The 57,671-nt window shown below is 40.0% G+C and carries 61 protein-coding genes (1 of these 61 running past the window's edge); 39 read left to right on the forward strand and 22 right to left on the reverse strand.

The genetic code is table 11. The features are described from left to right. From SYN7509_RS0209695 to SYN7509_RS28365, 5 genes are all read left to right on the forward strand, one after another. Positions 1-524, forward strand: partial view of a photosynthesis system II assembly factor Ycf48 gene (locus tag SYN7509_RS0209695; RefSeq protein WP_009634023.1) — the 3' portion only. It extends 484 nt beyond the left edge of the window; only the last 524 of its 1,008 coding nucleotides appear in the window; its start codon lies off the left edge, out of view; its stop codon occupies positions 522-524. A 197-nt stretch (positions 525-721) separates the two neighbouring features. Beyond that, positions 722-970, forward strand: a complete 249-nt coding sequence (psbE, locus tag SYN7509_RS0209700; RefSeq protein WP_009634024.1) for a cytochrome b559 subunit alpha — start codon at positions 722-724, stop codon at positions 968-970. A gap of 6 nt (positions 971-976) precedes the next feature. Beyond that, positions 977-1,105, forward strand: a complete 129-nt coding sequence (psbF, locus tag SYN7509_RS28355; RefSeq protein ID WP_009634025.1) for a cytochrome b559 subunit beta — start codon at positions 977-979, stop codon at positions 1,103-1,105. 9 nt (positions 1,106-1,114) lie between these two features. Further along, the gene (locus SYN7509_RS28360) at positions 1,115-1,237 is read left to right on the forward strand and encodes a photosystem II reaction center protein L (protein ID WP_009634026.1); all 123 of its coding nucleotides are present in this window, start codon (positions 1,115-1,117) and stop codon (positions 1,235-1,237) included. A 41-nt stretch (positions 1,238-1,278) separates the two neighbouring features. After that, the gene (locus SYN7509_RS28365; RefSeq protein ID WP_009634027.1) at positions 1,279-1,398 is read left to right on the forward strand and encodes a photosystem II reaction center protein J; all 120 of its coding nucleotides are present in this window, start codon (positions 1,279-1,281) and stop codon (positions 1,396-1,398) included. Between the two features lie 115 nt (positions 1,399-1,513). Here SYN7509_RS28365 and psaI read toward each other — a convergent pair whose 3' ends face one another. Next, positions 1,514-1,636, reverse strand: a complete 123-nt coding sequence (psaI, locus tag SYN7509_RS28370) for a photosystem I reaction center subunit VIII (protein ID WP_009634028.1) — start codon at positions 1,634-1,636, stop codon at positions 1,514-1,516. A 164-nt stretch (positions 1,637-1,800) separates the two neighbouring features. Further along, positions 1,801-3,126 carry a hypothetical protein gene (locus tag SYN7509_RS0209705; RefSeq protein WP_009634029.1) on the reverse strand — a complete coding sequence of 442 codons (1,326 nt, stop codon included), beginning with the start codon at positions 3,124-3,126 and terminating at the stop codon, positions 1,801-1,803. A gap of 138 nt (positions 3,127-3,264) precedes the next feature. Between SYN7509_RS0209705 and SYN7509_RS0209710 the strand changes: the two genes are divergently transcribed. The 6 genes from SYN7509_RS0209710 to SYN7509_RS0209735 are packed head-to-tail and all read left to right on the forward strand — an operon-like array spanning position 3,265 to position 11,514. Continuing rightward, positions 3,265-3,744 (forward strand): hypothetical protein, encoded by a 480-nt coding sequence (locus SYN7509_RS0209710; RefSeq protein WP_009634030.1) that lies wholly within the window; start codon positions 3,265-3,267, stop codon positions 3,742-3,744. Then, a complete protein-coding gene (locus SYN7509_RS0209715; protein ID WP_009634031.1) occupies positions 3,744-5,249 on the forward strand; it encodes a tubulin-like doman-containing protein in 1,506 nt (501 codons plus the stop codon). The genes SYN7509_RS0209710 and SYN7509_RS0209715 overlap by 1 nt, the downstream gene beginning before the upstream one ends. 12 nt (positions 5,250-5,261) lie before the next feature. Next, positions 5,262-8,585 carry a hypothetical protein gene (locus SYN7509_RS0209720; protein WP_009634032.1) on the forward strand — a complete coding sequence of 1,108 codons (3,324 nt, stop codon included), beginning with the start codon at positions 5,262-5,264 and terminating at the stop codon, positions 8,583-8,585. After that, a complete protein-coding gene (locus tag SYN7509_RS0209725) occupies positions 8,567-9,580 on the forward strand; it encodes a hypothetical protein (RefSeq protein WP_009634033.1) in 1,014 nt (337 codons plus the stop codon). The genes SYN7509_RS0209720 and SYN7509_RS0209725 overlap by 19 nt, the downstream gene beginning before the upstream one ends. Before the next feature lie 51 nt (positions 9,581-9,631). Continuing rightward, entirely contained in the window at positions 9,632-10,477 is an 846-nt protein-coding gene (locus SYN7509_RS0209730; RefSeq protein ID WP_009634034.1) for a hypothetical protein, read from the forward strand. A 23-nt stretch (positions 10,478-10,500) separates the two neighbouring features. Beyond that, on the forward strand, positions 10,501-11,514 hold the full coding sequence (locus SYN7509_RS0209735; protein ID WP_009634035.1) for a hypothetical protein: 1,014 nt from the start codon (positions 10,501-10,503) through the stop codon (positions 11,512-11,514). 78 nt (positions 11,515-11,592) lie between these two features. Here the strand turns inward: SYN7509_RS0209735 and hisS are convergent, their stop codons facing one another. The 4 genes from hisS to SYN7509_RS0209755 are packed head-to-tail and all read right to left on the reverse strand — an operon-like array spanning position 11,593 to position 15,742. After that, on the reverse strand, positions 11,593-12,876 hold the full coding sequence (gene hisS / locus SYN7509_RS0209740) for a histidine--tRNA ligase (protein ID WP_009634036.1): 1,284 nt from the start codon (positions 12,874-12,876) through the stop codon (positions 11,593-11,595). Positions 12,877-12,882: 6 nt separating this feature from the next. After that, positions 12,883-13,848 carry a putative 2-dehydropantoate 2-reductase gene (locus SYN7509_RS0209745; protein WP_028954224.1) on the reverse strand — a complete coding sequence of 322 codons (966 nt, stop codon included), beginning with the start codon at positions 13,846-13,848 and terminating at the stop codon, positions 12,883-12,885. Beyond that, complete coding sequence (locus SYN7509_RS0209750; protein ID WP_009634038.1) at positions 13,829-14,719, reverse strand: ion channel; 891 nt, start codon at positions 14,717-14,719, stop codon at positions 13,829-13,831. Before SYN7509_RS0209750 ends, SYN7509_RS0209745 begins: the two co-directional genes overlap by 20 nt. A 12-nt stretch (positions 14,720-14,731) precedes the next feature. Further along, the gene (locus tag SYN7509_RS0209755) at positions 14,732-15,742 is read right to left on the reverse strand and encodes a YihY/virulence factor BrkB family protein (protein ID WP_009634039.1); all 1,011 of its coding nucleotides are present in this window, start codon (positions 15,740-15,742) and stop codon (positions 14,732-14,734) included. Between the two features lie 191 nt (positions 15,743-15,933). Between SYN7509_RS0209755 and SYN7509_RS0209760 the strand changes: the two genes are divergently transcribed. From SYN7509_RS0209760 to SYN7509_RS0209800, 9 genes are all read left to right on the forward strand, one after another. Next, a complete protein-coding gene (locus SYN7509_RS0209760) occupies positions 15,934-17,382 on the forward strand; it encodes an NCS2 family permease (RefSeq protein WP_009634040.1) in 1,449 nt (482 codons plus the stop codon). Between the two features lie 173 nt (positions 17,383-17,555). Continuing rightward, positions 17,556-18,107: a hypothetical protein gene (locus SYN7509_RS0209765; RefSeq protein ID WP_009634041.1), complete on the forward strand. Its 552-nt coding sequence runs from the start codon at positions 17,556-17,558 to the stop codon at positions 18,105-18,107. A 100-nt stretch (positions 18,108-18,207) separates the two neighbouring features. Beyond that, positions 18,208-18,426, forward strand: a complete 219-nt coding sequence (locus SYN7509_RS0209770) for a hypothetical protein (protein ID WP_009634042.1) — start codon at positions 18,208-18,210, stop codon at positions 18,424-18,426. Then, entirely contained in the window at positions 18,423-18,692 is a 270-nt protein-coding gene (locus SYN7509_RS0209775) for a type II toxin-antitoxin system RelE family toxin (RefSeq protein ID WP_009634043.1), read from the forward strand. The genes SYN7509_RS0209770 and SYN7509_RS0209775 overlap by 4 nt, the downstream gene beginning before the upstream one ends. A gap of 20 nt (positions 18,693-18,712) precedes the next feature. Then, the gene (locus tag SYN7509_RS0209780) at positions 18,713-19,096 is read left to right on the forward strand and encodes a sunset domain-containing protein (protein WP_051482566.1); all 384 of its coding nucleotides are present in this window, start codon (positions 18,713-18,715) and stop codon (positions 19,094-19,096) included. 2 nt (positions 19,097-19,098) lie between these two features. Further along, the gene (locus tag SYN7509_RS0209785; RefSeq protein ID WP_009634045.1) at positions 19,099-19,338 is read left to right on the forward strand and encodes a type II toxin-antitoxin system RelN family antitoxin; all 240 of its coding nucleotides are present in this window, start codon (positions 19,099-19,101) and stop codon (positions 19,336-19,338) included. A gap of 105 nt (positions 19,339-19,443) precedes the next feature. Continuing rightward, complete coding sequence (locus SYN7509_RS0209790) at positions 19,444-19,731, forward strand: BrnT family toxin (protein WP_009634046.1); 288 nt, start codon at positions 19,444-19,446, stop codon at positions 19,729-19,731. Positions 19,732-19,741: 10 nt separating this feature from the next. Further along, positions 19,742-19,984: a BrnA antitoxin family protein gene (locus tag SYN7509_RS0209795; protein WP_227501487.1), complete on the forward strand. Its 243-nt coding sequence runs from the start codon at positions 19,742-19,744 to the stop codon at positions 19,982-19,984. Further along, positions 19,953-20,222, forward strand: coding sequence for a DUF2281 domain-containing protein (locus SYN7509_RS0209800; protein ID WP_227501488.1), 270 nt, complete (start codon positions 19,953-19,955; stop codon positions 20,220-20,222). Before SYN7509_RS0209795 ends, SYN7509_RS0209800 begins: the two co-directional genes overlap by 32 nt. On the opposite strand, the gene guaD is transcribed toward SYN7509_RS0209800, so the two are convergent. Continuing rightward, complete coding sequence (guaD, locus tag SYN7509_RS0209805; protein WP_009634049.1) at positions 20,219-21,544, reverse strand: guanine deaminase; 1,326 nt, start codon at positions 21,542-21,544, stop codon at positions 20,219-20,221. The genes SYN7509_RS0209800 and guaD overlap by 4 nt on opposite strands. Positions 21,545-21,624: 80 nt before the next feature. Next, positions 21,625-21,723, reverse strand: a complete 99-nt coding sequence (gene psaM, locus SYN7509_RS28375; RefSeq protein WP_071994151.1) for a photosystem I reaction center subunit XII — start codon at positions 21,721-21,723, stop codon at positions 21,625-21,627. A gap of 106 nt (positions 21,724-21,829) precedes the next feature. On the opposite strand from psaM, the gene SYN7509_RS0209810 reads away from it, so the two are divergent. Further along, positions 21,830-23,077: an FGGY-family carbohydrate kinase gene (locus SYN7509_RS0209810; RefSeq protein WP_009634050.1), complete on the forward strand. Its 1,248-nt coding sequence runs from the start codon at positions 21,830-21,832 to the stop codon at positions 23,075-23,077. Positions 23,078-23,222: 145 nt separating this feature from the next. Here SYN7509_RS0209810 and SYN7509_RS25555 read toward each other — a convergent pair whose 3' ends face one another. The 3 genes from SYN7509_RS25555 to SYN7509_RS0209825 all read right to left on the reverse strand — a co-directional run bounded on the left by SYN7509_RS25555 (position 23,223) and on the right by SYN7509_RS0209825 (position 31,338). Then, a complete protein-coding gene (locus tag SYN7509_RS25555) occupies positions 23,223-25,883 on the reverse strand; it encodes an ATP-binding protein (RefSeq protein ID WP_009634051.1) in 2,661 nt (886 codons plus the stop codon). A 9-nt stretch (positions 25,884-25,892) separates the two neighbouring features. After that, the gene (locus tag SYN7509_RS0209820) at positions 25,893-30,350 is read right to left on the reverse strand and encodes an amino acid adenylation domain-containing protein (RefSeq protein ID WP_148297966.1); all 4,458 of its coding nucleotides are present in this window, start codon (positions 30,348-30,350) and stop codon (positions 25,893-25,895) included. A 379-nt stretch (positions 30,351-30,729) separates the two neighbouring features. Further along, positions 30,730-31,338 carry a MiaE family protein gene (locus tag SYN7509_RS0209825; RefSeq protein WP_009634053.1) on the reverse strand — a complete coding sequence of 203 codons (609 nt, stop codon included), beginning with the start codon at positions 31,336-31,338 and terminating at the stop codon, positions 30,730-30,732. 147 nt (positions 31,339-31,485) lie between these two features. Here SYN7509_RS0209825 and SYN7509_RS0209830 point away from each other — a divergent pair, with 147 nt between their 5' ends. The 5 genes from SYN7509_RS0209830 (at position 31,486) to SYN7509_RS0209845 (ending at position 36,326) form a co-directional block, all read left to right on the forward strand. Continuing rightward, a complete protein-coding gene (locus SYN7509_RS0209830; RefSeq protein WP_009634054.1) occupies positions 31,486-32,226 on the forward strand; it encodes a metallophosphoesterase family protein in 741 nt (246 codons plus the stop codon). A gap of 387 nt (positions 32,227-32,613) precedes the next feature. After that, on the forward strand, positions 32,614-33,657 hold the full coding sequence (locus SYN7509_RS25560; RefSeq protein WP_009634056.1) for an RNA-guided endonuclease InsQ/TnpB family protein: 1,044 nt from the start codon (positions 32,614-32,616) through the stop codon (positions 33,655-33,657). Continuing rightward, entirely contained in the window at positions 33,638-33,880 is a 243-nt protein-coding gene (locus SYN7509_RS30970; protein ID WP_227501548.1) for a transposase, read from the forward strand. The genes SYN7509_RS25560 and SYN7509_RS30970 overlap by 20 nt, the downstream gene beginning before the upstream one ends. A gap of 106 nt (positions 33,881-33,986) precedes the next feature. Continuing rightward, positions 33,987-35,450, forward strand: a complete 1,464-nt coding sequence (locus SYN7509_RS0209840) for a dihydrolipoyl dehydrogenase family protein (protein WP_009634057.1) — start codon at positions 33,987-33,989, stop codon at positions 35,448-35,450. 48 nt (positions 35,451-35,498) lie between these two features. Beyond that, a complete protein-coding gene (locus SYN7509_RS0209845) occupies positions 35,499-36,326 on the forward strand; it encodes a metallophosphoesterase (RefSeq protein WP_009634058.1) in 828 nt (275 codons plus the stop codon). 478 nt (positions 36,327-36,804) lie between these two features. Here the strand turns inward: SYN7509_RS0209845 and SYN7509_RS0209855 are convergent, their stop codons facing one another. Then, positions 36,805-37,497: a hypothetical protein gene (locus SYN7509_RS0209855; protein WP_009634059.1), complete on the reverse strand. Its 693-nt coding sequence runs from the start codon at positions 37,495-37,497 to the stop codon at positions 36,805-36,807. A 281-nt stretch (positions 37,498-37,778) separates the two neighbouring features. On the opposite strand from SYN7509_RS0209855, the gene dpdE reads away from it, so the two are divergent. The 7 genes from dpdE (at position 37,779) to SYN7509_RS0209890 (ending at position 45,120) form a co-directional block, all read left to right on the forward strand. Then, on the forward strand, positions 37,779-41,078 hold the full coding sequence (dpdE, locus tag SYN7509_RS0209860) for a protein DpdE (RefSeq protein WP_009634060.1): 3,300 nt from the start codon (positions 37,779-37,781) through the stop codon (positions 41,076-41,078). Positions 41,079-41,175: 97 nt separating this feature from the next. Continuing rightward, complete coding sequence (locus SYN7509_RS0209865; RefSeq protein WP_009634061.1) at positions 41,176-43,131, forward strand: AbiA family abortive infection protein; 1,956 nt, start codon at positions 41,176-41,178, stop codon at positions 43,129-43,131. 155 nt (positions 43,132-43,286) lie between these two features. Further along, positions 43,287-43,529, forward strand: a complete 243-nt coding sequence (locus tag SYN7509_RS0209870; protein WP_028954226.1) for a hypothetical protein — start codon at positions 43,287-43,289, stop codon at positions 43,527-43,529. 17 nt (positions 43,530-43,546) lie between these two features. Continuing rightward, entirely contained in the window at positions 43,547-43,771 is a 225-nt protein-coding gene (locus SYN7509_RS0209875) for a type II toxin-antitoxin system HicB family antitoxin (RefSeq protein WP_009634062.1), read from the forward strand. A gap of 81 nt (positions 43,772-43,852) precedes the next feature. Next, positions 43,853-44,026: a hypothetical protein gene (locus SYN7509_RS0209880; protein WP_202807222.1), complete on the forward strand. Its 174-nt coding sequence runs from the start codon at positions 43,853-43,855 to the stop codon at positions 44,024-44,026. 408 nt (positions 44,027-44,434) lie between these two features. Continuing rightward, the gene (locus SYN7509_RS0209885) at positions 44,435-44,908 is read left to right on the forward strand and encodes a type II toxin-antitoxin system VapC family toxin (RefSeq protein ID WP_009634063.1); all 474 of its coding nucleotides are present in this window, start codon (positions 44,435-44,437) and stop codon (positions 44,906-44,908) included. Positions 44,909-44,910: 2 nt separating this feature from the next. After that, complete coding sequence (locus SYN7509_RS0209890) at positions 44,911-45,120, forward strand: hypothetical protein (protein WP_009634064.1); 210 nt, start codon at positions 44,911-44,913, stop codon at positions 45,118-45,120. 80 nt (positions 45,121-45,200) lie between these two features. On the opposite strand, the gene SYN7509_RS0209895 is transcribed toward SYN7509_RS0209890, so the two are convergent. The 4 genes from SYN7509_RS0209895 to SYN7509_RS0209910 all read right to left on the reverse strand — a co-directional run bounded on the left by SYN7509_RS0209895 (position 45,201) and on the right by SYN7509_RS0209910 (position 49,586). Further along, complete coding sequence (locus SYN7509_RS0209895) at positions 45,201-46,472, reverse strand: M16 family metallopeptidase (RefSeq protein ID WP_009634065.1); 1,272 nt, start codon at positions 46,470-46,472, stop codon at positions 45,201-45,203. Between the two features lie 33 nt (positions 46,473-46,505). Next, positions 46,506-47,777, reverse strand: coding sequence for a M16 family metallopeptidase (locus SYN7509_RS0209900; RefSeq protein WP_009634066.1), 1,272 nt, complete (start codon positions 47,775-47,777; stop codon positions 46,506-46,508). Between the two features lie 139 nt (positions 47,778-47,916). Then, entirely contained in the window at positions 47,917-48,987 is a 1,071-nt protein-coding gene (locus SYN7509_RS0209905) for an Mrp/NBP35 family ATP-binding protein (RefSeq protein ID WP_009634067.1), read from the reverse strand. A gap of 80 nt (positions 48,988-49,067) precedes the next feature. Further along, positions 49,068-49,586, reverse strand: coding sequence for a polyketide cyclase / dehydrase and lipid transport (locus tag SYN7509_RS0209910; RefSeq protein WP_009634068.1), 519 nt, complete (start codon positions 49,584-49,586; stop codon positions 49,068-49,070). A gap of 291 nt (positions 49,587-49,877) precedes the next feature. Here SYN7509_RS0209910 and hemF point away from each other — a divergent pair, with 291 nt between their 5' ends. From hemF to SYN7509_RS0209925, 3 genes are all read left to right on the forward strand, one after another. After that, a complete protein-coding gene (gene hemF / locus SYN7509_RS0209915) occupies positions 49,878-50,903 on the forward strand; it encodes an oxygen-dependent coproporphyrinogen oxidase (protein ID WP_009634069.1) in 1,026 nt (341 codons plus the stop codon). Between the two features lie 92 nt (positions 50,904-50,995). Next, on the forward strand, positions 50,996-51,343 hold the full coding sequence (locus SYN7509_RS0209920; protein ID WP_009634070.1) for a DUF2499 domain-containing protein: 348 nt from the start codon (positions 50,996-50,998) through the stop codon (positions 51,341-51,343). After that, on the forward strand, positions 51,340-51,633 hold the full coding sequence (locus tag SYN7509_RS0209925) for a DUF3593 domain-containing protein (protein WP_009634071.1): 294 nt from the start codon (positions 51,340-51,342) through the stop codon (positions 51,631-51,633). Before SYN7509_RS0209920 ends, SYN7509_RS0209925 begins: the two co-directional genes overlap by 4 nt. A gap of 50 nt (positions 51,634-51,683) precedes the next feature. On the opposite strand, the gene SYN7509_RS0209930 is transcribed toward SYN7509_RS0209925, so the two are convergent. The 3 genes from SYN7509_RS0209930 to SYN7509_RS0209940 form a co-directional block, all read right to left on the reverse strand. Continuing rightward, positions 51,684-52,661 carry a glutathione S-transferase family protein gene (locus tag SYN7509_RS0209930; RefSeq protein WP_009634072.1) on the reverse strand — a complete coding sequence of 326 codons (978 nt, stop codon included), beginning with the start codon at positions 52,659-52,661 and terminating at the stop codon, positions 51,684-51,686. An 83-nt stretch (positions 52,662-52,744) separates the two neighbouring features. Then, entirely contained in the window at positions 52,745-53,035 is a 291-nt protein-coding gene (gene gatC / locus SYN7509_RS0209935) for an Asp-tRNA(Asn)/Glu-tRNA(Gln) amidotransferase subunit GatC (RefSeq protein WP_009634073.1), read from the reverse strand. A gap of 43 nt (positions 53,036-53,078) precedes the next feature. Next, positions 53,079-53,600, reverse strand: coding sequence for a photosystem I assembly protein Ycf3 (locus SYN7509_RS0209940; protein WP_009634074.1), 522 nt, complete (start codon positions 53,598-53,600; stop codon positions 53,079-53,081). 179 nt (positions 53,601-53,779) lie between these two features. On the opposite strand from SYN7509_RS0209940, the gene SYN7509_RS29145 reads away from it, so the two are divergent. Further along, positions 53,780-53,947 (forward strand): hypothetical protein, encoded by a 168-nt coding sequence (locus SYN7509_RS29145; RefSeq protein ID WP_009634075.1) that lies wholly within the window; start codon positions 53,780-53,782, stop codon positions 53,945-53,947. A gap of 79 nt (positions 53,948-54,026) precedes the next feature. Beyond that, positions 54,027-54,865 (forward strand): IS5 family transposase gene (locus tag SYN7509_RS28380; protein WP_202807208.1). Its coding sequence is split into 2 segments (ribosomal slippage): positions 54,027-54,417 and positions 54,417-54,865, totalling 840 coding nucleotides; the frame shifts between segments, so codons are not numbered across the junction. A 270-nt stretch (positions 54,866-55,135) separates the two neighbouring features. On the opposite strand, the gene SYN7509_RS31285 is transcribed toward SYN7509_RS28380, so the two are convergent. Both SYN7509_RS31285 and SYN7509_RS30655 read right to left on the reverse strand, forming a co-directional pair. Continuing rightward, positions 55,136-55,264: a hypothetical protein gene (locus tag SYN7509_RS31285; RefSeq protein WP_255327297.1), complete on the reverse strand. Its 129-nt coding sequence runs from the start codon at positions 55,262-55,264 to the stop codon at positions 55,136-55,138. A gap of 219 nt (positions 55,265-55,483) precedes the next feature. Continuing rightward, on the reverse strand, positions 55,484-55,687 hold the full coding sequence (locus SYN7509_RS30655; RefSeq protein WP_009630123.1) for a hypothetical protein: 204 nt from the start codon (positions 55,685-55,687) through the stop codon (positions 55,484-55,486). 227 nt (positions 55,688-55,914) lie between these two features. Between SYN7509_RS30655 and SYN7509_RS0209970 the strand changes: the two genes are divergently transcribed. Then, the gene (locus tag SYN7509_RS0209970) at positions 55,915-56,097 is read left to right on the forward strand and encodes a chlorophyll a/b-binding protein (protein ID WP_009630124.1); all 183 of its coding nucleotides are present in this window, start codon (positions 55,915-55,917) and stop codon (positions 56,095-56,097) included. Between the two features lie 170 nt (positions 56,098-56,267). Here the strand turns inward: SYN7509_RS0209970 and rpoD are convergent, their stop codons facing one another. Beyond that, the gene (rpoD, locus tag SYN7509_RS0209975) at positions 56,268-57,428 is read right to left on the reverse strand and encodes an RNA polymerase sigma factor RpoD (RefSeq protein ID WP_009630125.1); all 1,161 of its coding nucleotides are present in this window, start codon (positions 57,426-57,428) and stop codon (positions 56,268-56,270) included. Positions 57,429-57,671 lie beyond the last annotated feature (243 nt).

A 57,671-nucleotide genomic window follows, 5' to 3' on the forward strand; every position in this document is an offset into this window, starting at 1 on the left:
ACTGGAAAGCAATGGTACAAGAAGCTGTGGGCGTAGTGCGAAATATTGAGCGCTCCGACGACGGCAAATATTTAGCAGTTTCCGCTAAAGGTAACTTTTATTCCACTTGGGAGCCTGGTCAAGAGGCTTGGCAAGGTCACAACCGCAATAGTTCTAGGCGCGTTCAAAACATGGGTTTTGGCAAAGATGGGCGTTTGTGGATGTTAGCACGGGGCGGTCAAATCCAATTTAGTCAGCCAAATACTCTAGATGAGTGGGACGAAGCCCAATATCCAGAACTTTCTACTAGCTGGGGATTAATTGACTTAGCTTATCGGACACCGGAAGAAATCTGGTTAGCTGGTGGTAGCGGTAATTTGCTTTGTAGTTTCGATGGTGGTAAAACTTGGCTTAAAGACCGCGAAATTGAAAATGTACCATCTAATTTATACAAAATAGTTTTTGTTAAACCCGACCAAGGATTTATTATTGGTCAGCGTGGTGTTTTGCTGAAGTATCAACCCGCCGTTGAAGCCGCAGCTTAAAAATAGATTATTTAGGTATATATTCCTAGAAAAAAAGATGCAGAACTCATAAGTTTTGATGCAAGTTTCATAGGATAATAGTTGTATCAGGTTAGAAAGAATTAGCTTTTAATGTCGAAGTATTACTTTATGATTTAGGGAAGTAATACTCAACGATTAATCGCGTCATCGATATTTGTTGAAAAGGAGAAAATTAAATGTCTGGAGTTACTGGAGAGCGTCCATTTGGGGACATTATTACTAGCGTTCGTTACTGGGTGATTCACAGTATCACTATTCCAGCATTGTTTATTGCTGGTTGGCTATTTATCCAAACAGGTTTAGCTTACGATGCTTTTGGTACGCCAAGACCAAATGAATACTACACGCAAGGACGGCAAGAATTGCCTATAGTGCGCGATCGCTACCAAGCTAAACAACAAATTGACAAATTTATCGGTAAATAATTTGACATGACAAACACTAATCAACCCATTCAATACCCAATTTTTACAGTTCGCTGGATAGCCGTTCACACTCTTGCTGTACCATCAGTGTTTTTCTTGGGTGCGATCGCTGCTATGCAATTTATTCAACGATAGGAGAGACTAATGCCAGAAAGATTACCTAATCCTAACAGGCAGCCTGTTGAACTCAACCGCACTTCGCTGTTTTTAGGCTTATTACTTGTTTTCGTGCTTGGTATCTTGTTTTCTAGTTATTTCTTTAACTAAAAAAATAGGCTACGGTTTAGTTATTAAGAGAGGACAAAATTGTGAATGCAAGCGGTAGAATTCCTTTGTGGGTTGTAGCCACTGTTGCGGGACTAGGTGTAATTGTAGTTGTGGGAACTTTCTTTTATGGTTCTTACACTCATATGGGTTCATCTTTGTAATAGATGAGTTGGAAGTTAACTAACTAACAATAAAAAACAAAAAATTGCTTACGGCAATTTATATTAAAAAACCGCCTTTTTAAACATTGGCGGTTTTTTAATATTTCTAAGCTACTTAGTTATTTACAGTATCTTCCCGTTCAACGTACAAGAACATAAATATTAGACCTATAGCCGGAAAAACTAAGCAAGTTAAGGGAACTAAAAGCGATGGTAAGTAAGAAGCTGTGAATAACATCAGTTAAATCTCCAAGAGCGATAGAATAATTATTGCCTTTGACTTTACTGCAAATTATCATCAATTGAGCAATTTATCAAGATTTTTAACAAAGGCGCTAATTATCTTCCCCTACTTGCTGCATTTCTCTATCTATAAGTAGAAGTCATTTTAAGATAATGCGCTCAATTTTTCTTAATCGCATAGCAAAATCGACCAATACTAGCTTTATTTACGGTAATCAATTCTGTGGTGATGGACTTTAGTCCTTGGAAAAATGGTAGTAAGTTATTAGTTTTCGCTCCATCAAAACTTGATTCGTTAGAGTTCCATTTGTTCCACCATCCCCAGGTTTTTAAGTCTTGAGGGAGAGCATCTATTGTAAATAAGTAAACTCCTGGATCTAGATTATCAGGATTAATTTTAGTTGCAAAACTGATACTATTTTTATCGGTTTTCCACTGGTTTAGTTCTAAGGCTTTTGAGTTATTTAATGGTTGAAAATCTTTGGTTTTGGTGTCGAAAACTTGAGCAACGGAACTAATAGCGATCGCACCTGGTTCAATCGGTAGAGTATAAGGCAAGGGATTATAGGGCGCTTGATAATTTATACTATAATTCTCATCAGTATTTTTATTGATATTAATAATTTCAATGGGTTGCTCGTTTACTTTTACCAATACTTTACCGTCATTAATAGTTTTTAACCGCCGGATTCCTTTCGGTAAGTCGGGTAAGTTTTCCGATTGAAAAGTAGATGCTTGACGGACAATTTGCGGATAAAAGATTGTAAATTGCTCGTATTTAATTAAATTAGCGCTAGTTTTTTTAATTTCGTCAAAATAGTTAGAAATATTACCATAGCTACCTAGTACAAGCACGTAAAAAGGTCGAAATTGCTCGATTTTCTTACCTTGAGTGCTGTAGGGAAATTGAGTATTTTTGATGCCTACATCGTAAATTATGCCGTCAAATTCGCTTCTAATAGCTAAAATTCCTACAGCGTAGCCTTTTTGTAAATAATCTTCTTTAAGTTTTTTTAAAACTAAGTTAGTATCTGAGTCTTTTTGATACAAGTCTGTAACTATAATAGAAATGCGATCTTTGGCTGGTGGTGCGATCGCACTTTCAATTTGACTGACTCTAAAAACGGGATTTTCCCCGGTGTAAAATTCTGGTAACTTTGCTTGTAAGTAAGCTTGTCTATCAATTTGTTGCTTGACTGTACCGAAGCGGAAATACTGCACTTGCGACGTGTTCCAGGTAGTTGTAGAAGCTCTATCGAGTAAGTCCAATGTTTGAGCGTAACGACTATTTGTAAAGTTTTTTGTAAATCCCTGCATTGACGGCGTACCATCAATTTGAATTATCGTAGTTACAGAGTCAGATTTTTGGTCGATGGGCGAAGTTTGATTACTTAAGGGTACGCAATTGGGAACGATTGTTTTAGGTTTACAGGAAGTCATCAATAAGCTAGCTGCGATCGCAGCTAGCCATCTGAGTTTAATCATGCTAATTTGTACCGTAAGATGCTAAAAATATACTTTAAACTTAAGATTTTTTAACAGGTATTTAGACAATCGTCACCGTAACATAAAATACTAAATTTTAACAGATGTTTTGGCTGTACCTATAGTTTGGGAGAGAAAATGGAAGTGTGGATATGGGATGTTATTAGGATTGTTGTTGTCAGTTTAATTGGTGCAGCAATCATGTTTTTATTACAGCCTTGGTTGTATCAAAATGGCATTATCCCTTTAAATGATGTAGAGCCGGAAGCTTGGGTTGGAGATAATTATATTGTTGGTGCAGTTACAGTATTTTCTGTTTCGATTATCGCTGTAGTTTTATGGTATGTAATAGCGGCAAAAGCAAAAGTTCAAAGTGCTAAAGAAACGTCATCAATGGCAATTCTTTGGTGGATATTTTTACTGATGCCAATTATTAGTATTTGTGCAGCAATTTACTTTTTTAATCAGAGTAATGATGCCCTATTATCTGTTACCGGATTTTTTGTTTTTGATATTTTACTTATATATTGGTTTTCTACAGCAATAAGTTCTCCACGTTCGTTAATGTTTGTTGTCCCTGGAGCATTTTTTCTGCGTAACTTATTTGGTTTAAGGTAATGACACTTTATATTATTGCTATTGGCGGCACGGGTGCAAGATGCGTTGAAGCGGTTACTCAGTGCGCCGCCGCCGGGTTGTTTACAGAAGAACCGATTAAGATTGTATTTGTAGATGCGGATGAGTCTAACGGCAACTTATCGCGCACTAGCGAAACTGTCAAAACTTATCAAGAGTGTTACGAATTAACTAAAACTAATACTCAAATTCCTTGGATGCAAACACCCATTGAATTGTTGAGTTTTTGGTCGCCATTTAGTAATAGTACAAATAAAACTTTAGGCAGTTTTTTAAATTACAACAGTTATAAAAATAGTCATCCAGCTTTAGGTCATTTGTTTGACGTTTTATACACCAAAGGCGAACGGGAAGCGCCCCTAGATGTAGGGTTTAGAGGTAGACCGGCGATTGGTTCAGCAATTATTAGTCAAGTCAATTTTGATGAATCAGAACAAGAACCTTGGGCGACTTTAATTAAATTAATTCGCGCTGATTTGGGTACAGGGAAATCGGTAAACATATTTTTATGCGGTTCAATATTTGGCGGTACGGGTGCTTCGGGATTTCCGACAATTGGGCGGTTATTGGTAAATAAATTAAGTAGATTGGAAGGGCGAGATCGTTTAAAAATTGGCGGGTTATTAATGTTACCTTATTTTGCCTTTCTAGTACCAAACGAGCAAGATGATAAAGGAATTTATGCCCGCGCCGATCAGTTTTTACTTAATACTGAATCTGCTTTGCGTTACTATGTAAATGAGGCTCAAAGTACCTTTGATTCAGTGTATATGTTAGGAAATCAAAACCCTACTAATGTGAGATTTAGTGTTGGTAAAAATAGCCAATGTAACGAACCACATTTTATTGAATTGTATGCGGCTTTAGCGGCAAAGCATTTTTTAGTTAATTCGGCTCGTGGTGAACAAGGTAAAGTAATATTGATAGGGCGCAATTCTCCCGGACGAATTACTTGGAAGGATTTACCAGATAGCGAAGAAGTGAAGCAAAAGCTAGTAAATACAACTCGATTTGCCTTTGCTTGGATGGCAAATCTTGTGCCAGAACTTGGTTATGCAAGTAAAGTAGGTGTTAAGGGATTTCAAAAACAAGCGCCTTGGTTTTCTAGTTTCTTTCGCCCTGTACAGGGTTTATTTGGCATGATTGGTAGTAGGGAAATGCAGAGTTTGCCAGAATTTAATGATGGCACTGAACAAGAAGCTATTGAAACTATTAAAAAATGGTGTAATAGTTACTTGCGTTGGTTGAATAGGCTGCACTTTTCAGGAGATAATATCGAGCTATTTAGACCAGAAATGTTTACGGGAGGAGAGGGTAAAATTAGCGCTGAAAACTTTGCGGGGCTTGTATTTGAAGATAGTAGAGACAAAGATAAGCGATCGCAAGATACAATTCAAGTATTAAAAGAAAAGTTAGATGCCAAAACTTTGGGACAAGCGGGTACGGTTGGACTAGCTAAATCACTTTATTTACAGTGCAAACCTTAAATTAAATTACTAATGAATAGTGACAAAAACGAAGAAAGTTCTGCTTTTTTACTACCGAAATTAAAACCAAATACCGATTTAAAGTCTACGGCGGCTGGACAATGGGACATTAGACAGTCGGTAGAGTTTCAAAACGTTGCTAAAAGCTTAGATTTTAGTGCTGGTGGAGAAGATATTAAAAGTGTAAGTTCTATTCCTAATATGTGGGCGCGTCCCCTTTCTATGGAAATGGCATTACACATAAATGATTATCCTATTCGCCGCCAAATGATTGAGCAATGGCAAGGAATGTTAGCCGCTTTAGCTTTAGCAGAAGTGCGGGGATACAATATTAAAGCAAAGTTATTAGAGCTAGGTAACTTAAATCAAGTTGACGATTTCGCTCGTTCTTTAATAGAACTTTTACCATCAACAGTAAACTCTTTGTACAGCCTTAATGGTAAACATCCTTGGCAAGATATTTATGTCTTTTTGTGGCAAGGAAAAGCTGTAGGAATGACATCGCCTAGTACATTAGTTTGTCCTTCAGAGGAAGGGGAATGGATGGGATTACCTTGGTGGAGTAATGGTAGGCTAAATTCGCCTGTTGAATTTCTCAATGCTGATGAGAAAAATCAATTAAGTTTGTGGTTAGAAAGACTACGCAGAGAACTATACAATCATGGCGGTAATCGCAATCCTTTAAATACCATTGCGGGACTAATAATAGAATTTCAAAATAGTTTGCAAACTAATACTTCTCGTCTAACAGAAGTACCAGAAGAAACCTTAAAATCTATTTTTAGTATTAATCCGCAGTTTTTTGGAGACGAGCTTAATAGAGGCGTACTAAAAGCTTTAAATACACCACTTAAAGCCCAGCCAAAACCCTCAAGTGTCCGTTTGATTCCCAGCTTACAAAAGCAAAATGTTAAAGAATTACTAATTATTGACCCAGATATTGATAAAAAGTGGAATCAGCCGCCTCAAAATATTTGGATACACGATACAACTAATTTAACTAGCTTCAACTTAGACGCTTTACGCAGCCAACAACTTATTTGGGATGTGCGCTGGATAGAATCTGAAAGTTTGTTGATGTCAGACTTTTATTTTATTGCTCAAGAGAATGCTTTACCTGGCTGTTTGCTTCCTTCTGGTTGTCAAATGCTTAGTTACAACGGACAGCGCATTACTCCCTTAATTCCTATTAACCCAATCTTATTAGAATACTTTACACCAGAAGATTTAGTTAGAAAAATTAGTATTGAATCTATTAATGGTAATACCGGGGTGCGGTTAGTTTTAGATTTACCACTTTATGGATTAGATGGAGGTAAATCTACACAAAATTATCGTTTAGTGCGCGAGTATGCAATTAGCGAAGACAATGTATTACAAGAAGTTCCTGTATTAGAATTATGGCCCAACTTTAAGGCGGATAATTGGCAAGAATATTATGCCTTTTATTACGATGGGGAATATGGAGATTATACTTTTCAAGTTCAGCTACCAGATGCGGCAGAAAACCACCCTTTTAATGATGGTAGAGGGATTTATCAAATTGCTCGATTAACAGAGTTTCCGACTTACATTAGCTGTCACAATAGCGCTAGAAAACAACTAGGCTTGATGCTGCTAAAAACTCCTCAGCAAGTAGGGAAAACTCATGCTAGTGATTGGACAGTTGGGGTTGATTTTGGTACGTCTTTTACCAACGTCTATGTCAATCGGGATGATGTAGTTACACGGTTAAGCTTAGAGTCGCTGCACCTAATGGTAACAGAGAGCGATGCTGATGCGCGCGATCGCGTGATGATTAATTATTTTATCCCCACTGAGCCACCTTTTCCTTTATCTAGCGTTTTAACGACTAAAAAAAGCTCTAGAAAAAGTGAGGAGCAAACTAGACAAGTTTTAGACGGTAGAATTTATATCCCTAAAGATAGTAATTCCTTTAAACCTGACGAGGAAGGGATTAAAACTTATTTAAAATGGTCAACAGAAAACCTTAATTTCAACCGCTTATTTCTCAAAAACTTAGCATTGCAAATTACCGCCGTAGCTGCTAAAAATGACGTTAAAAAGATTCAATGGTCTTTATCTTTCCCTTCAGCTTTTTCTAAGAATGATAAAAATAGGTATGCTAAAACTTGGCAAGATATAACTAAAGAAATCCAAACTAAAACTGGAATTGAGCAAAGCTGTCCAGAAGCGAGTAGTCTAAAGTTTTATCGAACTGAAAGTTTAGCAATTGCTCAGTATTTTGCTGATAAAGAAGGATTTAACTTAGTTAATAGCACCTGTATAGATATGGGTGGCGGAAGTTCGGATATTTCAATTTGGGAAGAAAACAATTTAGTTCATCAATGCTCAGTACAACTAGCAGGAAAAGATTTATTTGCTCAATTTTTAGAGCTAAATCCTAAGTTTCTCAAGAGACATTTTGAAGTTGATATATCTCAATGGCAAAACTTAAAAGGTGCAAAGTTTTCTGCTAAATTAGATGTTTTATTGCGGCAAAATGGTGAGCGTTGGCTCAATCACCAGCGAGATTTGGTTGCAGAAGATAAGGAGTTTCAAGAACTTATACAACTAACGGCTATAGGAACTGCTGGATTATACTATTACCTGGGTATACTTCTGCGCGTACTGCATACAGAAGGGAAGTATAACAAAAGTAAAATTACTCCAGTTTATTTAGGTGGAAATGGCTCTCGATTCTTGCATTGGTTAGCAGAAGGGGGACATTTTAATCGCCACTCTGAAGCTAACGAACTATTTAGTAAAATTATGAGTTTAGCCTCAAAATTTGATGATACTCATGAAGATACTTTATTAAGTTCTGCTCCCAAAGATGAAGTAGCTTGTGGATTAGTATTAAGCGATAGCAAACTTGGAGGATTGACAAATAAAGAGGATTTAGTTTTAATTGCTGGCGAAGTATGTAGCATTAATGGCGAACCTATAGACTGGAACTCTCGTTTAAAAATTAGTAGTAATGAACTAGATAGCTTTGCTGTAGAAGATAAAATTGAGAACTTCACCATACCAGAAGAACTAAAACAACTACCTAAGTTTTTGTATGCTTTCCATGCGGCTTTACGAGTGTTACAAATTGAAGGTATAAAACCTCTAGAAAGCTACAAAGTTTTGAGAGAATACTCGGTAGAGCAAGATAGGCTAGAAAATCAAAAGTTGTGGAGCGATGTTAGTAAAGAACTAACCGCTTCTTTGCTCAAAATTAAGGGAAATACTGACGATATTCGTATCGAACCGCCCTTTATTTTAGCACTCAAAGCATTATTAACTGTATTAGGTAAACGGTGGGCAGAAAAATGGAAAAACAGAGTTTAATTAAGTATTATTGGGCTTTATTTGTATTGCTGGTTTTATTGGCTGGTTCTAATAATGCTGTGGCGCAAAATGTATCTCCAACTTCTAGTCCTACGCCTAAACCCACTATAACTCAATCCCCACAGACGATAGAAAGTAGAGGAAATACAAAAGTAGAGTCTGATAGTAGTATGCTTTTTCCCATAATACTATCTATACTTGCATTGGCAGTTAGTGGAGGTGCGATCGCATTAACAATTCTTAAAAACAAAGAAATTAATTTAAGCATACGTTCTCAAGATAAGAAAATTAGATTGATCGAGGACAATTATACTAAATTATTAAGTTCTCAAATAAACCCACAACCTAGCCAACAGAAAGAATTAATTAGTTATAACTCCTCAGCTTCTAATAACAATACTTATTTAGAATCAGATATTCAACGTCTTTCAGAACGAATAAGCGCACTTGAAAAAAATAAATTACAAGTAGCCAAAAACAAAGAGCCGTCAATCAATTATTCTAAGAATACATACCAATCTCCCAATCTAGAGCCTAGTTTCAATCCCTTTGACCAGAATGTTAATTTGTCTCAATCTGATAATATTACTCAACCCTTAGAAAACTTAGCTTATATTGAATTAGTAAATACTTATAATACTAATCCAAAATTATTAGAACAAACAGCAATTAAAGTTTCTGAGCCTACAGATAGTATTAATAGAAGACACTCGGACAGCACTCAAAAAATTGTTTTAGAAAAAGCGAATAACTCTAATTATTGGGTAATACATGATGGTGTAGGTATAGATTGCTGGTTACTACCAAAAATCAATTTAAGAATCGATCAATTTAGATACGAAACAACTAAAGCATTATTTGAATGTCGTGGTTACAACCCGGAATATTCTACTTTTAAGCTCGTAAAACCTGCTAAAGTAATTCCTCTTTCTAGTGATGAGCAAACATGGCAACTTGAATCACCGGGGATACTTGAATTTATGCTAGAAAACTAATAGCGAAAAAAATTGACAGCGAAAATATACGTACTAAATAATCGTTGTACTATGTCATTTAAGGAACAAGAATTAGTTGAAGTTTATAATGAAACTCCCAATTCTTTAGTTAGTAAGGTTGTGAAAGTTGCGGTTAATCAAGAAAGCGTTACAGCAAATAACAACGATTCAATTATATTAGCAAGTATTGGTAATGGTAATTATTGGGTTGTTTATGATGCAGATATAAACTACTGGCTACTACCAAAAGCTAAATTAAGAATTGATCGATATAGATATGAAACTGTCAAATTATTGTTTGATTGTAATGATTATGAACCAGAATATGACAGCTTTAAATTAGATAAGCCTGCTCAGGTATCAATACTTGCTAATAACTCTGAATGGAAGCTTGAGAAGCGGGGTGTACTAAAGTTTATTAATCCCTTGAAAACACCAGAGATTCTAGAAAAAGATGATGAGAAAAATATAACTATTAGCTCTGTAGAAGACAAAAATAATCCACCGCCGCAAAGTTTGGCTTATACTGAATTATTAAATATTTATAACACTAACCCTAAACTCTTAGAAAAAAAGGCTATTAAGGTATTAGAGACTACAAATAGTATCAATAGAAAACGTGCTGGGATTAGCCAACGAATAGTTTTAGAAAAAGCAACTAAATGTAATTATTGGGTTGTATACGACAATACAGATAAATCTTGCTGGCTATTTTTTAAAAATAATATGAGAATTAGTGAATATAGATATAAAGATATTCAAGCTTTGTTTGAGTGTTACGGTTATCAACCAGATTACTTAAGCTTTAAGCTCGTAAAACCTGCTAAATTAATTTCCCTGGCTACGGAGGAGCAAAAATGGATAGCTGAAGAACTAGGTATACTTGAATTTATTTAATACAAACTTCTTTGTTTATAACTATGACCTGGTTTAGCTGGTTACTACTAATATTATGTATAGCATTGTATTCAAGAGTTCTTAAGCTTTCTCAAAAAAATAGAAAAATTAGGGAAGTTGAGTATTTGCTGGAGAATCAACGTCATACTATTCTTGATTTATATGCTCAGTTGCAAAAACAACATAATTTAGTTGAAGACTTAACTTATCAGTTAAATCAAAAAGGTACTGGTAAGAAAAGGTATTCACAGCGTAAATTACCAGAAATAAATCAAGGTAGTTTCGATGAAGTTAATAGTATTAGTACGGTGGTTTTGCAAGAGCAAGAAGTAGTTGAAATCTATAATAGCGAACCGAGTTTACTATTAAGCAATGCGGTGAAAGTTTCGGTTAAACCAGAAAGCATAATAAGCATAAATAAAAATAATCCAATTCTACTTGCAAGTATAGGTAATGGTAATTATTGTCTAGTTCACGATACGGATATAAGTTACTGGCTGCTACCGAAAGCTAACTTAAAAATAGATCAATATAGATACGAAACAGCTAAGTTATTATTTGAATGCGATGATTACGAATTGGAGTTTGACGATTATCGTTTAGATAAGCCTGCAAAAGTATCAATGTTACCTAACGAGCGAGAGTGGAAACTTGAGGAGCGGGGGGTATTGAGGTTTGTAAACTCTTTGTACGAAGAACTTGTCGATCTTTATAATAATAATATAAATGTATTAAATGCTTATATTATTGCTAAAGTTTCTCCTTCTATTAATCCTAACCAAAAAGTTATTTTAAAAAAAGCAGTTAGTTATGATTACTTGGTTGTAGATGGGGAAGATGAAAATTATTGGTTGTTACCAAGGGAAGATATAAAAATCAATCCTCCTAGATACAAAGAACTTCAAAATCTGTTTGATTGTGATGGCTATAAAGAAGACTATTCAAGTTTTATACTCGCAAAACCTGCCAAAGTATCAGCTATTTTAGAACAAATACAATGGCAGTTGGAAGAAAGAGGGAAAATTGTATTTATATAAGAGATCCCCCCAACCCCCCTTGAAAAAGGGGGAGAATATTTAAACCTCTCTTTGAAAAAATGAAATGTATGATGTGACTTAAGTTCTGTGGCTGTCGATTTGTTGGCGTAAGTCGTTTGTAATAGCTAGTAAATCAGTTTGAGAAATTGCTGTTTGTTCTTTTGATGCCATCCACTTTAATTTGACACTAGAAGTTGCAGCTTCTTCTTCTCCTATAATTAAACACGCGATCGCACCACTACGATCTGCCCGTGCAAATTGCTTTTTAAACCCGCTCCCACTTAAATCTAATTCTACGCTAAACCCTGATTGACGCAGCTTTTGAGCGATTTTAAGTGCCTGAGATTCCGCCTCGTCGCCTTTAGACACCACATAAAAATCTATTACTGGCGCGGGTAATGGTGATAGTTGTTGCAGTAAGATAGTTAAGCGCTCTAAACCCATCGCCCAACCTACTGCGGAAGTCTCTGCGCCCCCTAATTGGCTCACTAACCCGTCATACCTACCACCGCCACAAACTGTTGCTTGCGCCCCTAAATCGTCGGAGATAATTTCAAAAGCGGTGTGAGTATAGTAGTCTAAACCTCTGACTAAGCGCGGATTTATTTTGTAAGCAATATCTAAACTTGTCAACAACTCCTGTACTTGCTTAAAGTGTTGCTGAGAGTACGCACCCAAATATTTTAAAATACTTGGCGCATCTTGAGCAATTGCTTGGGTACGTTTGTCTTTACTATCGAGAATGCGTAAGGGATTGCGAGTTAAACGCTCTTGAGAATCTGCGTCTAATTCATCTTTGTAGGGAGTAAAGTAGTCAACTAAAGCTTGACGATAATTTTGTCTATCTTCAGTATTGCCTATAGAATTGATATCTAAGTGGAGATTTTTTAAACCTAAAGTCTGTAAAATATCGGTAGCGATCGCAATTACTTCAACATCGGCTCTAGGATCGGCACTACCCAACACTTCTAACCCTAACTGATGAAACTGTCTTTGTCTGCCAGCTTGAGGACGTTCGTAGCGAAACATCGCCCCAGTATACCATAGGCGCTGTACTCCTCCCTGAGCCTGGAGGCTGTTTTGAATATAAGCTCGTACTACTCCGGCTGTACCTTCGGGGCGTAAAGTAATTGAATAGTTTTCACTGCGGCTATTGAAAGAGTACATTTCTTTCCCGACAACATCTGTCGCTTCGCCAATTCCGCGTTTAAATAACTCCGTTTGCTCAAAAATCGGGGTACGGATTTCTTGATAATTAGCTCTATTGAGGATGTTTCGGGCGCATTCTTCGATTTTTTGCCAGTATTCTATCTCTCCGGGTAATATATCCCGCGTACCCCGTAATGCTTGTATTGCGTCCATAATATTTTATTTGTTTTTCTTGACACGATTAGTTGCATCAAGAAACTTTAGTTGTTGGTAAAGTGTAGCAATTCTCGGTAACTGTGTACCTGCGTTTTGCACCATCCGTAAAGGGTTGCCAAAAATTGCTTCTACTTCTAAAACTCGCTTTTCGTCGTAGTCAATTTTCATGCTAGTGCGGTAGGGCTTCATTTTAGCAGTATGGTCGAGCATTTCGGCAACAAAGCTTTCAGAAATAATGCGATCGCACGTTTTCGCCCCTGCAACCACTTCATCCATCAATTCTCTAACTAAAGCTAAGGTATTAGTATCAGCCATTAGCTCATTAGTTGTGGCATCCAAAATCACCGAAAGCCCGTTATAAGGGATATTCCAAACTAATTTTTGCCATCTAGCGAGTAACAAGTCTTCAGCTAATTTAATTGGAATCCCTGCTTTTTCAAAATCAGCGCCAATAAGACGCATTCGCTCGGAAATACCGCCAGGTTGATAGTTAGGGTTATATTCACCTAATTTAATTTCCTTGTAGTCTAAATGCAGAATATGTCCCGCGCCCACCTTATTAGAGCAAAGAAAGCATAACCCACCTATTACCCTAGAATTGCCAACAATATCCGCAACGTCTGACTCAATTCCTAGCCCATTTTGTAAAACTAATACTACCCCGTCATCTTTGACTACTGGAGGCAAAATTTGAGGTAGTAAATGATTTTGCGTTGTTTTCAAAGCCACAACTACTACATCGCATTTAGGCATTGTGGCGGCGCTGTTGTAGGCATTAACGCGGGGCAAATTAAAGTTATCGCCGGGGGACTCAATGATTAAACCATGCTGCTTAACGCGACCGTAGTCGCTATTGAGCAAGAAATGCACTTCTAAACCTGCTCGTTGCAAACAAGCGCCATAGTAGCCACCTAAAGCCCCCGTCCCTAAAATGGCATAAGTTAACCGATTATTGTAAAGGCTTGACATCGTGAAAGTGGCTGTAATCAATATAGCGATCGCCATTAGGCTTCCAAACTAAGATATCAACAAAACGCATACCCCAAAGAATATCTCTACTTGCAAAAGTATGGTGAGCGTAAATATTTTGTCCTACAGTTTCGTCTAATCCTGTCAGGGTAACTAAAATTGTTGTTTCATCCTCTATCAGCGACTCCGAGGAAACTTTATAAAGCGGACTAAGTTCGTCTATGGGATGAATGGCTGTCCAGGAGAGGGAAAAGCTAGGGTTTTGACTGCGAAGTAGCGGAAGATCGTAGATGCGGCGGATAAAATCGCCTTCGGCGGTTATTTCATCTCTAGCCAAACTGACACGCAGAGATGCTTCTAAAATTAAATTGCGGCGTTGGTTAGCAGTGCGAAACATTAAAGCTGGTACGCCTTCAAAAGGTGCAATTACTGCTACCTGGCTAAAAGTTACTCTCGCAGTCGGCCTTGCAAATCGGGCAAACATTAAACCCGTCGCCATTGTCACGCCAAACAAACCAACTAAAGACTCCGCCGTTACTAACAAATGAGCGTAGGTTGTCTGAGGATACATTGCACCGTAGCCAATCGATGCCATAGTTTGGACGCTGAAAAAAAAGGCATCGGAGAAGCTACCAGGACGCGCATTTTCAATTCCATCACCGCCAGCTAAATAGGCTAAGGCAAATAAAGCATTCGCAATAATATACCCGCAGCAAATTAATGTCAAAAAACCCGCCCAAGGAAGCGTAAGTAGTAAATGGTATGGATCGTTCCAATAGCTGTACCATTTTCCTAGCCCTTCTATATTTAACCGTCCATTCTGCTTGACAAAATGCACGATATTTGCAGAAGAGCGCCGCTTTTTTTTCATAAAAGTAGTTGGTTAAGGTCGTCGGTTTTTGCTTCTGCGTTTTGAGGACTTAAATAAATTACTAAAAAAGTTAGGGGATGCAGATTTGCGTTTGGGAGGGCGATTTGTATCGTTGGCTTCCATACCTTGTTCAGCGCGATCGCCAGCATTTATAGGTATAGCATTTTTACTGGGGACAATTTGCGAGCCATATCTGCGAGCATAAACTTGGGTAAATTCTGCCCCAAAAAACAAAATTTGCGCCGCATAGTACACCCAAGCAAGGATAATTACCAGCGAACCCGCCGCACCGTAAGTAGAGCCAAAGCTACTATTACCTAGATATAAACCTAAACCGTACCTACCTATAGAAAATAACAGAGAAGTAATCGCCGCACCAATTAAAACATCATTCCATTTAATTTTGACATCGGGCAAAAATTTATAGATTAAGCCAAATAGTACCGTAGTAACGATAAAACCTAAAACGAAATTTGCAACTTGCAACAGCGACGAAATTACCGGGAACAAATGACCTAAATAACCGATAACTCCTGACAAAGCCGCACTAAGTAACAGCGAAACTAGCAGTAAAAAACCAATTCCTAGCACCATCGAAAAGGCTAAAAAACGAGCGCGGATAAAACCCCCTGCACCCGCTTTTGGATCGGGTTGCACTTCCCAAATAGTATTAAGCGCGTCTTGCAGTTGGGAAAATACCCCCGACGCACCAAATAGCAGCACCACAACACTAATAGCCGACGCTAAACCGCCGCCTTCTTGAGGTTTAGCGGCGCTTTCGATCGCAGTTTGGATAAATTCAGCGCCATCTTTACCAACTAAGCCTTGAATTTGCCCAACAATCTCGCCTCTAGCGGCTTCTTCGCCAAATATTGCCCCCGCAATTGCGATCGCAATAATTAGTAGCGGTGACAGCGAAAAAACGGTGTAATAAGCTAAAGCGGCGGCTAACCGTGAAGCTTTGTCTTTATTCCATTCGTCAACTGTTTCTTTTAGCAGCGTAAATATTGTTTTTAATCTCACTCTCAATTCTCCTTAATCTAGAACACATCTTTAGATAGTAAACCTCCCCTCTAGTTCTGTAATGCCCATTTAGCAAGAGATATAGCAGTTTTGAGTTGTGGAAAAGTTTGCTGCAAACTTAACTGCTGCAAACACTACAAAAAGCTGGCAAAAAAGAATTTAAGATACTACCTATATTTGGAGCAACGAGCATGAGCGGATATATTCAGACTAATAGCGTTGATGAAGATAAACAGATTCCCGGTTCTACTCCCCCAGAACCTCATAATAATTGGCTTAGAGCGATCGCCCGGTATTTTCAGTTTAACTATTACAAAACCAACTTTAAAACCGAAATCCTCGCCGGGATCACTACTTTCATGACGATGGGCTATATCCTAGTTGTGAACCCGATTATTTTATCAAACGCTATTTTTCTCAATGAACAAGGGGATTTATTTTCGCAATTAGCCGTAGCCACTGCGATCGCGGCGGCGGTAGGAACGCTCTGTATGGGCTTGTTTGCCAACTATCCCTTTGGTTTAGCCCCCGGTATGGGAACCAACGCATTTTTTGCTTTTTCGGTAGTTATCGGGCTAAAAATTGACTGGCGATTAGCTTTATCTTGCGTATTCGTGCAAGGACTAATATTTATTGCTTTAACGTTTACAGATGTCCGCCGCTTGCTCATTCAAACTATTCCTAACACAATCAAACATTCTACGGCGGCGGGGATTGGCTTATTTATTGCCTATATTGGACTATCGGGAGATCCAGCAACCGGAGGCGCGGGGCTAATTGTGGCAAATGAAGCTACTAAAACCGCTTTTGGCAGTTTAGCTCAACCAGCTACTTTAATGGCTGTAGCGGGTCTAATAATTACCTCTGCGTTTGTAGTGCGGCGCGTTAGAGGGGCATTGTTATTAGGGATTTTTGCCACCGCCGTACTAGCTTGGATTTTGGGCATTGCTACGCCACCTCAAGGTATATTTGCTTTACCTCAATTACCCAAAGACTTATTTGGACAAGCAATTACCGGACTATCAGGGCTTAACGCCAGTAATATTATTGATTGGTTAGCAGTGTTATTTGTATTTTTGTTTGTAGATGTTTTTGATGCGGTGGGGACACTGACAGGGGTAGGAATGCGCGCGGGTTACATTGGTGAAGATGGAGAATTACCCCGCGCCAATCAAGCTTTAATGGCAGATGCGATCGCAACTACCGTTGGGCCTATATTTGGAACTTCTAGCGTCACAGCTTATGTAGAATCTATTTCCGGCGTACTGGAAGGCGGACGTACTGGTTTTACCGCCGTTATTATTGGGCTATTATTTCTGCTTTCATTATTTTTTATCCCAATTTTCCAAGCTATTCCCGCTTTTGCAACTACTCCAACCTTAGTAATTGTGGGCGCAATGATGCTTTCCCAAGTTAAAGAAATTCGCTGGGACGATTTATCAGAAGCAATTCCCGCCTTTTTAACCATGTTTATGATTCCGCTTACTTATTCAATTGCGGAAGGATTGGCGATCGGTTTTATTTCCTACCCGTTAGTTAAAGCTTTTCAAGGTAAAGGTCAAGAAGTATCGTTAGGTACTTGGATTATTGCTGGGGTTTTTGTTGCAAGATTTGTCTTTATGACGTTGCGTTTTAACTAACTACTTTGGCGAAAAGCTAGAATCCTAGTTTTACAAATTTATAAAGATAATATAGAAGCATAACAAGCATCTGCCCATGGCTAATGTTATCTGTTAAGTTACGAACTCTATTGCTGTCCGATGAGGCGTAAACCTTTAAATAAATTCAATAATATTTTCAATTAATTCATAGAATGAATGTAGCTGAACTTAGAAACTGGATTACCTTATTTTTTGCTGTAAGTGGTGGATGTATAGTTATATGGACATATCTAGGCAATCGAAAACAGCGTCGTCTAGAGAATAGCTTTCGACTGGTCGTCATGTTTAGGGAATCTTTACATGAAAAAGATATAGAAGCTTGGAAAACTATTTTTCATGCTACTTCAGAACCAGCAGGGGCTAAAAGAGGGTATTTAGTAGAATTTGTTGACGGTAAAAGGTTGCAACGTCCATTATCGGATCTTTTTAGTGAAGGATCTCCTGACAATGGTGCAGTAGAGCGTATGGCTGAGTTTTTTGAGTTGATTAGTAGGGAAGCGCTCAATGACACTTTTGAATTGCGCCTAGTTTACTTTCAGTTAGGACAGCTAATGGATACTATACATTTATGGCTCACAACAATAGATAACCATTATGGAAAAGTTACCTTTTTAGAGGAACACTATCCCCACTTTGATCGCTTGTATAAGAAGATGTTAATTGACAGGAAATGGTCAAAAAAGACATACACACATACTGGCTAGGTACTCATCCAATTATGAGATTGCCAAGATTATGTACTGCCGAAGACTTGCCAGTAAGAAATAATAAAAGATGCTTTTTGATTGTTAGAGTGTGGTAGCCATGACTGAGTTGCTGGAAAATGTGATCGCTCAACTAAAAACTTTACCTGCCAATGAACAAGATGCGATCGCATCGATAATTTTAGAAGAAATTGAAATGGAGCAGCGCTGGGATGAATCATTTTCCCGTTCCCCAGATACTCTTGCGAAACTCGCAGCTTCAGCAATGGCTGAGTATCGTGAAGGCAAAACTCAGAAACTCGATCCCGAAACGTTGTGAAGTCACTTACCACAACCGAGTTTCGTAAATTATTTGCCGCCCTACCTAAACAAGCTCAAGACCAGACACGCGCAGCGTATCGCCAATTTCAAAAAGATCCCAGCCATCCAAGCTTGCGTTTTAAGAAGGTGCATCCAGAGTTGCCAATCTACTCTGCCCGAATTAGCAAAAATTATAGAGCCGTTGGTCAGTTGGATGGAGACACTGCAATCTGGTTTTGGGTTGGTTCACACGCAGAGTACGACAAGTTGTTGGGGCAATTGTAGCCAAGTAAGATCGCAACTCAATGCACAATTATTACCTGCGATCGCCAGCAATGTATAATATAGTACAATTGTTTTCGTTTGAAAAAACTACACAACGGGCATTGACAAGAGACTATTTTATGAAACTCGTATGCGATCGCAGATTATTCAAAGCTGTTTTTAGTGTTGGGATTTTATCCGTTACTTCGCTTCTGACAATAAATTTGGGCGCTAATGGCGCTCCTACAACTAAACCCGGATGTGTTATCAAAGGCAATATCTCCGTTGCTACAGGTAAAAAGCTGTATCACATTCCAGGAATGAGAAATTATGACGCAACCATTATCGACCTAGCAAAAGGCGAAAGGTGGTTTTGCACAGAAGCAGAAGCGCAGTCTAATGGTTGGATTAAAGCCTCAAGGTAGTAATGAAAGCACTTAAGGTTATGGCAACAATCGATGAGCAAGGACAACTAACCTTAGATCGTCCCCTCATCACAGATAAAAACAGCCGTGTAGAAGTCATTGTTTTAATTCCAGAAACAGCAGATATAGAAGATAAATTACAAACAGAAATTCTAGCCGATTTTAGGCAATCTTGGCACGAAGCCATGAGCGGGCAAACTATTCCTGTTGCTCAACTTTGGCAAGGGATTGAGGATGCCTGAGCCGTATTTAATTCAATTAGTTCATATTGCTACCCAGAGAATTTATAAGACTGACATTGTGCCGTGTGACTGTTTGCTAAATTGTAAGTGTGGTAAGTTTAGTCCATGAATTTTGAATGGGACAAGCTAAAAAACGAAATAAATATTGATAAACATGGTTTTGATTTTGCTGATGCTTATCGAGTTTTTGACTTACCAATAATAGTTGACCTTGATGAGCGTGATGATTATGGTGAAGATCGATGGATAGGAACTGGAGTACTTGATGGACGAGTTGTAGTGGTTGTATACACTGAGCCTAATGAAGAAACAACTCGGATCATCTCACTAAGAAAAGCTCTCTCACATGAAAGGAGACGTTATGAGCAATATCTCAAGAACCGATTGGGCTAGAATTGATGCAATGACGGATGAGGAAATTGATACCTCCGATATTCCGCCTCTTAGCGATGAATTCTTCTTAAAAGCAAAATTGCGTATGCCTTCTTCATTGGCTACAGCTACCGTTGCTATTCGTATTGATTCTGAAACTTTGGCATGGTTTCAATCAAAGGGTGAAAAGGCAGAGCAACATATGGCTGCGGCTTTACGAATCTACGCAGAAGCACAAAAAAATGCTGCGGTTATGGGTCAATCAACCTCATAAACATTCAAAAGTAGATACATTGTCAAAGGCAATTTTTATGACTACTCACGATCGCGCGATCGCTAAATTGCAGCAGCTTTCTGAACCCCTCGTTCAGGAAGTAAGTGATTTTATCGATTTTGTCATCCATAAACATCAAGCTAAAGTAGAGAGTCAACCTGATGAACAGCTTAGACAAAAATGGTCGCAATGGTTTGAGGAGGTGGAACGCTTAGAAGTTATTTCACCGAAAAACTAATTAGGTCGCTCGTAGGCTAGATTTCCTAGAATGTAAGTAGCACAAATAGTGCGATCGCTTCCCACTATCATTAAAGTAAATACTTTTGCGGCTAATTCCTTTAAGGTTGTTGTGGCTTCACTGTTACGAAACGCTAAAAGCTCCGTGCATTCTGGATCTATCACAATAAAATCTGCTTCTTTCCCCGTTTCAAAGTTGCCGATTTTGTCTTCTAATCCTAATGCTCTTGCGCCGCCTAATGTAGCTAAAAATAAAGCTTGAAAAGGAGATAGTTTTTGCTTTCGCAGTTGAGCAACTTTATAAGCTTCTCCAGCCGTTTGCAGTAACGAAAAACTCGTACCCGCGCCGATATCTGTCCCTAAACCTAATTTAACGGGATGCTCCTTAGATTTGGCTTGTTCTATCTTAAATAAGCCGCTACCCAAAAATAAATTAGAAGTTGGACAAAAGGCGATCGCACTTTCTGCTTCAGACAATCGAGCAAATTCTGCATCAGTTAAATACACGCCATGAGCAAAGATGGAGCGGTTTGTAACTAATCCCGCGCGATCGTATACATCCAAATAACCCTCATTTTCGGGGAAAAGCTGCTTAACAAAAGCAATTTCGTCTACGTTCTCAGATAAATGAGTATGCAAATAAACATCGGGAAATTCATCTAATAGTCTACTTGCTACGCTTAATTGTTCAGCGCTAGAAGTTATAGCAAAACGAGGAGTTACAGCGTAAAGCAACCGCCCGTTTTTGTGCCATTTTTCAATTAATTGCTTGCTTTGCTGGTAAGAAGTTTCGGGGGTATCGACGAGATAATCTGGTGCGTTTCTATCCATCATTACTTTACCTGCGATCGCCCGTAAGTTGCGACGATGAGCTTCAGTAAAAAAAGCTTCCACAGATTCAGGATAAACCGCCGCAAATACTAACGCTGTGGTTGTACCGTTTTTGAGTAATTCATCGAGGAAAATTGCCGCTACTTTTTGAGCATAGGCAAATTCTTGAAACTTTCTTTCGGTGGGAAAGATATATTTATGCAGCCATTCTAGGAGTTGTTCGCCGTAAGATGCGATCGCTTCTGTCTGCGGAAAATGAACATGAGTATCTATAAACCCTGGCATAATCAGCATTCCAGGATAGGAAGTAATTTCAATTCCTACATATTTAGCCTGTAAACTCTCATAATCGCCTAGTTCTTTGACTAAACCATTTTCGATCACTAATAAACCATCCACAATATAACGAACGCTCTCTAGTTCGCTTACATAAAATGGATCGTCTACAAAGTCTAAAAAGGAGCAACGGAAAGCTTTTAACTGGGCTGACATTTGTTTAAAGTTAGTTAAAGGCAAAGGGCAAAATGGTTAACCCACCGCCCTTTACTCTAGAAATTGCTTTTAGTTCAACTTTACTTATAAAGTTCTGTTGACAAGCGCAAAGCCAAAACGCCAGGAATTAATGCAACAAGTAGCGCTGCATAGATTTGGATGTCGGAGATTGAAGACATGGTTTAAACCCTCACTTATGAACGGATTTCACTTTTCTAGATCGTTCCTTACTTTCGGCTACATTGCCTAATTAGAGAAATATTTTGTAACAAGTTGCAACACTAGATGAATTTTTACTTGGGTATAGACTTCGGAACATCCGGCGCAAGAGCCGTTGTTATTGATGAAGCTTGTATTATTAGGGCAGAAGTTGAGCAACCTTTTGAAGTATCGCCGCCGGAATTTTGGGTTGACAGGTGGAAAAAAGCTTTAGTTAACCTCATTACACGGCTACCTTACGAATTACGTGCCGAGATTAGAGCGATCGCCATTAATGGTACTTCTTCCACCGTAATGCTTTGCGATGATGGGGGAAATGTTTTAGATATACCTTTGTTGTACAACGATGGGCGCGGAATTGAGGTATTGGAAAGATTGAAAGTGATCGCACCCCCTAATAATATTGTCCTTAGCGCCACCTCTAGCTTGGCTAAACTGCTGTGGATGAGCGAACAAACCTTTTTTACCCAAGGGCGATATTTGCTCCACCAAGCCGATTATTTGGCTTATTTATTGCACGGAAAGTTAGGAATTAGCGACTATCACAACGCTTTAAAGCTGGGTTATGACGTAGAAAATTTAAACTATCCAACTTGGCTGACAGATTTATCTTTAATGCCGTTATTGCCTCAAGTTTTAGCCCCTGGTACGCCCATAGGAGAAGTTACACCAGCCGTTGCTAAAGTTTTGGGTTTAGAGAACGATTGCGTAGTTTGTGCGGGTACAACCGATAGTATTGCGGCATTTTTGGCTAGTGGCGCTAAAAAACCTGGGGAAGCGGTGACTTCTTTAGGTTCTACTTTGGTACTTAAGCTATTAAGCCGCACTCGGATTGAAAACTCCGAGTTGGGAATTTATAGCCATCGTTTGGGGGATTTGTGGCTAACTGGCGGCGCTTCTAATACAGGTGGTGCGGTGTTGAGGCATTTTTTCACAGATGTAGAGTTAGCAAGCCTTAGCAGCCAAATTAAGGCAAATAAAAGTAACCTTGATTATTATCCCTTATTAAAAAAGGGCGATCGCTTTCCGATTAACGATCCACTCTTACCACCGCGCCTAGAACCCCGTCCAGATAGTGATGTAGAATTTTTGCATGGTTTACTTGAAAGTATTGCTCGAATTGAATCGCGGGGTTACGAGCTTTTGCAGCAATTAGGCGCGGATAAATTAACTTGCGTTTATACGGCGGGTGGTGGGGCAAAAAATGCTGTTTGGACGAGGATACGCGGATTTTATCTACAAGTACAAATGCTGTCTTCTATTCATACCGCCGCCGCTTATGGTACGGCATTGTTAGCAAAAAATAATTATTAACGAATTGCTGTATACGCAATGCGATCGTACCAATATGTTTATATAATCTCTATCGCGATTTGGGTTTTGGTTTTATATTTATCTTTTGATTGCAAGGAGTTTTTGACTATAGTTCTTCTAAACTGGCAACAATGTTTCTGATAAACTATACCTGCTTGCGCAACGGCAGCGATACTGTAAATGTTGTCCCAATGCCGACTTCACTACTGACAGCAATCTTACCGCCATGTAGATCCGCCGAGCGTTTAACAATCGCTAGTCCTAAACCTGTACCGGAAATCGTGCCAACATTACTAGCACGATGAAACGAATTAAATAATTGCTCTCGATCTGCAATTGGAATACCAATACCTCGATCTGTAATGTGGAAAATCGCTTCTCCCTGTTGAAAAATCAGTTCAAAATTAACACTGTCACCTTCAGGGGAATACTTAATCGCATTGGAAAGCAAATTACTAAGAATGTGCCGTAGCAGTTTGTCATCTAAGTAAGCCATTCTACAGTTATCGGGATTGATATGGGAGCAGTTTATTTTACTAACAAAGGTGATGTTGTGACTTTTGGTAGTAATCTGTATCTCCTCCACTAAGTCGTAACAAAACTGAATCAAATCTAGCGGTGCTGGATTGTACTCTAGTTTCCCAGCTTCGGATTTACCAATTAACAGCACATCATTTAGCAAGTTAATCATTTGTTTGACCGCAATTTGAATTCGTTGGAGATGCTTAATTTTTTTATCTTCGTTCCATTTAAAACTGTAAAGTTCGAGTAATTCGGCGGACGATAAAATTGTGGTTAGCGGAGTCCGAAACTCGTGAGAAGTCATAGTCACAAAGCGCGACTTCAAAAGGCCGAGTTCTTTTTCTTTGGCTAAAGCATCGCGAATTTCTACTTCGCTTTGCTTGCGCTTAGTAATGTCTCGCACAATTGCCACATATTCTTGATTATTGAGGCTAGATGGTCGTGAAATAGTTAATTCAACTATGCGTAAACCTTGGGAATTTTCTAGAGTATGCTCGCTGTGGTTGAGCCATTGCTCAGGTCGCCCTGCTAAATTAGAAAAGAATGTATTTAAGTTGTATCCAAGCAAATCCTGGACATTTATCTGAAATAATTCCTTAGATGCTGGATTTGCCTGACAAATTGTACCTTTTTGATCCAAAACTAAAATAGTATCTGGAACGGTATCAAGAGCAGCGATCAAAAGGTTTTTTGCTTGTTGCCTTGCCTCATCAATAGCTGAAATTTGTGGCAAGGTAGTCCAGCAGGCTATTCCTATTCCTACAAATGATAACGTTACCAATACAACAGCCAACAGCGCACCACTAGATTCGCTAGAAGTTCTATCTAACCTCCCATTAATAGCCCAACCTATTGCAGTGCTACTACAGATCAAACAAACTAGAACAAACACCTGTAGCATAACGAAGTCTTGGTTTTTGCTGCTGGGTTTAGCGTGATAATGTCGTTGCCACCAGGAAGGATGAAAGGGCGCAAATGGAACGCGGCGTAATAACCTATCTCCCATCAAAATAAAAATAGGTAACGCAAGTCCCAATAACAAGTATTGCCAACCCCAAGCTAAACCACCTACTACTAGGACAACCGCTTCGACAATGAAAAAAGCGATCGCCCAATGAGGGAATAATACCTGCGCTTCCTTTCGACGTAACCATAATCCCAGATGAAGCCCCATGATCGAAATTAAGTAGCTAGTTCCCGCCACCATGACGACATGATGTATATCTCCCCAAACTAAACATAAGAGGCTAAGTATAAAACTAAAGATGAGAGCCGGTTCTAAAACACCTTTGCGAGAAATAACTGTAAATACAGGTGCAAGCTGACCGTCCAAGGCAAGTTGGAATAAAATTCGTGATGTATTAGCAACAGCCGTAGCGCAACTTAGCAGACAACAAAAGGCAATCAAGAGCGTCACTAGAAATGAAGCTGATTGCCCCCAGAATGGACGGGCTGCTGTTAGAAGATTTAAGTATAAGTTGTCCCCCATCCCTGGCTTAGTAGCCAGTTGCATCAGTACCAAAGAACCACCCAGAAATACAGGAGGAATCAGCCAAGCAGACCAAGAGAGACACCGTAGAGTTTTACCAGGACTGCGGCTATCAGCAACAAAGGAAGAAGCTGTTTCACAGGAGTAGACAGAAATAGTAGAAATGAAAAACCATTTTGCCCATTCTGCAAAGCTAAGGCTTGACCAATTAGTTGGAAAAAAACCAGGGCTATTAGTTGAGAAGGCTAACCATCCCAGCCCTTGAACACAAAAAACAAGCAGTAATCCAATTGCTGGGACAACAAAAAATAGATGTAAAATTCCCAAGGCACGAGTACCGCTTAACCCAACGATAAATGCCAGCGCTAGGAATCCAACTTTGAGAATTACTTCCGGACAAGTAATTCCTATGGGTTCAATATTGACTTTAATCAAGTCTGTAAGCACAATTGCGTAAATTGCCGGAGCGGCTACCCAGCCAACAAAATATCCAATTGCTACATAGCGGTCTAAACCATAGAAATTTTTCAGTAGTCTAGCTGCGTAGTTTGGCGTTCCTCCGGCTACATCTGACCAGTGCATCCCCAACTGTTGCACTTGTATGTTCAGCATTACTGACACAATTATTCCAGGCAACCAGACAAAGATAGCTTTTGGTCCCAGGGCAGCATGAATTATCGGCGCAGTACCAATCCATCCTACATGACCTGTAAGACCAAAACCCCACGTTTCTGTAGCACTCAAGCTTCTTGGCAAACGTGTAGCTAAAGTTTGATTCAATCTATTAATAGCCATTCACGCCTCTTAATTATTTAAAAATTGCGGAGTTTTTAAGAAATCGCTATCAACAAAATAAGACAAGTACTTTTGTAGCAAGCTAGAGTCAACTACAGGACAGTGGATGGCACTATCGGTTAGACCATCAACGGTGTTTTGACAGTCAAACGATTGCGACCCCAACCACATTCTCTCTATATAAGTCAGAGATTCTGTAGAGGTCTTCACCGTAAACAGAGATGATAAAGGACTTAAAGTATTCTCTTGAGACTTAGTATTTAGTAAAACCGTTTGCCACTGGTCATAGGCAATTTGCTCCATTGGATAACCGAAAGTTTTAATTTCTTTGATTAGTTGGCGTAAAGGTAATGATTGAGGGTTAGTTAAATGAAAAGCTTTGCCTATTGAGGCTTCTTGTCTCGATAAACAGACGATCGCCCTAGTAACATAATCTACAGGAGTGAGATTAATTAACAAATCTATTTCCGGCGCACCTTCCAGTTGAATAAAACTTTTAATCATCCTGCCTATCAGGTCGTCGGTCTTAGAAATACCTGTTTGACTATGCCCTGTAATCATGCCTAATCTGTAAATAGAAACAGGAATTCCCCGCTCACCTGCTGCCATTACTAACTTTTCAGCTACCCATTTACTTTGGGCATAGCCATTAGTAAGATCCTGACAGTAAGCTAACTTATCTGGTTCTTTAATTACTTTCATTTGGGCATAAGCAGAGGAAAGAAAAACATCAAGGGTAGAAATAAAATGTACGGGTTTTGTTTTGATTGCACTTGCCAATCTTAAAACTTCTTGAGTTCCCGAAACATTCGCACTTCGTAAGGCGACGTAGGGATAAATTAAATTAACGAAAGCCCCATTGTGATATATTCCATCTATTTCCTTGGCTAGTTCTTGGAACTGCTGTTCAGTTAGCCCTAAAAGTGGCTGTGCCAAATCTCCTATTACTGGAACAATTCTAGAACTAAGCTGTGGTTCCAAAAATCCTAAATAGTGTTCTAAATTGCGGCAGATTTTTTGCTTGCCAGACTCAGGAGTTGAAGCACGGACAAGACAATAAATGCTGGCTTCGGTCTGCTGTAGTAGTTCGTGCAGTAAAAAAGCACCGATAAAACCTGTTGCTCCTGTCAAGAACACTCGCTGCGGTTCTTTGATTGGCTCATAGGAGGGAGTAGCAGCACAAATTGTTGGATCTAAAACAGCTTCGGCGTGTAAATCTACGTCGCCAATATTGGGTGTAGTAGGGGAATCTGTGGAGTGCAGAAATTGAGTAATCTCTTGCGCAAGTCCAGCGATAGTAGGTACTTGGAACAAAGATAGTAGAGGTAAATCAACATGAAGAATTTCTTTGATTTGGAAGAGCATCTCAACAGTAAGTAAAGAATGTCCTCCTAGGTCAAAAAAGTTATCGTTGATTCCTATTAAGTCGACTCCTAACACTTGAGTCCAAATCGCTGCTACTTGATTTTCTATCAAAGTACGAGGTGCAACAAAAGCCTCTAACAACATTGGTCTAGAGTGGTTCGGTTCGGGAAGACTTCGCCTGTCTACTTTCCCGTTAGGAGTAAGCGGTAAGCTATCAAGCAGGACAAAAGCCGAGGGAACCATATATTCGGGCAGTTTGTTTTTGATTAAAATACGTAGTTGAGCAACTAGATTACTTGCATCTTTTGCTGGCAATTGATTAGTATAAGCATTCCAAGGCATAGGAGTAAATTCACTCTCGCGCCCGTAAACTATACTGCTGCTATGTGCCGGAATTTGCTTTGAGCAATGGTGCTGAAACACCGCATCATAGCTAGCAGATCCCCTTGAACTAGACCAATTGATGTGAATGGTATAAGGCAACTCTTGGCTCAAATTCCATAAATCTTCAGGATCTAGCGCCCTAGTGTGCTGAGTCGTTTTTGCGATCGCAGCCTGTAAATCTTTCACAGTTAAATAGCGATCGCTATTTATTAGTAATTCCCCGGCGGTCATATCTAATAAAATCCTGGCATTTTTGATTCCAGTAATTACCAGATTTTCCGGTTGAGTGTCCATCAAGTGTTGACGAATCGCTGGTAATGTTAGCTCCTGCTGCCATTCCAGCCAATTAGAGGAATTGGGCGCAACATATTCCTCTGATGGATTATTGGTTACAGTTCCTATTTGCAAGATCACATCGTAGCGGAAACAAGTTAGCTCGTTTTGATGGCAACCGCGCTTGAGTTGAATTTGAACGTTGCTAATTTGGGGAAGATGGTGTTTAAGAGCCGTAAAGAACGCCGGATCGATTACTAACTCTTTGTCTTGTCCCATCCGCTCTTGAATGCGTTGCTGGAGGTAAGTAGTAGGCGTAGAACTATCAGCTTGATATAGCTGCACTGATGTATGGAAAGCTTCTAGTAATTGTAGATTGCGGACATCGCCAATAAAAATGTGACCTCCCGATTTGACGGCTTTAACAGCACTTTCCAAGATACCTACTAAATAATTAATGCTGGGAAAATACTGAATTACAGAATTGAGTATTATTGTATCGAAGGTTTCTGGCTCTACATCCTCAAAAGCCTCGGCGGCGGCTTTCTGCTCTAGCGTCACCTGTGACCAATCCTGCGGACTGCGCTGCAATTCGCGATCGAGGTAATAAACAGCTTCTGGGGCAAGATCCGTACCCAAGTAACGAGAGCAGTGGGGAGCAATGCGAAATAGCAGTAGCCCTGTACCACAACCGATTTCCAATACGCGCTTGGGGTGTAAAGATAGAATTCGCTCTACTGTGCGCTCAATATACTCGTGCATCTCCTGAACTGAGGTCGGCTGAAGGGTATAACTATTCTTCCAGCCAATAATATTAAATGTTGGATCTTGCCAAGTATTTGATTGGCTGTAGGTTTCATTCCATATTTTCTGCCACTGCCAAGTTGATTCAATATTATTAGATATTTCTACAGGTAAATGCTGTGGCGATGACGGTTGTAGGTTTGGCACTACATAGGCAACTAGGCGTTTGTCCTCTGACAAATCTTGGCGACCAATTACTACAGATTCTCCTACCGCCGGATGCTGGTTGATAACTGTTTCAATTTCTTCCAATTCAATTCGGAAACCACGAATTTTAACTTGATTATCGATCCGCCCCATTAACTCAATGTTGCCGTCTGGTAGATAGCGAGCTAAGTCTCCAGTTCTATACAGGCGATCGCCTCGTTCCTTGCTGAAGGGATTAGGAATAAATTTTTCTTCGTTTTCAGGTCGGTTGAGATAACCTCTGGCTAAACCAAGACCGCCAATGCACAACTCACCCGGCGTTCCTACGGGTACAAGCTGGGGAGAGTCTCCCTGACGGCGTAGCAGACAATCTAGTAAATAAATTTGCGTGTTGGCAATAGGTCTACCTATAAGTATCCGACTATTACTATGTTCTACTTTATAAACCGTTGACCAAACAGTAGTTTCTGTAGGCCCATACATATTCCAAAGAGAATTTACTTTTTCTAGCAACTGATTTGCTAAGTCTCGATTTAATGCTTCTCCAGTACAAATAATTTTTAGCTGTTTGTTACCTTGCCACCCTGTTGCCAAAAGCATTCGCCAAGTAGCTGGAGTTGCTTGCATAAAGGTAGCGCCAGAATTTGCTATGCTCTTAGCAAGCTGTATTGGGTCAATAGCTACTTCACGGCTGACTAACACAATACAAGCGCCGACAATCAAAGGTAAATAAATATCTGGAGCAGCAATATCAAAGGATATAGTGGTAACTGCCAAAAGTACATCTTGCTTGCTCAGTCCCGGTTGCTGACGTACAGAATTTAACAAGTTGACTATAGATCCGTGTTCAATTTGTACCCCTTTCGGCTTTCCAGTCGAGCCGGAAGTATAGATAGTGTAAGCTAAATTCTTAGCTGTTACTTGGCTATTTGGATTATCGATACTTTGCCCTGAAATTGTTTCCCAATCAGTATCAAGGCATACTACTTGCGCTGCCAATACTGGCAGCCGATGGAGTTGATTTTGCTGTGTTAATAGCACTGGCATTTGTGAATTTTCGATCATGAATGCCAAGCGATCTTGAGGATAGGCTGGATCTAATGGCACGTAAGACCCGCCAGCTTTGAGGATGCCTAAAAGTCCTACGACCATATCAAGACTTCGCTCTACGCAAATTCCCACCAGTACCTCTGCTTCCACATTGAGCGTCTGTAAATAGTGTGCTAGTTGATTGGCACGGCAGTTTAATTCCTGGTAGGTAAGTTGTTTGTCCTCAAAAATTACCGCGACATTGGTGGGTGTTAACTTGACCTGGGACTCAAACCACTGATGGATACATAGGTCTTTGAGGTAATCGCCTTGGGTGTCGTTCCCTTCCACGAGCAACTGGTGTAATTGTGCTTGTGTCAATAGCGATCGCTCTAAAGGTTGTTGGTTGATGCTGTCAATGGGATGCTCTTTCATAGTCTCAACTTCTCGATTATTTTTAGTCACTAATATGTTCTCGATCGCCAAAGTAATAAGTGTGAAGCTACGGTTATAAACCTTGTATTTCTAAAGACTTCTTAGACTTGTTACTTGAATTGCCCAACAGTTGCTAAAAAGTATGACTACTTACGCAGTCATACTTACGGCTTGGCTGGTTATACATATAGTTCCCAAATAAAGTAGCAATCTCACAGGCAAATTGAAATTATTACCCATTACCCATTCACCAACGCTCTAGCGTAAATCATCAACTAAGGGTGAATTTTCTCGTTTTAGATCGCTGCAATCAAGTTAACTCCTAAGCCAAACCGTTTGTGAAGGTTATAGTAGCGTTCGGTTTCAATGCGAAAAATCTTTGCAAGGTCAATATTGGGGATTGGGGAGCTTAACTATGAATCCTTGGTTCAAAGTAGAGTGTGGCGAGAATTTCGCTCTCAAAAACGGCTAATTCTTCCCTTCGCTTGCCGACAACTTTACTATCAAAGTAGGTTTCTGCTAGTAGCCAGTAGATACCGTAATGCCGGGCTTCCGATGCCATTAAGCTACGATAAAATTGAGCAAGTTCTGGCTGCGGCAAATGTTCAGCTAATAACCCCAATCGCTCATGACTGCGGGCTTCAATTAAACCAGAAACTAGCAACGAATCTAATAGACGATCGCTTTGCTGATGGCGAATTTGAGTTTTTAACTTAGCAGCGTAGGGCGGCGAGGAAAGATTACCTAAAGGAATACCCCGTTTTTCTAGCCATTGATTGACTTGCTCAAAGTGTTCTAACTCCTCACGGGCGATCGCTGTCAGTTTGCGAACTAGGAGTGTATGGGAGGGATAACAAAACATCAAGTTTATGGCTACACCCGCCGCTTTGCGTTCGCAATGAGAATGATCGAGCAAAATAATGTCTAAGTTGGCGATCGCTTGGTTTACCCATTCCGGGCGCGTTGGCTGCTTTAAAACGTTAATTGTAGCTGTTACTTGAGATACATTTGTTGTCATAAATATTAAAAATTGTATATGTATTTATTAAGACGGAATTACAATTAAGGGTAGAGAGCTTAATTTATATTTATTTCTCGGAATTAAAGCTAAACAGGCTGTAGTAATAATATTCAGTTATTTTAAAAAACTAAGGATCGAATTGTAATGCAGGAAACAAGTAATCGTCGCATCGTCATTGGTGATGTACACGGTCACTATAACGGGTTAATGGGTCTATTGGAAGCGATCGCCCCTGGTAAAGAGGATGAAATCTATTTTATCGGCGACTTAATCGATCGGGGACCCCAAAGCTCAAAAGTAGTAGAGTTTGTCAAACAAAACGCCACAGGTTGTATATTAGGCAATCACGAGCAAATGTTATTAGATGTTGTAGGCGGCGGTGCTATGGCAGCCCAAGTACAGCAATCATGGCTTTATAGTGGTGGCTATGCAACTATTACTAGCTATCCAGATTCGACCATTCCCGAAGACCATCTAGAATGGATGAAAAAATTGCCTATTTACTTAGATTTAGGCGATGTTTTATTAGTTCATGCTGGGGTCGACCCCCGAATGCCCTTAGAAGCCCAAACTTCCGATCAGCTTTGCTGGATACGAGATGAATTTCATAGTATGGAAGAACCTTACTTTAGCGATAAATTAATTGTGATTGGTCATACGATTACATTTACTTTGCCTGGGGTTGTACCGGGTAAGCTTGCTCAAGGACAAGGTTGGATTGATATCGATACGGGAGCTTATCACCCTAAAAGCGGTTGGTTGACAGGATTTGATATTACAAATAATCAAGTATATCAATTCAACGTTCACCAGCAGCGCAGCCGGATTTTGACGTTGAAAGAAGCAGTAACAAGTATTGAACCTACAAAAGTTAAGCGTCGTTAAAGTAAACTTTTAATTTAAAAGCATTAAATAAATCAATATTTATAGTGTTATTAGTAATTATTCGGGCTAGGAGCTAGTTTAGCTTCTTCGCCGGAAGCCCCGCGCTGTAGTGTACTCAGTCAGCGACGGGATGGATAGGCGGGCAGCGACGATTGTATCCCCGATAAAGCCCGTGCTACGCTTCTACGGGAGAGGGGATATATGAGGAGTTGCCAACATATTGACACGATTGCCTATCAGTGTTTTTACATGGTCGCGCAACACTTCAGACATTGGTACACCAATAGATTCAGCATACCGTTTCAGTGCTTGAAGTTCGATATCTGAAAGCCTGACTCTTACTATATTTTCTCTACTCATAGTCCAATTATAGGTTATAATGTAGTTATGATTGTAGCCTATCAATACAAGTTGCGGCTGACATTACAGCAAACCATCGAAATTGACCGATGGTTATCAATGTTGTGCGCTCAGTACAACTACTTGCTGGCGGACAGATTTGATTGGTATGAGCGCAACCGCAGCCCCGTAAATGCTTGCCCGTTGGTGTGTCATTTGCCCGAACTGCGGGACAATCCAGACTATTACTCTCAAAAGAAAACACTACTCAATCTTAAAAAAACACATCCTTGGTACAGCGAGATTTACTCTCAAGTGCTGCAAGATGTGGTTAAAAGAGTAAAGGTTACTTTTGATAGGTTTCTTAAGGGCGACAGCAACGGAAAGCGTAGCGGTAGACCTCGTTTTAAGCAACGCAGCAGATATCGGACTTTCCTTTATCCTCAAGTAAAAGAAGGTTGTTTGGTAGGTAATTTAGTTAACTTACCGATGTTTGGTAAAGTTAAATTTATTTTGCATAGACCAATCCCTGACGGGTTTAAAATCAAGACTGTTTCTATTACTAAAAAAGCTGATGGTTACTATCTAACTTTAAGCTGCAAAGATGAGACTGTACCCACAATCAAACCTGATTTTAACCCAGAATCAATAACTGGAATTGATGTCGGACTTAAGGAGTTTTTAACAACTGCTCAAAACGAAACTGTTGCTATACCTCGGTATTATCGCAAAGCGCAAAAACGCTTAAAGGTAATCCAAAAACGGGTATCTCGCAGAAAAAAAGGAAGTAACCGCAGATTAAAAGCGGTTAAACAGTTGGGCAAGCAACATAAAAAAGTTGCAGATAAAAGAAAAGACTTTCACTTTAAAACGGCTAATAACCTACTCAAAAAATATGATGTAATTGCTTACGAAGATTTAAACGTTAAAGGCTTGGCTAAGACAAACAAAGCTAAGTCAATTCATGATGCTGGATGGTCAAACTTCCTGTCAATATTACAAACCAAAGCCGCAAAGCTCGCCGGGGGAAGCTTCCCCCGGCAGACTTTGCGAAAATGCTGGGTTATTAACTATTGCAGTCAGCGCCTATAATACCAGTCAAAATTGCTCTGCTTGTGGTGTCAAAGTCCCGAAAGAGTTGTCGGAACGCTGGCATACTTGCGCTTGTGGATGTAGCCTTGATCGAGATCACAACGCGGCAATAAATATAATGAATAGGGCTGAGGGTCAACCAGTCCTTAAAGCCAAGAGCCTCCTATGCGATAGCAGGATTGTCTTGGAAGCCCACACTGTACTTGGTACTCCAAGTCAGTGATGGGAGTTGTCACCTATAGGCAAGAAAAATAATGATTGACGACAATAAAGCGATCGCCTAACTTCTAAGCTAGGAATAAAGGTATTGCGATTAAAGGTAATAAATCATGGCTGTAGAATACGATGTAGTAGTTATTGGCGGCGGTTCTGGTGGTTTGGTGGTTGCAGGGGTCGCCGCCGCTCTCAACGCCAAGGTAGCGTTGATAGAAAAGCATCGTCTGGGTGGTGATTGCTTGTGGTATGGTTGCGTTCCGAGTAAATCATTGATTCATGCTTCTCGCTTGGCTTACCAGGTAAAAAATGCGGGAAGGTTTGGTATTTATAGCCAAAATGTATCTATTGATTTTGCTAAAGCGATTTCTCACGTGCAAAATGTGATCGCAAATATTGAACCCCACGATTCCCCAGAAAGGTTTGAAGGCTTAGGCTCAGAGGTAATTTTTGGCGATGGTGAATTTATAGATCGTCATACTTTTAAAATTAATGGCAGAAGTATTAAAGCTAGAGCTTTTGTGATTTCTACAGGCTCAAGACCTGCTATCCCGGATATTTCTGGACTTGAGGAAGCAGGATATATTACTAATGAAGAAGTTTTTTCAATTACCGAGCGTCCCGAAACTTTAGCAATTATTGGTGGCGGCCCAATTGGTTGCGAATTGGGGCAAGCCTTTTCTAGACTAGGTTCTGAGGTAGTAATTGTTGCAGGAGGCGATCGCCTTTTACCCCAAGAAGACCCCGAAGTTGCTCAAGTCGTAGCAACACAATTTGCTAGTGAACATATCCGCGTCCTGACTAAAACGCGCGTTGAAAAAGTAGAAGTTATTAACGGTAAAAAAGTGCTGTTTGCGGCAGGCGAAAAAATCGCTGAAGTAGAGCAAATATTAGTGGCGGCGGGAAGACAACCTAATGTTGAATCTCTCAACATTGAGGCTGCTGGTGTAGAAATGCGGCAAAAAGGTGAAGCTGGTTATGGGAACTCTGGTAGTAAAAAAGGTATTCGCGTTAATAGCAAACTTCAAACTACCAATCCCCGCATTTATGCCTGTGGTGATGTGATTGGCGGCTATCAATTTACTCATGTCGCTAGTTACGAAGCCAATATTGTCTTAAAAAATGCGCTGTTTTTACCTGTAATTAAGGCGGATTACCGGGTAATTCCTTGGGCGACCTTTACCGACCCGGAATTAGCACGGGTGGGTTTAACGGAACAACAAGCGCGATCGCGTTACGGTGATGATATTCAGATAGTTAAACAAGAATATGCTGATGTTGACCGCGCCCAAGCGGAGGCTGCAACAATAGGATTTGCCAAAATTATTGTCCGGCGCAACGGGCAAATTCTGGGCGCTCACTTGGTGGGAGAATCGGCGGGAGAGTTAATTGCTGAAATTGTTTTAGCGATGTCCCACAACCTCAAAATATCGGCTCTAAGTGGCATTCATATCTATCCTACTTTGTCAGAATTAAACAGTAACGCCGCCTTTGCTCTCACTCAGCAAAACTATGAAAAAAGCCTCAGACTGCAAAACTTATTACAAAAGGTGTTTCAATTACTACGAGCATTCGGCTAAGTTTTGGTAAGCTAGAATCGCTACGGTAGAGGAGTAAATTTAGCCTGTATGCACCGGATATTATCAGGAGCGTTGAGCAGTGAAAAATTGACCGTGGCGATCGCAAATCTGCCGCCGTCATTACAAGGTACGAAGCTAGTACAACTGTCAGATTTGCACTATGACGGTTTGCGGCTGTCGGAAAAAATGTTAGAGCAAGCAATTTCTGTTGCTAACGAAGCAGAACCCGATTTAATTGTTTTAACGGGCGATTATGTAACAGACGATCCCGCTCCTATTCATCAACTGGTATTGCGACTCAAACATCTGCAAAGCCGCGCTGGTGTATACGCAGTTCTGGGAAACCACGATATTTATTACAAAAATTCTCAAGCCGAAATTACTCAGGCGCTAACGGGGGTTGGTATTCCTGTGTTGTGGAATCAAATTGCTTACCCTTTAGGTCAACAATTACCAATTGTAGGATTGGCTGATTATTGGTCGAAAGAGTTTGATATCAAGCAAGTTTTGAGCCGATTGGACGCAGATACACCCCGCATTGTTTTGTCACACAATCCCGATACGGCGGAACTGTTGAAAAAATGGCGTGTAGATTTGCAATTATCTGGTCATACTCATGGGGGTCAAATTCTGCTTCCTGGGATTGGTCCGGCGGTGACTTTATACAAAAGTTTTCGTCGCAAACTTTCTAAGTCTGCGCGTCGTCGAATACCGTTTATGCAAAAAGATTGTGCGAAAGTCGTTCGTCATTGGGAATGGGCGCAAGGTTTTCACCAAGTCGGCACAAATCAATTGTATGTAAATCGCGGTTTGGGGACTTATTTTCCAGGGCGATTGTTTTGTCCGCCGGAAGTGACGATTATTACCCTTATATAGTCACAAAAGTTTAACCCGCCGCGCTACTGTGGTGAAGAAATAAGTAGCAATTCGGCGGGTTATTGAAGGATGGAATGGTTTTAAACGAACTCAAACAGTTAACTCTAATAAGGTGGACTTTTTCTCGCAACTTCAATTTAACTCGTGCATCCCTGCGTTCTAAATAAACAGTAACCTTGGCAGTGGATTAACGTACCTCCCATAACAACACTCATTCACGGACTTGAGTAAATTAAATGTTTGGATGCTACAAGGAAGTTCTAGCGAGGTGACGGGCGCGGGAGGCACGGGCGCTTGTCAAAAGGGTTTATTTGTTGTGCCTGTATTTAAACTAACATTAGTATTTTCTTTACTAGCCCTTAAGTTACTAAACTTGACTAGCATTTATATATTGCAATTATTGATAAGATTTCTTAACTAAAAAGTCTTCTCTAAATTTAGAGAAGACTTTAAAAGCTATCTAATTGTTGATTGAGCGTTAGTTAGGACTATTTGTAGCCGGAGTTTCGGTACTAGATTCTGTAGTAGTCGTGCTATTTTCGGTTGTAGTCGTGTCTTGCATATCTGGACTGATAGAAGTATCGCTCTTAGCTGGTGCTGTTTCAGTAGTGGTTGTACTTTGGGTATTGGAACTGCTAGAAGTATCGCTCTTAGGTGGTGCGGTTTCCGTTGCTGGGGATGGCTGCGTGACTGGAGGAACAGTAATATTAATATTCTGGTCTGGAGTCGCCGCAGAGGGTTGAGGCGCGGGAGCAGTTTGTTGTTGAGGAACGGGTACTACAACTTCTTTTTCGATAGTTCTAATTTCGGTTTTAGTTTCAGGAACGGGGCTAGGCTCGGCTCTATTGGGGACAGGAACAACTACCGGAGTAACAGGATTGACATCATTACTTTGGTTTGCAAACCATACCGCACCCGCCGTTAAAGCTGCCAAAGATGCCAACAAAATACCGATTAATAAACCGCGTCCAGCATTTTCATTATCGCGGGCAACTAACCCATCTTCTTGATAGCGTTCAGCAACTTGACCGTTAACATAACCATCTTTATAGGCATTAGCGCCATTTACAGTTTCCGTAGTTTTGGTAACGTTAGTCTGTCCGTCAGTGTCGCTGTATGTTTCTTTACGTACTTCACGCCCGTAGTTTTGTGGATCGTTTGAGTTAGCCATGGGTTTATATAACTTCCTTTTTAGTTAAAATTAGCAACTTGTAAAAATACTTTTATTCGTATTTTTATGTTTTATTTGTTACTTGCGTTTCTGTTGTTATTAGAATAACTTTTGCGATCGCCCAATTGGCTCTACCTACAGATGGGATTAGATCGTCTATCTAAGGACTGATTACGATCGCAAATAATTAATGTTGCATCCCTAATTTTTGAACTGCAAGTTGGTAGTTTCTGCTCAATTTAGGGAATCCTATAGATAGAGAAAATATTAATTAACCTTATATGACTACTGCTATCGAGTTTGGTTGTTTGGTGCGATCGCGCAATTCAATGTTAGGAGTTGGCAAAGTTACAGAAATAACTCCCGATGATGCGGTTATTGAGTATTTTTGCTCCCTAGGGCGACGCATTCATAAAACCTTACCTTTAGACTCGCTGCAAAGAGTTAGGCTTCCCAAACAGACGCGGTGCTATCTGTATGTAAAAGACAAAGACACCTGGACAATTGGGAGAGTTTACGCGGAGGACAACTATGAGTATCAAATTGATTTGCCTGATCGCCAGACAATAGTAGCCACGGAGCAAGAAATTTATGTACGATGCGATCGCCCGATTACAGATCCCATTGAAATATTGGCGATGAAGGGACACGAAACGCCTTATTTTCATAATAAGCGATCGCGTTTTGTTCAATGTCTGCTAAAACAACGGGCGGTTAGTCGCGGAATGACCGGACTTATCTCTGCAAATATTGCCCTTTATCCCCATCAAGTAGAAGTCGTCCGGCGGGTACTTGAAGACCCCATTGGGCGCTACTTGTTGGCGGACGAGGTGGGACTAGGAAAAACTATTGAAGCGGGTGCTATATTGCGGCAATACTTGCTAGACGAGCCTCGCGGACAAGCATTAATCGTAGTTCCTCAATACCTTTTAGCGCAATGGCAGCAGGAGTTAGAAACTAAGTTTTATCTCTCCAACTTTGCCAAGCGGGTACAGTTAATTGCGGTGGAAGATTGGACGCAAATTAGCCGTAAAGATATTAAATTTCTGATTTTGGATGAAGCACACCACATTGCAGCAATGGCTTCATCTTCAAGTAAGGTACAAAATCAGTGTTTTGAGACTTACAAACAACTTGCTCATAAGTGCGATCGCTTGCTCTTATTATCTGCAACCCCGGTTTTAAATCACGAGCAGGATTTTTTAACAATGTTGCATCTGCTCGATCCTACTACTTACAAGCTTGAAGATTTAGCAGGTTTTCAAGCCAAAGTGTCGAAGCGTCAGGAAATTGGTGGAGTTTTGCTGGCTTTTAAAGCTGGTGCAAAACCCGTTGTTTTAACTAAAAAAATTGACCAACTACAAAAACTCTTTTCTGATGACACTTACTTACTAAATCTTCTCAACCAGTTGCAGCAACAAGAATCTGCTGACGAACTAGATAAAATGGTGCAGGTAATTCGCAACCATATTAGCGATACATATCGACTACACCGCCGGATGCTGCGTAACCGCCGCGCTACCGTTGAAGATGTAATTTTTGACCGCAATGCTATACCCAAAACCGAATATGACTTAGACGATCGCACACATCAAATTCACGAACTATTAGAGGAATGGCGAACAGTTGCACCAAAAGGACAATATACTCGGATTTTCTTACTATTATTTCGCGCCGCCGGAACTTGGTTAGGAGTATTACAAGCAGTTATTACGGCGCGTTTAAAGGGCGTATCCAATGCAGATTTAGTTAAAGATTTTGACAGCGAAGATGTGCGTCTTTTGGTTGAAACTCCTAAGTTTTCAGGAGAAACGGAGATTTTGCAAGCTTTACTGAAGATTTTGCAACAACCATCAGAAGACGGCGATCGCCTAGAATTATTGCAAACTATTTTGCTCTACCACCTCTCAGAAGTTCTCAAACTCCAGTCATATCAAAGAGATATTGCTAAATTGCTGGAGCAAGTACAAAAAAGAATTGATAGACCGTTAAACAGCGATCGCCTACCGAAAATAATTATATTTACAAGCTTTGTGCAGACTTGCGCGGAACTTAATCGTTATTTGGTACAGGCTTTTGGGGAAAGTGCGATCGCAGTTCATCAATCTGGGACATCACGAGAAAAAGCTGAAGATAATATCAACCGATTCAAAAACAATCCTAAATGTTTTATCTTAATTAGCGATTTTTCGGGAGAAGAAGGACGCAATTTACAATTTGCTGATGGATTAATTCATTTTGACTTACCTTGGTCGCCCAATCGCCTCGAACAAAGATTAGGCAGAATTGACCGGATTGGGGGCAAAGTAGCCGTCAATTCTTGGTTATTAGCAGGGGTGGATTTGCCCGATAGTCCTCATCAGGCTTGGTATGAGCTACTAAAATCTGGATTTGGCATATTTACTCAATCGATCGCCAGCTTACAGTTTTATGTTGATGAAAAGTTACCAGAATTAGAAAATATCCTGTTTAATTCTGGCGCTAAAGGGCTAATAGAGGCGACTTCTCAAATTCAAACAGACATTGAAACTGAACAAGTAAAAATCAGCGAACAAAATGTTTTAGATGATATTGATGCAAACGATGAAAATGCGCTTAATTATTTCCAAGAATTAGAAACCTACGACGATCGCCACCAAGAATTGCAAAATGCTACAGAAAGCTGGCTATGTAGTGCTTTACAGTTTCTCCGCGTCGATAACCCCGATTTGGCCGGAGTTTGTGAATATAAGCCAAGCGATCGCACTCTAGTACCCGCTAACGTAATAGTTGAGCGCTTTTCTACTTCAGCAAAAAAACTTGGAACTTACAATCGCAGGTTAGCAAATAAACATTCTGGGATTGACCTTTACCGGATTGGCGAAGGATTTACAGAAAAATTAGCATCTTATATGTATTGGGACGATCGCGGACAAGCTTTTGCAATGTGGCGACACGACAAAGCATGGGATGCGGGGGAAGGTACAGAATGGCTAGGATTTCGCTTTGATTATACGGTGGAAGCTAATTTAACTTTTGCTAAAGATTCCCCTCTCAATAAGTTAGAGATTAAAACTCTTAGACGACGTGCAGATGCGTTGTTTCCACCCAAATTAGAGACAGTTTTTGTCAATGCGCGAATGGAGATTGTGGAAGATACAGGCTTATTAAATATCCTGCAACGTCCTTACTATGGCAAAGACAGCGATTACCGCGATTACAACTTGGCAAAAGACCGCTTATCAATTATTGATGAATTTATCGATCCGGGTAAATGGTCTAACTTCTGCAACTTGGCGCGGAAAACTTCAGAAAAATTATTACGCGATCGCCCAAGTTTTAACGAAGTCTGCGATCGTTGCGCCAAAGTTGCAACTTTAAAACTAGATAACCGCCTCAATCAGCTTCAATTGCGCCTCAACCGAGTATCAGAAGCAACGGCTAATTCTTCTTTATTAGCTGAAGAACTTGCCAACGAAACCACGATTAGCCAAGCCTTAGTTGAGGGAATACAACGCCCGCGTCTCAAACTTGATTCGGTGGGATTCATTATAATTTCTGGGCGATCGCCTGTCGGGGAAAAGGAGGCGAAGGGATGGTGATTAACTCTTTTCAAGCACTCCAATACTTTATTCAAACTGGGGATACATTGGTGATACTGCAAGATTAATTCGTAATTCAAACAAAACTGATTAAGAAATGACAGACAAACACAAGGGAACGCAGCTTGGTTACTTTATAGATTTTAAGCTTTGGAAAGATGCTTTGGAGCTTCTAAAGTTTCAAATTAAGCAAAAGCATTCTAATAGGCATTTCAACACTTTAAGTATGTTTTACTATGAAAAGCTTCATGTAGATTGTTTAGATGCTGAACCTCAGACTTATTTCCAAACTAAAATAGCAAGTAGCCTTTTTTATGGCTTAAAACAAGAGTTTGGTGTTTTTTCATATGTAATACCTAAACCTGGTCTTGGGCTGCGTGACTATAAATTTTTTACTTATCCAATGAGAGCGGTTTACTACACCATTGGGCTTTACTTGCTAAAGCTATCGCAGGAATTTATACTTGAAACGCATAGAAAAGCAAACAGAATAGAAGCTTTTTATGGAGGAAATCTAACTTATAAAGAAGAGGAGTTGAAAATCACAGCAAAAAATATTTACTTCCGAAGCTTTCATGAACAATTTAAACAAAAAATCAAAGGAGAGACTGAAAATGAAAGTCAAGATAAGTTCATTTTGCAGTTAGATATTGAAAACTATTTTAATGAAATATCCATTCCAAAACTACTTGAATTTTTGCATATTAATATAAAGCCTAGCATACAGGCAAGTATGTCATATGACTCTCTCACACGCGAACAAATTGTTTGTCTATTTCAATTCATTGCTAATGGACAGTCTTCTGGGATTCCACAGTCAGATAATAATATTATATCTAGTTTCATTGGTTACTTGTATCTAGTTTTTGGAGATTTAATAATAGATGATGTACTGAAGAAGTATATTGGTATTATTGATTTTCACAAAATTATCAGATACACAGATGATATTTATATATCGATAACCTTTAAGCATGAAATTAACGATGAAGATCAAGGCACTATAATTCATTCAATAGCATCTCAAATTTCGGAAGTTTTATACAGTCGTTTAAATCTTAAGCTTAACTTAAAAACGAGGCTTTATCGCATGGAAAAGCAAGATGAAAAGGAAGAACTTCTTAAAAATCTTCATAAAGCGTCTCTTGGGGATGAATATATTGATACTTCTGAAGAAGAGAATCAACAGTGTAATAAAGAACCCAAAGCAGCCATTGAAACACCGCAGGAAAAGTTAGACAAGGTATTTGAAGAATTAATAAAAATTAAAAAATCAAGAGTTGAAGACTATTTCATCCGAGATAAATCAACTCAAGATGAAATTTTACAGACCGTTTTTGATAAAAGCGTAGAACAAATTCTTGATAAACCAGAAAATAAAAATAAAATTCAGTCAATATTTATGAATTTTAACTTTGATCTAGTTAAGGTCAAACCACTTGAAATTTTAATTGTTCTTCTTAAAGATGAAATCTCTTTAGCTAATCTTAAGAATTTCTGTCTGAATAAAAAAATTATTACGATAGGTGATGCAGACTTGATACTTAAATTTTTATCTCAAACTAACTTTGGGGAGAAGAAACTACTTTTGAAGCTAAAAGAAAATGACCATATGAAGGACATTATTGATACGTTCATTAATGGGCAACTTAATTGCAGTAGTCCTGGATACTATAGGCTGACTTGTATGCATATGCATCAAGTTGCAAATATGCCTGAAGTAATTGAGCAAACTAGATTAAGGGTATTAAGTGAAAAAGAAAGTTCTTATTCTGTTGCACTTAACCACTTACTGAATGAAATTCATGCGATATGTATAAATAAAGAAAAAGCAAATAAGAAAAAATATGATGTTCATGATGTAATTAAATTTCTTCAGTTAAAAAATGTTCCGCACGAGATATGTATAAAGATAAGAAATCTGTTTGATCGGAGAAACTCTAACCGTATATCCCATCCTGGCTCAGATGATAGCATTGCTTGGGAAGTTACAAAGGATGAATATTGGGATTATTATGAGAATGTTGGCAAGTGTTTGGATTTTCTGCTGTAGCAAATCGTGAATAGATGAACTACATATAGTTATTAAGTAGGCATCAGGCTAACAATTAAATTGCAGTACGCAGTATTGTCAGATCCATTGCTTCAAGCTCAAGCTCGGAGAATGTTAGCTGCGATCGCTTTCCATCACGAGAATTAGCTGCGGGGTTGCTTGAAGTTCGTTCTATCCCCCATCAACGGCTTATTAATACTCCTTACTTATTTGCGATCGCTACAACGTTGGAACTTGCAACCCTACCTGAAGAAGCCAAAGTTAATAAACCTGCGAGTAGTGCGATCGCATTGTGTCGCGCTCAAATTGCCCCTATTTCCCGCACTACCGATGTCAAGGAATTCATTACTACCGTAGTAGAAGAAACAGCTAACGACTGTTTAGCGATAATGAAATGAAACTAGGAGCAATTAAAATGACATATAAAGTCAGCATTGTCATAGAAAAAGATGAAGATGGATATTATGCCTATTGTCCTGGGTTAGAAGGTTGTCAAACTCAAGGCGATTCTGTGGAAGAAGCTACAGCAAATATTCAAGAAGCCGTAGAACTTTACTTAGAGACACTATCAACTGAAGAAAAAAAAGCTCTTTTAAGTAAAGAAATTTCCACCATGACTTTAGAGGTACAAGTTGCCTAAACTACCGTGCCTGAATGCCCAAGAAGCGGAAAATCTATTGTTTAATATAGCGACAATCTACTTTTAGGTTCAATTAGCAGGTTGCTTGATTTTAGAAGCGATCGCATTTACGAACTACAACAACAAGGCTACAGCGATACAGAACGCTGTTTAAAACCAATAATTCAAACCCTAATAACTACCAAAAACCAGCGCCTTACCCACGATGCCCTAGCTAATTCTACACAAAGTTTATTAGAAGACTTACCCCTTTAGAAATGACTTCGCTTTAGCAAGATATTCTAAAGTTAGTTTATAGCTACTTTGTTTAATGTATTGCTGCGATCGCTAAATCATTTAAGGCGGTTTTAGAGCTAACCACAGATACATAGAGATTGGTAAAGTAACGACAAGCCACTCTTAAAGTATCTTTGGTTTTCTCTTGAGAAGTTGTGGTGGCAACTCATTTTATCAATGCGATGTCCAGGGATTTTCTACAAAGCGGCGATCGCTTCTGCAAGTATGGACTAATCAACAATAAATTAGATGCACTGATGGTTAAAATTAAAGGGTAATCGTCAAAACGATGTTAAGCCTGTGACTGTTCGACAACCCTACTACAGTAAAAAGAATTCCCTCGATGTGGCAATTAGCTAGAATTGGGAAGCTTGCGATCAGCCGTGTATGAGTGAAACCGTTTATATTGAAACAAGTATTTTAGGCTACCTGACGGCTCGACCCAGTAGAGATATTATTGTGGCTGCAAATATTGAAATAACAAGGGAGTGGTGGGATACGCGCCGCAGTGACTTCCAACTCTATTCCTCTCAGGCAGTTGTGAAAGAAACTTCCCAAGGCGACATTGCGATCGCATCTCAACGACTAGAAATTCTTCGTAGTTTTTCCCTACTAGAATTAAATCAATCCGTGCTTGATTTGGCAGAGCAATTTTTGGAACGCAGTAACCTTCCCACAAAAGCTGATGTTGACGCTGTTCACATTGCCGCAGCTACCGTTCATGGCATGGATTACTTGCTCACATGGAACTGTAAGCACATTGCCAATGCTCAAATTCAGAGAAAATTGGCGGAAATTAGTTTTGATTGTGGACACGAGTTGCCGATTCTTTGTACACCTTATGAACTCCTCGGAGGTTGATTATGTTTCAAGATGAGATTGTAGAAGAAATTCACAAAATTCGTGAAGAATACTCTCGTTCATTCAATCATGATTTGAAAGCCATCTTTGCTGATTTGCAAAAGCAGCAAACAGAAAGCGGCACAGAAGTTGTGAACTTATCGCGAAATCCCAGTCTAACCAAACGTTGGAGCAGACGGGAAAGAGATATTGGTAGTGAGAAAACATTATAGCAATCGCCCTATAACAACGCTGACTTGCCGAAAGTCGGCGTTGTTATACAAAAAAGAGACGAATTTTAAGAGTTGGTTAATTAAGCAGCTAAATTATTTAAAGCGGTTTCTGGCCCAACTACAGATATATAGGGATTGGTAAAGTAACGATTTGCTGCTCTTAAAGTATCGGCGGTTGTTACTTCAGCAACTTGCTGTTGAAACTTAGTATCAAATTCAATTCCCAAGCCAATGCTTTCGTACCAACCGTACACTTGAGCAATTTGAGCATTAGTTTGTTTGCCTAAAGCGTACTGTCCTAAAAGCTTATTTTTAGCGGTTTGTAATGCTTCCTCGCTAAGTTCAGCGCTGCATAATAAATCAACTTCTGTTTGTAATCCTTCCAGTGCGATCGCAGTATTTTCGGGCGCTGTACCCATATAAACTACAAACTGAGCCACATCTTGCCTTGTGGGATAAAATGCCGAAACATCGTAAGCTAATCCGCGTTTTTCTCGCAGTTCTACAAATAATCGACTAGAAAGCCCGTTACCTAAATAGGTAGAAAGGAGTTTGAGCGCCGTATAGTCAAGCTCTCGCACCGCCGGAGCAAGATAACCGAGCATAACGATAGATTGCTGGGTTTGCTTGGGTGTCATCGTCGGGTAAGGCTGAGAAACTAGATCGGGAAAATTTAGCGTTGGTAAAGGAGTTGTGGGTTTTTGCCAATCGCCAAAAACTTCTTCAATCATGGCGATCGCATCTTTTTCACTCACGCGCCCAGCTAGACTAATTACTAGGTTATCTGGGCGAAAATGGGTTTGATGAAACTCTTGCAAATCTTCTTTACGCAGATTAGTTACTGTTTCTTGCGTCCCCAAGGCTGACATAGCGTAGGGGTGGTTTTGATACATTGCTTGACGTAACTTATCAAAAGCAATGCTAAAGGGTTGCTCTTGCTGAGAACGAATATTTTGTAAGGTTAAACGTCGCTCTAGTGCTACCTCCATTTCAGGAAAAGTAGGAAATCTCAGTATTTGCCCCGCAAGTTCTAACATTGAGGGCATATCTGCTGTTACAGTTTTGAGGCTAAGGACAAAATAATCTCCCGCCGCATCAGTACTTAAACTTGCTCCTAATGATTCTACGCGATCGCCTATTTCAAAAGAGGAAAGCTTTTGCGTTCCTTTAGTAATCACATTCGATAATAAATGTGCGAGTCCCGCTTGCTGCGGCGCTTCCCAACTACTACCAGCACGAATAAATAGCCGCGCTGCAATAATATCGGCTACGGGGTTTTCTGCTATCAGTATAGTTATGCCATTACTTAAAACTGTGCGTTGAATAGCTTGATTTTGTAGTTGAGTTGTCACGCCCACTTGTCCTTTTTTGATTATTCCTTAACGCTAACAAGGTTTGAGTACAGTTACCGCATACTGAGAAGGAGATAAATACTGACGAGCCAATAATTGTAGTTCTTCCGGTTGAAACGACTTCACCTCTTGGGGATAACGTAAAGCTAATTCCGGCGTGGCGATCGTGCTGTAATAACCATAAAGTCCGGCGATTTGGCTAGGGGTTTCAGTGTAAAAAGTGTAATCGTTACACATCAACCGCTTGCAGCGATCGAGTTCCGACAGGCAAATAGGTATATTTTGTAATTCTTCTAAGCAAGTACGAATCAAAAATTCTACCCGCTCCAATTGGTTCGTATCTAACCAAGCTGTAATTGTAAATAAACTTGAATCCTTTTGCAGGGAAAAGTCGCAATTAATTCCTTGGACAAGTTGCCGTTCTTCTCGTAATTCTTTCACCAAACGGCAAGACCTACCGCCCGCTAGAATGACTGAAAGCAAGTCTAATCCGTAGGCGTGGCGAAATTGGTCTACCCCCGGCCCAATCCATGCCATCATCAATCGAGCCTGTTCTAAATTGGGCAATTTAATTTCTTGACGGCGGACTCCCGCTAGTAAATATTCTCCTAACTTAACTTCTGGGCGATCGCATGGTTCAATAACTAACTTACTTTTGCGCTCAAAACTATTACTAATCATTTCTACCGCCCGATCTTGTTCCACGCCTCCCACGACTACTACTGTCATATTTTCCGGTTGGTAGTAAGTATGATGAAACGATCGCATGGCGGCGACCGAATGCTGTAATAAATTATTTGCCGTACCCAAAACCGAACGTCCGTAAGGATGATGTTGATAAACGCTTTCACTAAGAGCTTGAAATCCTATCCAGTCTGGATCGTCATAACACGAATGAATTTCTTCTAATACTACATCTCGTTCTTTGTCAAACTCATCTTCAGGAATAGTGGCGTTTAAAAGTAAGTCAGCAAGGTAAGGTAAAGTATCCGCTAAATAAGCTGTGGCAGTAGTTAAAAAGTAATGAGCGTAATCGTGACTTGTAGCGGCGTTTGTCATCCCGCCTTTGTTTTCGATTACTCGGTCAAATTCTCCCGGACTAATAGCAGCAGTACCCTTAAAGATCATATGTTCAAGAAAATGCGCCATTCCCGACCAGTTTTTCGGCTCTTGGACTGCGCCAGCATTTACCCATACGTCTGCTACAACCACCGACGTAGTATTTATGTATTGATGGATAACGTTTAAACCGTTATCTAGTTTAAGAAAATTAGCTGTAGGTACTGGAGCAGTTAGCAGTTGCAATTAACAAGTTTTAACTAGAATTTAATCTTAATATGGTAGCGCTTCTAGACAATAAAAATTGAATTAATTACTACCATTTGAAGTTGACAAAAAGTTGTAGGGGCGCAGTGCATTACTCCCCTACAGTTAATATTTGTGATTACGTTAAAGCGGCAACAGAGACTTTTCCAGCAATATTGAGGGCGATCGCTGTCAGGGCTTTTGCAGACGCAGACTCAGGATCTGCAACTACAATCGGGATACCGCGATCGCCACCAACACGCAGAGCAATTTCTAAGGGTACGCAACCTAATAACGGTACGCCCATTTCCTTAGCGGTTCTTTCCCCGCCACCAGAACCAAAAATATCATACTGCTTATCGGGCATATCGGGAGGAATAAAATAACTCATGTTTTCTACCATTCCCAATACTGGAACGTTCATCTGCTCGAACATTTTTAAGCCCTTACGGGAGTCTAGCAGCGCCACTGTCTGAGGTGTAGTTACAATTACCGCCCCTGCCATTGGTACAGCTTGAGTTAGCGTCAACTGCGCGTCACCCGTGCCTGGGGGCATATCAACAATTAGATAATCCAATTCTCCCCACTGCACTTGATAGAGAAACTGACGAATTACGCCGTTTAACATTGGCCCGCGCCAAACTACAGGCTGATCTCGGTCAATTAAAAAGCCCATCGAAACCAGTTTAACGCCGTGATTAAAAGCAGGTTCTAGTACGTCTTGTTTACCGTTGTTTTGTACCAATATTTTCGCGTCTGCAAGTCCTAGCATCGTTGGCGCATTTGGCCCATAAATATCCGCGTCTAGTAAGCCAACTTTTGCGCCAGTTTGTGCCAAAGCCACCGCAATATTTACAGCCACAGTGCTTTTGCCTACGCCACCTTTACCGCTAGAAATTGCCACAATGTTTTTTACCCCAGAGATTCCCGTGCGATCGGGTAAGCCTTTTTGCTGGGGAGTTTCGGCGGTGACATCAATCAAAACCTCCCTTACACCGGGTAATTTTTTTACCGCTTTAGTGCAATCTTCGACAATAAATTCTCGCAACGGACAAGCGGGGGTTGTAAGTACCAAAGTAAAACTAACTTTACCGTTATCGATCGCAACGTTGCGAATCATATTTAGTTCTACCAGGCTTTTTTGCAGTTCTGGATCTTGAACTGGTCGCAATACTTCTAATACCGAACCAGTGTTAAGGGTTTCAATCATAGTGTTTTTAAAAAGAAAGCATACAGCAAGGATTGTACTTCTTACTGCATCTTAGCTTTCTGTGCCGAGCAAACGGATAATTAAAATTCAAAACTATTTTTTGGCTTGTTGGCAACTCTAGGCAAACCATCGGCGGCTTTTTCGGCGGCGGCGGCTAAAGCGGCGGCAACTTTAGCCGCGTAAGGACGAGAAAAAGACCAAACTAGCGGCGATAACCAACCCTTAAGAGTGACTGAATAAGAAATACAATTACCGCAAACCGTAGATTCTACTCGATACGTTACTCTTTCTTCTATTCCAGGAATGGCGATTACTCTTACACTTAGCAATTCTCCAGGTCTAACCATCTCTACAAAAATTCTGACAGGAATAGGGCCCAAGCGTGTTACAGCTTGGTAAATTAACCCCGGTTTTGGCACTACACCGCAAGGAACATTGGTACTTGAAAGGATTGGATGCCAGGAAACATCGGCTAAATCTACCACTGTTCGCCATAGTTCATCTACCGGAGCAGAACTAATAACTTGATAAGTTCGTGCTAAAGAATACCGAAACCAGCGCTGTTTGCGGTGAATGAATTTGGACAAACATTTGTGCATATTTCTAAATGTCCTTTCTAAGCACTTTTTATACAAATTTGGCATTGCAACCCAAACCTTAGTTTAGTTTTTCACATAGTTGCAATTTGTTTCTATACCATTTTGCGACAGCATTATCGTTGTTGAAAATTTTATTTAAGTTACGGCAGATGCGATCGCGCGTCAAGTCGAATTTGAGCGAAAATAGTTGGAGCGTTTGTCTCGCCGGCTAAAAAAACCTTAGCAAGACTGTCTAGCATATTTGTTAGTACCAACTGACAATTGTAGTAAAAATTAACTTTCCTTTAAATTATGATCGCTGACTCAACACCCCAAACTACACCCACCGCTTTACCCCCAGAAGATGCCAAAGATCGAGTTAGGCAACTAATGCAAGGCTTGCAAGATGAAATTTGTCAAGCTTTAGAACAGCTTGACGGCGTGGGTAAGTTTCGTCAAGACGCTTGGGAAAGAGAAGAAGGTGGCGGCGGGCGATCGCGGGTAATGCGCGATGGCGATGTATTTGAACAAGGCGGGGTAGGCTTTTCAGAAGTTTGGGGGACGCATTTACCCCCGTCAATTTTAGCCCAGCGCCCCGATGCCGAAGGGCATAGATGGTTTGCAACGGGTACATCAATGGTATTGCATCCCCGTAATCCCTACGTGCCTACAGTACACCTAAATTATCGTTATTTTGAAGCCGGGCCCGTTTGGTGGTTTGGGGGTGGAATTGATTTAACGCCTTACTACCCTTTTGCGGAAGATGTTAAGCAGTTTCATTTAACTATGAAGCAAGCCGCCGATGCTCATAATCCAGAATATTACCAAGTGTTTAAGCGTTGGTGCGATGAATATTTTTATTTAAAGCATCGCGCTGAAACTCGCGGCGTTGGGGGGATATTTTTTGACTATCAAGATGGACAAGGAGAATTTTATCGCGGGACAGATCCAGAAGGCCCCGCAGGCATTTATAACAAGCAACTTGGCAAACCCTCGCCGCGCAGTTGGGAAGACTTATTTAGTTTTGCGAGAGATTGTGGCAAAGCTTTTTTACCTGCTTACGTGCCAATCGTCGAAAAACGTAGAAATATGGAATATGGCGATCGCCAGCGTAATTTTCAGTTATATCGTCGGGGACGTTATGTAGAATTTAATTTAGTGTACGATCGCGGCACAATTTTCGGACTACAAACTAATGGGCGCACCGAGTCAATTTTGATGTCTTTACCGCCCTTAGTGCGTTGGGAATACGGCTATCAGCCAGAACCAAACACCCCAGAATCTGAGTTATACGAAACCTATTTGAAGCCTCAAGATTGGGCTAACTGGACGATATAAAAAGAATATTAGAAAAATGGATAAGGCAATATTACCAATTACCAATTACCAATTACCGATTACCCATTACCCATTACCCATTACCCATTACCATGCACGCCCTTTCTATTCCTACGTGGATCATTCATATTTCTAGCGTTATTGAGTGGGTTAGCGCTATTTGGTTAATTTGGCTTTATGGAGAAGCGACAAAAAACCGCTCTTGGTTTGCTTTATCCTTCGCCATGCTACCAGCCTTAATTAGCGCTATGTGTGCTTGTACTTGGCACTTTTTTGATAACACTACTTCCTTAGAATGGCTGGTGACGCTTCAAGCAGCGATGACATTAATCGGTAACTGTACGCTTTTAGCGGCGGGGTGGTGGATTTGGAGAACGAGTAAATTAAAACCAGAGGCAACTACTGAATCACCGCCAAATTCTTCTAAAATAGGCGCATGATTTCTAAAGAAACTCTTTTTGCTTTATCTTTATTTCCCTACCTAGGTTTTTTATGGTTTCTTAGCCGTACTAAGCAAATGCCACGTTTAGCACTTATGGGCTTTTACGGTACTTTGGTTTTTGTCGCCATTACTATCCCTGCCGCAATTTACGCCCAGGTGCATTATGGTAAGTCTTTAGCCGATGTTGATTGGCTGCATGGTTCGGCGGAATCCTTTTTAACGCTGGCTAATATTGTGTTGGTGCTGGGTTTTAGACAAGCGTTGATGGCAGCTAAAAGCCCTGAATGACTGCAATGCTTTGTAGAGACGTTGCAATGCAACGTCTCTACAAAGTTAATCTATACAGTAACTGGTAGGCGATCGCGGTTGTGTGCTTCCTCAAAATCAATTATTGGCCCTTTAGGCACAATTTTTGTCGGATTAACATTCGGATGGCTGCGGTAGTAATGCCGTTTTATATGGTCTAAGTTGCAGGTTTCTTTGATTCCTGGCTGCTGGTACAAGTCTTTGAGGTAATTCCAAAGATTGGGATAATCGATAATCCGGCGCAAGTTACATTTAAAGTGGACGTAGTAGACTGCATCAAACCGTAATAAAGTTGTAAACATAAACCAATCAGCTTCGGTAATGCGATCGCCACATAGATATCTTTGTTTAGCTAAAACATTTTCCCAGCGATCTAATTTTGTAAATAGTTCGGTTACAGCTTCATTGTAAGCCGATTGAGTAGTCGCAAAACCTGCTTTATACACGCCATTATTGATTGGTTGGTAGATAGCATCGGCAACTTCATCAATAGCTGACTGCAATTTTTCAGGATAAAAATCAAGATTGTTTTTTGCATACTCCTCAAACTGAGTATCAAGCATCCTGACAATTTCACGAGACTCGTTATTAACAATTTTGCCTGTTTGCTTGTCCCACAATACCGGAACTGTTACCCGTCCACTATAATTAGGCTCGGCTTGAAGGTACAATTCCCACAGGTAGCGATTATGGTTAAGAGTATCGGGAATGCAACCAGGTTCACTATCTGAAAATTCCCAGCTATTTTGGTCAATTTCTGGTGCTACTACCGATAAACCAATAATATCTTCCAAGCCCTTTAAGCGGCGCATAATGGCGGTACGGTGCGCCCAAGGACACGCCCAAGAGATGTAAAGATGGTAACGCCCCACTTCAGCTTTAAAACCGCTACTACCGTCGCTGGTAATGCGATCGCGGAAGGTAGTAGAAGGACGAACAAATTTGCCTTGCTCGTCTTCTTGATCTCTTTGAGCAATCCATTTACCGTCTTTAAGAACACCCAAACCCATAATTGTCACCTCTCGTGAATATTTACTTCAAATTAAGTCCAACTAGGGCTTGGGTTGCATCGTTCTTAAGTGTTAGGGCAAAATCATTCTGCGCTCAGGATTTGGGGAACTTTAAAAAAGTCTCCTTCTTGATCTGGCGCACCAGTTAGGATTGCTTCTCTCTCTCCGTAGGGTTGTAATTCATCCTTGCGCGTGACGTTACTAACATCAATGGCGCGGGTTGTCGGCGGGACATCAGTTACATCAAGTTCGCTTAATTGAGCAAAATAATCTATAATACTGCCCAACTGAGTAGTAAATTGTGCTTCTTCTTCTGGTGATAGCTCTAAACGGGCAAGCAAAGCAACTTTATGGACTTGTTCGCGGTCGATCATAAATTAGTTAATGGGAGACAATGTTATAAAACCGAAGATCGAGCTAGAAATAAACATCTATGTTCGAGCGTCCGGTAGTCTTAAGCCAGTTTTGGGCTTCAAGGTAATTATTAGGAGCCATACGAATCGCTCTTACCCAATATTGTGCAGCTTTATCAAATAATCTCTCTGATGCGTCCACATCGCCGACAGATTTGGCTTGTTCGCCTTGGTAGTGGTAAATTACAGCAATATTATTTAACGCTTGAGGTAGACGGGGATTAGATTCTATGGCTAGTTCGTATTGATCTAAAGCTCTTTGGTGTTCGCCATTACTAGCATAAATAAGCCCCATATTGTAAAGGATGTAACTGCGATCGTTCGCGTCTTCCTCTAATTCTAAAGCTTCGTTATAGTTGTCTAGTGCTTCTGCGTATTCGCCATCGGCTTGCGCTGACATTCCATCGCGGTAGTAAACAAAGGCTTCTTTGGCTTTTTTATTAGTAGGCAAGATTTTTAAAATAATATCTGCCATGACTGTAAAAGACTTGTCAATAAAATTATCGTTACGTTGAGTTCTGGGCATAATCTTGAGTTAATGTTTTTGCTAATGGCTGGATTTTAATTGATTTTGAGGCAGCAACAAGATTATTTTAATAGTTGCTCAAGCACCAGTGCTATCTATATCTTAGGTAGTATGACGGATAGAAGGCGATCGCACTTACACAGATTCGGTGGTTTCGCCTCCCAGATCCAGACCAGATAGTGCCGTTTTATCAAACCGTCCATGAAATCAACCGCCGCGATTACTCTCACAATCAATGTTTAGCCTGGTCGCCAGAAGATATTTATTTTCGAGACTGGGAAAAACTTTGTGCTAGTCGCTATACTTTTGTTGCCGAGATTGAAGATGCGATCGTTGGTTTTGGATAATTAGAAACCAATGGTCATATTAGACCTCTTGCAAAAGTTAATGATAAAATCGTAGGGAAGTGACTAAGTAGAAGTAAAAGTGACTTATAAAAAGGTAAAAAAATTAAAGGCGGAAGAATTTAAACGTTTGACTGGAGTGCATTTTGACACTTTTAATCAAATGGTAGAAATAGTCAAGGAAGCGGAAAAATCAAGGAAGAAAACTGGCAGACCGCCAAAACTAAAGGTAGAAGACCAAATCTTAATGGTCTTAGAATATTTACGAGAGTACCGAACTTTTTTTCATTTAGGTGCTACTTGGGGAATAAACGAATCTACAGCCTACCGAATTATTCAAAAAATAGAAAATATTTTAATTAAAGCTCCTCAACTAAGACTACCAGGGAAAAAGAGATTGATTGACGATGATTATCAGCTAGAAACGGTAGTAATAGATGTAAGTGAGACCCCCATAGAAAGACCTAAAAAAAACAAAAGAGCTATTATAGTGGCAAGAAAAAAAGACATACGTTGAAAGCCCAAGTAGTTATCGATCAAAGAAATGGAGAAATACTGTGTACGTACTATGGCAAGGGTTCTGAACATGATTTCAAGTTATATAAAAGAAGCAAAATCAGGATTAAAAAAGAGGTTAAATGTTTAGCAGATAAGGGATATCAAGGAATTAAAAAGCATCATCATTTTAGTCAAATACCTAAAAAGAAGCCAAGAAAAGATAAGCTTTCTGTAGCCGAGAAAAAAGAGAATAGAGAACTAGCGAAAGAGAGAATAATTATTGAAAATGTTTTTGCCCATTTGAAAAGATTTAGGATTTTACAAGGGCGATATAGAAACAGAAGGAAACGATTTGGATTAAGGTTTAATTTAATAGCTTCTATTTATAATTATGAGCTTAACTTAAACGCAAATCAATCTTAAAGCTTATTTTTGCAAGAGGTCTATTGATTGCTTTTACTGCCATGAAGACTATCAGCCGTTGTAGTGTGGGTAGTCAAATCTATTGAGCAATAGCAGAAAAGGCGGTAGAAGTATGTTTAGAGCGCTTGTTTACCGAAGCAAGTATTAGCGCATAGCCATTTTTTCAGCGCCTAGGATTTGTAATTATCACCGAGCAGTAAGCTACTTGTAGAGGAGATTTTACTAACGATGTCATGGCAAAAGTTTTGAACCTAATTGCTGGTAAATAAACTAAGAATAGCCTTCAACATATTCAACTTCTGGCAGTTTTCCGGCTCTAAAGCTAAGTACCCGCTTGCCGTCCGTTTCAAATACTAATCGATAAAAGCGATCGCTTTTATCTTTGGGGATAAACGTCAAATAGTGTCCGCCACTATCTGCTCTATAGGCGTGAGTGCTGACCTTGATTTGTTTTGGATACAGCGCTTTAATTCGAGCTTCGGTATCGCCAATTTTTGCACCACTTAGGGTAGTAATAGGGCTAGAGTTGGATACATCGACTCTAGCAATGCGCCCATTAATAACTATTAATCCCAGACCTTTAGGTGCGCCTTGAGGCTGGACGTAATAGCAGCCTCGCTAAATGGGATATCCGGTAGAAATTAGCTTAGTCCCTGATGCTGTACTTGCTTGTGTAACGGTCATTCCTACTCTAATTGAGCCAATGCCACTGACAGCAACTTTTGACTGCTTTGTAATTTTTGTTTGGGCGCTAGTTGCACCGATAGCTACTACCGCCACTGCTAGAGGACTGATTAAATAAGTTAAAAATTTCGCGCTCATACTTAGTAATCTTTATTTTTATTGACTAATTAGAGCGGTTAATTGTTGCCACGCCCAAAAAAAAGATGACATTTTGTTATCCCTTGAACGATAGGGCATAGAGATTTTGCCCTATCCAGCAAAAAAGAGTCTTTCTGACTTAAGGCATAGACAAATTGTAAATAAGAGTGTTACATTAATTTACATAGAAGGAAACATAAATTAATAAATTATCAGGGAACTCAACCATGCAAAGTACACCAAAAGTAGTTACACCCCCAGTAATGGAAGACCGCAACGCTTGGCGTTATGGTTTTACTCCTCAAGCCGAAATCTGGAACGGTCGGCTAGCAATGATTGGTTTTTTGGCTGCTGCTGGAATTGAACTATTTTCTGGACAAGGTTTTCTGCACTTCTGGGGCATCATGTAACACCCAGTAAGAAAAACAAAAGTATCAAAGACAAGGAATTTTTTGACTTGAGAGATAACAAGAATCTCTTAGGTCATTTTTTTGAGAGAACTACTTAAAAACGCCAATAGCAGCAGCCATCAGCGTTTTTAATCATTGAATTAATTATAGCAGCCAAAAACTAACCGATTTTAGCGGATATATTCTTTCAAAACGCTATTACGGTTTGGATGTCGTAATTTACGTAAAGCTTTAGCTTCTATTTGACGAATGCGTTCGCGGGTGACGTTAAATATCTGTCCAATTTCTTCCAACGTCTTCATCCGACCGTCATCTAAACCATAACGCAGGCGCAATACATCGCGTTCGCGGGGGCTAAGACCATCTAAAACTTTCTCTAAGTCTTCACGCAACAGATTTTTAGAAACTTGATCTTCTGGCGTTTCACCATCCGACTCAATGAAATCACCCAGGCGAGAATCTTCTTCTTTACCAATAGGCGTTTCTAGAGAAATTGGCAATTGAGCGGACTTAGCAATAAATCGCAGTTTCTCAATGGTCATTTCCATTCGAGTTGCAATTTCTTCCTCAGTGGGCTTACGTCCCATCTCTTGAGAAAGCAGCTTTGTTGTCTTTTTAATGCGGGAAATAGTTTCGTAAAGGTGGACGGGTAAACGAATTGTTCTTGATTGATCGGCGATCGCGCGCGTAATTGCTTGACGAATCCACCATGTAGCGTAAGTTGAAAACTTATAACCCTTTTCGTGATCGAACTTTTCCGCCGCCCGGATCAAACCCAAACTTCCTTCTTGAATCAAGTCTTGAAACGATAGACCACGATTCATGTACTTTTTGGCAATAGAAACTACTAAACGCAAGTTCGACTGCACCATTTTATCTTTAGCCCGTCGTCCCACATGGAGGCGATAACGAAAGGAATTTATTGGTAACTCTACAGCTTCAGCCCATTCACTGTCATGGGGATCTCGATCTAGGCGATCGCAAAGTTGCTCCCTGACGCGCTCCATTTGCAGCAATTCGGCAATTTTTCGAGCTAGTTCAATTTCCTCATCCGCTCTTAACAGCCGAATTCTACCTATTTCTTGCAAATACAGACGAATTGAATCTTCTGTATAGTGCTTCTTTTTAGTTTGCGCCCGACGACGAGACTTGACAACTTTACCAGCTTTTACTTCTTCTTCAGGTTGGGATTCTATCAATTCATCTTGTTCGTCTAGGTCTAAAGGATTAAATTCTTCTTCAATCAAAACTTCTAATGTGCTTTCAGGCTGATTAATTGTTTTGATTTCAGGCTGATGAGTGGTTTCGAGTACGTTGTTAGCCTGGTTCATGCCGCGTTCCTCATGCTCCTTGATTCAACTATCAATCTATCGTCATTTATTTCGTACTCTTATTAACTGTGCTATTAGCTTATTTAATAAGAGGTTTAATTGCTTGTACTGTCAGTGGCAAAGCATCAAATAGACCGGGCATAGAAATTAAAAATTACCACTGCGATCTTCGATGTATTTGCCTAAAATAAGACTTTATCGTTTTATAAAATCTAATGCCTAATAGTGGCTCTAAAAGCTGCT

Origin of the sequence: Synechocystis sp. PCC 7509, from assembly GCF_000332075.2 — a bacterium.
Taxonomy (GTDB): Bacteria; Cyanobacteriota; Cyanobacteriia; order Cyanobacteriales; family Chroococcidiopsidaceae; genus Aliterella.

Coding starts and splice junctions, on each gene's coding strand:
- SYN7509_RS0209770 (WP_009634042.1), top strand. CDS start 18,208: ATGACTGAGTTGCTGGAAAATGTGATCGCTCAACTAAAAACTTTACCT.
- SYN7509_RS0209830 (WP_009634054.1), top strand. CDS start 31,486: ATGCAGGAAACAAGTAATCGTCGCATCGTCATTGGTGATGTACACGGT.
- SYN7509_RS0209825 (WP_009634053.1), bottom strand. CDS start 31,338: ATGACAACAAATGTATCTCAAGTAACAGCTACAATTAACGTTTTAAAG.
- SYN7509_RS0209765 (WP_009634041.1), top strand. CDS start 17,556: ATGAATGTAGCTGAACTTAGAAACTGGATTACCTTATTTTTTGCTGTA.
- SYN7509_RS0209745 (WP_028954224.1), bottom strand. CDS start 13,848: ATGTCAAGCCTTTACAATAATCGGTTAACTTATGCCATTTTAGGGACG.
- psbE (WP_009634024.1), top strand. CDS start 722: ATGTCTGGAGTTACTGGAGAGCGTCCATTTGGGGACATTATTACTAGC.
- SYN7509_RS0209720 (WP_009634032.1), top strand. CDS start 5,262: ATGAATAGTGACAAAAACGAAGAAAGTTCTGCTTTTTTACTACCGAAA.
- psaM (WP_071994151.1), bottom strand. CDS start 21,723: ATGTCTTCAATCTCCGACATCCAAATCTATGCAGCGCTACTTGTTGCA.
- hemF (WP_009634069.1), top strand. CDS start 49,878: ATGATCGCTGACTCAACACCCCAAACTACACCCACCGCTTTACCCCCA.
- psaI (WP_009634028.1), bottom strand. CDS start 1,636: ATGTTATTCACAGCTTCTTACTTACCATCGCTTTTAGTTCCCTTAACT.
- dpdE (WP_009634060.1), top strand. CDS start 37,779: ATGACTACTGCTATCGAGTTTGGTTGTTTGGTGCGATCGCGCAATTCA.
- SYN7509_RS0209845 (WP_009634058.1), top strand. CDS start 35,499: ATGCACCGGATATTATCAGGAGCGTTGAGCAGTGAAAAATTGACCGTG.
- SYN7509_RS0209725 (WP_009634033.1), top strand. CDS start 8,567: ATGGAAAAACAGAGTTTAATTAAGTATTATTGGGCTTTATTTGTATTG.
- SYN7509_RS0209890 (WP_009634064.1), top strand. CDS start 44,911: ATGTTTCAAGATGAGATTGTAGAAGAAATTCACAAAATTCGTGAAGAA.
- SYN7509_RS0209905 (WP_009634067.1), bottom strand. CDS start 48,987: ATGATTGAAACCCTTAACACTGGTTCGGTATTAGAAGTATTGCGACCA.
- SYN7509_RS0209970 (WP_009630124.1), top strand. CDS start 55,915: ATGCAAAGTACACCAAAAGTAGTTACACCCCCAGTAATGGAAGACCGC.
- SYN7509_RS0209795 (WP_227501487.1), top strand. CDS start 19,742: ATGACGGATGAGGAAATTGATACCTCCGATATTCCGCCTCTTAGCGAT.
- SYN7509_RS0209930 (WP_009634072.1), bottom strand. CDS start 52,661: ATGGGTTTGGGTGTTCTTAAAGACGGTAAATGGATTGCTCAAAGAGAT.
- SYN7509_RS0209785 (WP_009634045.1), top strand. CDS start 19,099: ATGAAAGCACTTAAGGTTATGGCAACAATCGATGAGCAAGGACAACTA.
- SYN7509_RS0209715 (WP_009634031.1), top strand. CDS start 3,744: ATGACACTTTATATTATTGCTATTGGCGGCACGGGTGCAAGATGCGTT.
- psbF (WP_009634025.1), top strand. CDS start 977: ATGACAAACACTAATCAACCCATTCAATACCCAATTTTTACAGTTCGC.
- SYN7509_RS0209810 (WP_009634050.1), top strand. CDS start 21,830: ATGAATTTTTACTTGGGTATAGACTTCGGAACATCCGGCGCAAGAGCC.
- SYN7509_RS0209865 (WP_009634061.1), top strand. CDS start 41,176: ATGACAGACAAACACAAGGGAACGCAGCTTGGTTACTTTATAGATTTT.
- SYN7509_RS0209780 (WP_051482566.1), top strand. CDS start 18,713: ATGCACAATTATTACCTGCGATCGCCAGCAATGTATAATATAGTACAA.
- SYN7509_RS0209735 (WP_009634035.1), top strand. CDS start 10,501: ATGACCTGGTTTAGCTGGTTACTACTAATATTATGTATAGCATTGTAT.
- SYN7509_RS0209705 (WP_009634029.1), bottom strand. CDS start 3,126: ATGATTAAACTCAGATGGCTAGCTGCGATCGCAGCTAGCTTATTGATG.
- SYN7509_RS0209730 (WP_009634034.1), top strand. CDS start 9,632: ATGTCATTTAAGGAACAAGAATTAGTTGAAGTTTATAATGAAACTCCC.
- SYN7509_RS0209875 (WP_009634062.1), top strand. CDS start 43,547: ATGACATATAAAGTCAGCATTGTCATAGAAAAAGATGAAGATGGATAT.
- gatC (WP_009634073.1), bottom strand. CDS start 53,035: ATGATCGACCGCGAACAAGTCCATAAAGTTGCTTTGCTTGCCCGTTTA.
- SYN7509_RS0209940 (WP_009634074.1), bottom strand. CDS start 53,600: ATGCCCAGAACTCAACGTAACGATAATTTTATTGACAAGTCTTTTACA.
- SYN7509_RS25555 (WP_009634051.1), bottom strand. CDS start 25,883: ATGGCTATTAATAGATTGAATCAAACTTTAGCTACACGTTTGCCAAGA.
- SYN7509_RS0209925 (WP_009634071.1), top strand. CDS start 51,340: ATGATTTCTAAAGAAACTCTTTTTGCTTTATCTTTATTTCCCTACCTA.
- SYN7509_RS0209840 (WP_009634057.1), top strand. CDS start 33,987: ATGGCTGTAGAATACGATGTAGTAGTTATTGGCGGCGGTTCTGGTGGT.
- SYN7509_RS0209790 (WP_009634046.1), top strand. CDS start 19,444: ATGAATTTTGAATGGGACAAGCTAAAAAACGAAATAAATATTGATAAA.
- SYN7509_RS0209710 (WP_009634030.1), top strand. CDS start 3,265: ATGGAAGTGTGGATATGGGATGTTATTAGGATTGTTGTTGTCAGTTTA.
- rpoD (WP_009630125.1), bottom strand. CDS start 57,428: ATGAACCAGGCTAACAACGTACTCGAAACCACTCATCAGCCTGAAATC.
- SYN7509_RS0209920 (WP_009634070.1), top strand. CDS start 50,996: ATGCACGCCCTTTCTATTCCTACGTGGATCATTCATATTTCTAGCGTT.
- SYN7509_RS25560 (WP_009634056.1), top strand. CDS start 32,614: ATGATTGTAGCCTATCAATACAAGTTGCGGCTGACATTACAGCAAACC.
- SYN7509_RS30655 (WP_009630123.1), bottom strand. CDS start 55,687: ATGAGCGCGAAATTTTTAACTTATTTAATCAGTCCTCTAGCAGTGGCG.
- SYN7509_RS0209885 (WP_009634063.1), top strand. CDS start 44,435: ATGAGTGAAACCGTTTATATTGAAACAAGTATTTTAGGCTACCTGACG.
- hisS (WP_009634036.1), bottom strand. CDS start 12,876: ATGGACGCAATACAAGCATTACGGGGTACGCGGGATATATTACCCGGA.
- guaD (WP_009634049.1), bottom strand. CDS start 21,544: ATGTCAGCCCAGTTAAAAGCTTTCCGTTGCTCCTTTTTAGACTTTGTA.
- SYN7509_RS0209750 (WP_009634038.1), bottom strand. CDS start 14,719: ATGAAAAAAAAGCGGCGCTCTTCTGCAAATATCGTGCATTTTGTCAAG.
- SYN7509_RS28360 (WP_009634026.1), top strand. CDS start 1,115: ATGCCAGAAAGATTACCTAATCCTAACAGGCAGCCTGTTGAACTCAAC.
- SYN7509_RS0209760 (WP_009634040.1), top strand. CDS start 15,934: ATGAGCGGATATATTCAGACTAATAGCGTTGATGAAGATAAACAGATT.
- SYN7509_RS0209910 (WP_009634068.1), bottom strand. CDS start 49,586: ATGCACAAATGTTTGTCCAAATTCATTCACCGCAAACAGCGCTGGTTT.
- SYN7509_RS0209800 (WP_227501488.1), top strand. CDS start 19,953: ATGCTGCGGTTATGGGTCAATCAACCTCATAAACATTCAAAAGTAGAT.
- SYN7509_RS0209855 (WP_009634059.1), bottom strand. CDS start 37,497: ATGGCTAACTCAAACGATCCACAAAACTACGGGCGTGAAGTACGTAAA.